This window comes from Kribbella swartbergensis, from assembly GCF_054784135.1.
The window spans coordinates 56,689-113,011 of record NZ_BAAGPM010000041.1 but is presented as its reverse complement, the minus strand read 5'-3'; the positions used below and the strand labels follow the sequence as shown (position 1 = coordinate 113,011).

57 protein-coding genes, 2 tRNA genes and 1 pseudogene (2 of these 60 running past the window's edge) are annotated in these 56,323 nt (G+C 68.9%); 34 read left to right on the top strand and 26 right to left on the bottom strand.

What is annotated here, in order from left to right:
- From ACYVOK_RS33495 to rpmH, 8 genes and pseudogenes are all read right to left on the bottom strand, one after another.
- Positions 1-592, bottom strand: partial view of a ParA family protein gene (locus ACYVOK_RS33495; RefSeq protein WP_460666608.1) — the 5' portion only. The gene continues 344 nt to the left of window position 1, outside the view; 592 of the gene's 936 nt are visible here — the first part of the coding sequence; it begins with the start codon at positions 590-592; its stop codon lies off the left edge, out of view.
- Between the two features lie 122 nt (positions 593-714).
- Positions 715-918, bottom strand: coding sequence for a hypothetical protein (locus ACYVOK_RS33490; protein ID WP_460666607.1), 204 nt, complete (start codon positions 916-918; stop codon positions 715-717).
- Between the two features lie 249 nt (positions 919-1,167).
- A complete protein-coding gene (gene rsmG, locus ACYVOK_RS33485; protein WP_460666606.1) occupies positions 1,168-1,803 on the bottom strand; it encodes a 16S rRNA (guanine(527)-N(7))-methyltransferase RsmG in 636 nt (211 codons plus the stop codon).
- 61 nt (positions 1,804-1,864) lie between these two features.
- Entirely contained in the window at positions 1,865-2,389 is a 525-nt protein-coding gene (locus tag ACYVOK_RS33480) for a Jag family protein (RefSeq protein WP_460666605.1), read from the bottom strand.
- A gap of 313 nt (positions 2,390-2,702) precedes the next feature.
- A pseudogene (yidC, locus tag ACYVOK_RS33475) lies at positions 2,703-3,680 on the bottom strand (membrane protein insertase YidC); the annotation flags it as partial.
- Positions 3,681-3,689: 9 nt separating this feature from the next.
- Positions 3,690-4,001, bottom strand: coding sequence for a membrane protein insertion efficiency factor YidD (yidD, locus tag ACYVOK_RS33470; protein WP_460666604.1), 312 nt, complete (start codon positions 3,999-4,001; stop codon positions 3,690-3,692).
- On the bottom strand, positions 3,998-4,345 hold the full coding sequence (gene rnpA / locus ACYVOK_RS33465) for a ribonuclease P protein component (protein WP_460666603.1): 348 nt from the start codon (positions 4,343-4,345) through the stop codon (positions 3,998-4,000). The genes yidD and rnpA overlap by 4 nt, the downstream gene beginning before the upstream one ends.
- 24 nt (positions 4,346-4,369) lie before the next feature.
- Positions 4,370-4,507 carry a 50S ribosomal protein L34 gene (gene rpmH, locus ACYVOK_RS33460; protein ID WP_130386492.1) on the bottom strand — a complete coding sequence of 46 codons (138 nt, stop codon included), beginning with the start codon at positions 4,505-4,507 and terminating at the stop codon, positions 4,370-4,372.
- Between the two features lie 1,626 nt (positions 4,508-6,133).
- Between rpmH and dnaA the strand changes: the two genes are divergently transcribed.
- The 6 genes from dnaA (at position 6,134) to ACYVOK_RS33430 (ending at position 13,454) form a co-directional block, all read left to right on the top strand.
- Entirely contained in the window at positions 6,134-7,681 is a 1,548-nt protein-coding gene (gene dnaA, locus ACYVOK_RS33455) for a chromosomal replication initiator protein DnaA (protein WP_460666661.1), read from the top strand.
- Positions 7,682-8,270: 589 nt separating this feature from the next.
- Positions 8,271-9,416, top strand: coding sequence for a DNA polymerase III subunit beta (gene dnaN / locus ACYVOK_RS33450; protein ID WP_460666602.1), 1,146 nt, complete (start codon positions 8,271-8,273; stop codon positions 9,414-9,416).
- 28 nt (positions 9,417-9,444) lie between these two features.
- On the top strand, positions 9,445-10,362 hold the full coding sequence (gene gnd / locus ACYVOK_RS33445; protein ID WP_460666601.1) for a phosphogluconate dehydrogenase (NAD(+)-dependent, decarboxylating): 918 nt from the start codon (positions 9,445-9,447) through the stop codon (positions 10,360-10,362).
- Position 10,363: 1 nt separating this feature from the next.
- Positions 10,364-11,503 (top strand): DNA replication/repair protein RecF, encoded by a 1,140-nt coding sequence (gene recF / locus ACYVOK_RS33440; RefSeq protein ID WP_460666600.1) that lies wholly within the window; start codon positions 10,364-10,366, stop codon positions 11,501-11,503.
- Between the two features lie 133 nt (positions 11,504-11,636).
- Positions 11,637-12,077 carry a DciA family protein gene (locus ACYVOK_RS33435; RefSeq protein ID WP_460666599.1) on the top strand — a complete coding sequence of 147 codons (441 nt, stop codon included), beginning with the start codon at positions 11,637-11,639 and terminating at the stop codon, positions 12,075-12,077.
- A gap of 57 nt (positions 12,078-12,134) precedes the next feature.
- Positions 12,135-13,454, top strand: a complete 1,320-nt coding sequence (locus ACYVOK_RS33430) for a hypothetical protein (RefSeq protein ID WP_460666598.1) — start codon at positions 12,135-12,137, stop codon at positions 13,452-13,454.
- 4 nt (positions 13,455-13,458) lie between these two features.
- On the opposite strand, the gene ACYVOK_RS33425 is transcribed toward ACYVOK_RS33430, so the two are convergent.
- The 3 genes from ACYVOK_RS33425 to ACYVOK_RS33415 are packed head-to-tail and all read right to left on the bottom strand — an operon-like array spanning position 13,459 to position 15,259.
- Entirely contained in the window at positions 13,459-14,022 is a 564-nt protein-coding gene (locus ACYVOK_RS33425; protein ID WP_460666597.1) for a hypothetical protein, read from the bottom strand.
- Positions 14,019-14,627 (bottom strand): hypothetical protein, encoded by a 609-nt coding sequence (locus tag ACYVOK_RS33420; RefSeq protein WP_460666596.1) that lies wholly within the window; start codon positions 14,625-14,627, stop codon positions 14,019-14,021. Before ACYVOK_RS33420 ends, ACYVOK_RS33425 begins: the two co-directional genes overlap by 4 nt.
- Entirely contained in the window at positions 14,624-15,259 is a 636-nt protein-coding gene (locus tag ACYVOK_RS33415) for a hypothetical protein (RefSeq protein ID WP_460666595.1), read from the bottom strand. The genes ACYVOK_RS33420 and ACYVOK_RS33415 overlap by 4 nt, the downstream gene beginning before the upstream one ends.
- Before the next feature lie 353 nt (positions 15,260-15,612).
- On the opposite strand from ACYVOK_RS33415, the gene gyrB reads away from it, so the two are divergent.
- The 7 genes from gyrB (at position 15,613) to ACYVOK_RS33380 (ending at position 23,324) form a co-directional block, all read left to right on the top strand.
- Positions 15,613-17,649: a DNA topoisomerase (ATP-hydrolyzing) subunit B gene (gene gyrB, locus ACYVOK_RS33410; protein ID WP_460666594.1), complete on the top strand. Its 2,037-nt coding sequence runs from the start codon at positions 15,613-15,615 to the stop codon at positions 17,647-17,649.
- A 92-nt stretch (positions 17,650-17,741) separates the two neighbouring features.
- Complete coding sequence (gyrA, locus tag ACYVOK_RS33405; RefSeq protein WP_460666593.1) at positions 17,742-20,402, top strand: DNA gyrase subunit A; 2,661 nt, start codon at positions 17,742-17,744, stop codon at positions 20,400-20,402.
- A complete protein-coding gene (locus ACYVOK_RS33400; RefSeq protein WP_460666592.1) occupies positions 20,402-21,418 on the top strand; it encodes a DUF3566 domain-containing protein in 1,017 nt (338 codons plus the stop codon). Before gyrA ends, ACYVOK_RS33400 begins: the two co-directional genes overlap by 1 nt.
- A 150-nt stretch (positions 21,419-21,568) precedes the next feature.
- A tRNA-Ile gene (locus ACYVOK_RS33395) sits at positions 21,569-21,645 on the top strand.
- Between the two features lie 33 nt (positions 21,646-21,678).
- Positions 21,679-21,810: a DLW-39 family protein gene (locus ACYVOK_RS33390; RefSeq protein WP_233712472.1), complete on the top strand. Its 132-nt coding sequence runs from the start codon at positions 21,679-21,681 to the stop codon at positions 21,808-21,810.
- A 12-nt stretch (positions 21,811-21,822) separates the two neighbouring features.
- Positions 21,823-21,895, top strand: a tRNA-Ala gene (locus tag ACYVOK_RS33385).
- A gap of 910 nt (positions 21,896-22,805) precedes the next feature.
- Entirely contained in the window at positions 22,806-23,324 is a 519-nt protein-coding gene (locus ACYVOK_RS33380) for a hypothetical protein (protein ID WP_460666591.1), read from the top strand.
- A 653-nt stretch (positions 23,325-23,977) separates the two neighbouring features.
- Here ACYVOK_RS33380 and ACYVOK_RS33375 read toward each other — a convergent pair.
- Complete coding sequence (locus ACYVOK_RS33375; protein WP_460666590.1) at positions 23,978-24,277, bottom strand: hypothetical protein; 300 nt, start codon at positions 24,275-24,277, stop codon at positions 23,978-23,980.
- Between the two features lie 97 nt (positions 24,278-24,374).
- On the opposite strand from ACYVOK_RS33375, the gene ACYVOK_RS33370 reads away from it, so the two are divergent.
- Positions 24,375-24,806, top strand: a complete 432-nt coding sequence (locus tag ACYVOK_RS33370; RefSeq protein WP_460666589.1) for a hypothetical protein — start codon at positions 24,375-24,377, stop codon at positions 24,804-24,806.
- 272 nt (positions 24,807-25,078) lie between these two features.
- Here ACYVOK_RS33370 and ACYVOK_RS33365 read toward each other — a convergent pair whose 3' ends face one another.
- On the bottom strand, positions 25,079-25,519 hold the full coding sequence (locus ACYVOK_RS33365) for a hypothetical protein (RefSeq protein ID WP_460666588.1): 441 nt from the start codon (positions 25,517-25,519) through the stop codon (positions 25,079-25,081).
- Between the two features lie 486 nt (positions 25,520-26,005).
- Between ACYVOK_RS33365 and ACYVOK_RS33360 the strand changes: the two genes are divergently transcribed.
- The 9 genes from ACYVOK_RS33360 to ACYVOK_RS33320 all read left to right on the top strand — a co-directional run bounded on the left by ACYVOK_RS33360 (position 26,006) and on the right by ACYVOK_RS33320 (position 34,380).
- The gene (locus ACYVOK_RS33360) at positions 26,006-26,983 is read left to right on the top strand and encodes an Lrp/AsnC family transcriptional regulator (protein ID WP_460666587.1); all 978 of its coding nucleotides are present in this window, start codon (positions 26,006-26,008) and stop codon (positions 26,981-26,983) included.
- Complete coding sequence (locus tag ACYVOK_RS33355) at positions 26,976-27,449, top strand: methyltransferase domain-containing protein (protein ID WP_460666586.1); 474 nt, start codon at positions 26,976-26,978, stop codon at positions 27,447-27,449. The genes ACYVOK_RS33360 and ACYVOK_RS33355 overlap by 8 nt, the downstream gene beginning before the upstream one ends.
- Before the next feature lie 9 nt (positions 27,450-27,458).
- Positions 27,459-27,875: a hypothetical protein gene (locus ACYVOK_RS33350; protein ID WP_460666585.1), complete on the top strand. Its 417-nt coding sequence runs from the start codon at positions 27,459-27,461 to the stop codon at positions 27,873-27,875.
- 32 nt (positions 27,876-27,907) lie between these two features.
- Positions 27,908-30,739, top strand: a complete 2,832-nt coding sequence (locus ACYVOK_RS33345; protein ID WP_460666584.1) for a helix-turn-helix transcriptional regulator — start codon at positions 27,908-27,910, stop codon at positions 30,737-30,739.
- Between the two features lie 128 nt (positions 30,740-30,867).
- A complete protein-coding gene (locus ACYVOK_RS33340; protein WP_460666583.1) occupies positions 30,868-31,260 on the top strand; it encodes a rhodanese-like domain-containing protein in 393 nt (130 codons plus the stop codon).
- 43 nt (positions 31,261-31,303) lie between these two features.
- Positions 31,304-32,095: an LLM class flavin-dependent oxidoreductase gene (locus ACYVOK_RS33335; RefSeq protein WP_460666582.1), complete on the top strand. Its 792-nt coding sequence runs from the start codon at positions 31,304-31,306 to the stop codon at positions 32,093-32,095.
- A 34-nt stretch (positions 32,096-32,129) separates the two neighbouring features.
- A complete protein-coding gene (locus ACYVOK_RS33330) occupies positions 32,130-32,765 on the top strand; it encodes an SDR family NAD(P)-dependent oxidoreductase (protein ID WP_460666581.1) in 636 nt (211 codons plus the stop codon).
- A gap of 92 nt (positions 32,766-32,857) precedes the next feature.
- Entirely contained in the window at positions 32,858-33,481 is a 624-nt protein-coding gene (locus ACYVOK_RS33325) for an FMN-binding negative transcriptional regulator (protein WP_460666580.1), read from the top strand.
- A gap of 224 nt (positions 33,482-33,705) precedes the next feature.
- Positions 33,706-34,380, top strand: coding sequence for a VanZ family protein (locus ACYVOK_RS33320; protein ID WP_460666579.1), 675 nt, complete (start codon positions 33,706-33,708; stop codon positions 34,378-34,380).
- A 98-nt stretch (positions 34,381-34,478) separates the two neighbouring features.
- On the opposite strand, the gene ACYVOK_RS33315 is transcribed toward ACYVOK_RS33320, so the two are convergent.
- On the bottom strand, positions 34,479-35,090 hold the full coding sequence (locus ACYVOK_RS33315; RefSeq protein ID WP_460666578.1) for a pentapeptide repeat-containing protein: 612 nt from the start codon (positions 35,088-35,090) through the stop codon (positions 34,479-34,481).
- Between the two features lie 175 nt (positions 35,091-35,265).
- On the opposite strand from ACYVOK_RS33315, the gene ACYVOK_RS33310 reads away from it, so the two are divergent.
- The gene (locus ACYVOK_RS33310; RefSeq protein ID WP_460666577.1) at positions 35,266-36,165 is read left to right on the top strand and encodes an NAD-dependent epimerase/dehydratase family protein; all 900 of its coding nucleotides are present in this window, start codon (positions 35,266-35,268) and stop codon (positions 36,163-36,165) included.
- Between the two features lie 12 nt (positions 36,166-36,177).
- Entirely contained in the window at positions 36,178-36,936 is a 759-nt protein-coding gene (locus tag ACYVOK_RS33305; protein WP_460666576.1) for a protein phosphatase 2C domain-containing protein, read from the top strand.
- On the opposite strand, the gene ACYVOK_RS33300 is transcribed toward ACYVOK_RS33305, so the two are convergent.
- The 3 genes from ACYVOK_RS33300 to ACYVOK_RS33290 form a co-directional block, all read right to left on the bottom strand.
- Positions 36,927-37,865: a DUF4328 domain-containing protein gene (locus tag ACYVOK_RS33300; protein ID WP_460666575.1), complete on the bottom strand. Its 939-nt coding sequence runs from the start codon at positions 37,863-37,865 to the stop codon at positions 36,927-36,929. The two genes, ACYVOK_RS33305 and ACYVOK_RS33300, sit on opposite strands and share 10 nt — an antisense overlap.
- Positions 37,866-37,938: 73 nt before the next feature.
- Positions 37,939-39,480 (bottom strand): glycerol-3-phosphate dehydrogenase/oxidase, encoded by a 1,542-nt coding sequence (locus ACYVOK_RS33295; RefSeq protein WP_460666574.1) that lies wholly within the window; start codon positions 39,478-39,480, stop codon positions 37,939-37,941.
- Positions 39,477-40,109, bottom strand: a complete 633-nt coding sequence (locus ACYVOK_RS33290) for a TetR/AcrR family transcriptional regulator (RefSeq protein WP_460666573.1) — start codon at positions 40,107-40,109, stop codon at positions 39,477-39,479. The genes ACYVOK_RS33295 and ACYVOK_RS33290 overlap by 4 nt, the downstream gene beginning before the upstream one ends.
- A gap of 118 nt (positions 40,110-40,227) precedes the next feature.
- On the opposite strand from ACYVOK_RS33290, the gene ACYVOK_RS33285 reads away from it, so the two are divergent.
- The 3 genes from ACYVOK_RS33285 to ACYVOK_RS33275 are packed head-to-tail and all read left to right on the top strand — an operon-like array spanning position 40,228 to position 43,564.
- Complete coding sequence (locus ACYVOK_RS33285) at positions 40,228-41,793, top strand: FAD-binding oxidoreductase (protein ID WP_460666572.1); 1,566 nt, start codon at positions 40,228-40,230, stop codon at positions 41,791-41,793.
- Positions 41,794-41,816: 23 nt separating this feature from the next.
- Positions 41,817-42,536, top strand: coding sequence for an SDR family NAD(P)-dependent oxidoreductase (locus ACYVOK_RS33280; RefSeq protein ID WP_460666571.1), 720 nt, complete (start codon positions 41,817-41,819; stop codon positions 42,534-42,536).
- The gene (locus tag ACYVOK_RS33275; RefSeq protein ID WP_460666570.1) at positions 42,533-43,564 is read left to right on the top strand and encodes an S-adenosylmethionine:tRNA ribosyltransferase-isomerase; all 1,032 of its coding nucleotides are present in this window, start codon (positions 42,533-42,535) and stop codon (positions 43,562-43,564) included. Before ACYVOK_RS33280 ends, ACYVOK_RS33275 begins: the two co-directional genes overlap by 4 nt.
- 213 nt (positions 43,565-43,777) lie before the next feature.
- Here the strand turns inward: ACYVOK_RS33275 and ACYVOK_RS33270 are convergent, their stop codons facing one another.
- The gene (locus ACYVOK_RS33270; RefSeq protein WP_460666569.1) at positions 43,778-44,719 is read right to left on the bottom strand and encodes an aldo/keto reductase; all 942 of its coding nucleotides are present in this window, start codon (positions 44,717-44,719) and stop codon (positions 43,778-43,780) included.
- Entirely contained in the window at positions 44,719-45,321 is a 603-nt protein-coding gene (locus tag ACYVOK_RS33265; RefSeq protein ID WP_460666568.1) for a TetR/AcrR family transcriptional regulator, read from the bottom strand. The genes ACYVOK_RS33270 and ACYVOK_RS33265 overlap by 1 nt, the downstream gene beginning before the upstream one ends.
- 45 nt (positions 45,322-45,366) lie before the next feature.
- On the opposite strand from ACYVOK_RS33265, the gene ACYVOK_RS33260 reads away from it, so the two are divergent.
- A complete protein-coding gene (locus tag ACYVOK_RS33260) occupies positions 45,367-45,792 on the top strand; it encodes a PPOX class F420-dependent oxidoreductase (protein ID WP_460666567.1) in 426 nt (141 codons plus the stop codon).
- Here the strand turns inward: ACYVOK_RS33260 and ACYVOK_RS33255 are convergent.
- The gene (locus ACYVOK_RS33255; protein ID WP_460666566.1) at positions 45,789-46,532 is read right to left on the bottom strand and encodes a rhomboid family intramembrane serine protease; all 744 of its coding nucleotides are present in this window, start codon (positions 46,530-46,532) and stop codon (positions 45,789-45,791) included. The genes ACYVOK_RS33260 and ACYVOK_RS33255 overlap by 4 nt on opposite strands.
- Positions 46,533-46,608: 76 nt before the next feature.
- Positions 46,609-47,151 carry a peptidylprolyl isomerase gene (locus ACYVOK_RS33250; protein WP_460666565.1) on the bottom strand — a complete coding sequence of 181 codons (543 nt, stop codon included), beginning with the start codon at positions 47,149-47,151 and terminating at the stop codon, positions 46,609-46,611.
- Between the two features lie 246 nt (positions 47,152-47,397).
- Here ACYVOK_RS33250 and ACYVOK_RS33245 point away from each other — a divergent pair, with 246 nt between their 5' ends.
- Positions 47,398-48,255 carry a hypothetical protein gene (locus ACYVOK_RS33245; protein ID WP_460666564.1) on the top strand — a complete coding sequence of 286 codons (858 nt, stop codon included), beginning with the start codon at positions 47,398-47,400 and terminating at the stop codon, positions 48,253-48,255.
- Positions 48,256-48,366: 111 nt separating this feature from the next.
- Here ACYVOK_RS33245 and ACYVOK_RS33240 read toward each other — a convergent pair whose 3' ends face one another.
- Together ACYVOK_RS33240 and ACYVOK_RS33235 are read right to left on the bottom strand one after the other, a co-directional pair.
- Positions 48,367-48,693 carry a hypothetical protein gene (locus ACYVOK_RS33240; protein ID WP_460666563.1) on the bottom strand — a complete coding sequence of 109 codons (327 nt, stop codon included), beginning with the start codon at positions 48,691-48,693 and terminating at the stop codon, positions 48,367-48,369.
- Between the two features lie 199 nt (positions 48,694-48,892).
- Positions 48,893-49,366, bottom strand: a complete 474-nt coding sequence (locus ACYVOK_RS33235; RefSeq protein WP_460666562.1) for a methylated-DNA--[protein]-cysteine S-methyltransferase — start codon at positions 49,364-49,366, stop codon at positions 48,893-48,895.
- A gap of 125 nt (positions 49,367-49,491) precedes the next feature.
- On the opposite strand from ACYVOK_RS33235, the gene ACYVOK_RS33230 reads away from it, so the two are divergent.
- From ACYVOK_RS33230 to ACYVOK_RS33220, 3 genes are all read left to right on the top strand, one after another.
- Positions 49,492-50,208 carry a DUF4328 domain-containing protein gene (locus ACYVOK_RS33230; RefSeq protein ID WP_460666561.1) on the top strand — a complete coding sequence of 239 codons (717 nt, stop codon included), beginning with the start codon at positions 49,492-49,494 and terminating at the stop codon, positions 50,206-50,208.
- 205 nt (positions 50,209-50,413) lie between these two features.
- Positions 50,414-52,639, top strand: a complete 2,226-nt coding sequence (locus ACYVOK_RS33225) for a DUF4328 domain-containing protein (protein WP_460666560.1) — start codon at positions 50,414-50,416, stop codon at positions 52,637-52,639.
- A gap of 13 nt (positions 52,640-52,652) precedes the next feature.
- Positions 52,653-53,429, top strand: a complete 777-nt coding sequence (locus tag ACYVOK_RS33220) for a sugar phosphate isomerase/epimerase family protein (RefSeq protein WP_460666559.1) — start codon at positions 52,653-52,655, stop codon at positions 53,427-53,429.
- On the opposite strand, the gene ACYVOK_RS33215 is transcribed toward ACYVOK_RS33220, so the two are convergent.
- On the bottom strand, positions 53,410-53,961 hold the full coding sequence (locus ACYVOK_RS33215; protein ID WP_460666558.1) for a TetR/AcrR family transcriptional regulator: 552 nt from the start codon (positions 53,959-53,961) through the stop codon (positions 53,410-53,412). The two genes, ACYVOK_RS33220 and ACYVOK_RS33215, sit on opposite strands and share 20 nt — an antisense overlap.
- 93 nt (positions 53,962-54,054) lie before the next feature.
- Here ACYVOK_RS33215 and ACYVOK_RS33210 point away from each other — a divergent pair, with 93 nt between their 5' ends.
- A complete protein-coding gene (locus ACYVOK_RS33210) occupies positions 54,055-55,197 on the top strand; it encodes an FAD-dependent oxidoreductase (protein ID WP_460666557.1) in 1,143 nt (380 codons plus the stop codon).
- A gap of 22 nt (positions 55,198-55,219) precedes the next feature.
- On the opposite strand, the gene ACYVOK_RS33205 is transcribed toward ACYVOK_RS33210, so the two are convergent.
- Complete coding sequence (locus tag ACYVOK_RS33205; RefSeq protein ID WP_460666556.1) at positions 55,220-56,221, bottom strand: LacI family DNA-binding transcriptional regulator; 1,002 nt, start codon at positions 56,219-56,221, stop codon at positions 55,220-55,222.
- A gap of 13 nt (positions 56,222-56,234) precedes the next feature.
- Positions 56,235-56,323, bottom strand: the 3' end of a protein-coding gene (locus ACYVOK_RS33200) for a VOC family protein (RefSeq protein ID WP_460666555.1). 286 nt of this gene lie beyond the right edge of the window; 89 of the gene's 375 nt are visible here — the last part of the coding sequence; its start codon lies beyond the right edge, outside the window; it ends in the stop codon at positions 56,235-56,237.

Below are 56,323 nucleotides of genomic sequence, written 5' to 3'. Positions count from 1 at the left end.
GGGCCGCGGTCAGTGCGTTCACCGTGAGGAGGCCAAGGGACGGCGGGCAGTCGATGAAGACGTAGTCGTACTTCTCGCCCGCGGCTTCGGTCTCGGCCAGGTGGGCGTCGAGAGCCCGCTTCAGCCGGCTCTCGCGGGCGACGATGCTGACGAGTTCGATCTCCGCGCCGGCCAGGTCGATGGTGGCCGGGACGACCTGGATGCCCGGGTGCTCGGCGCAGGGCTGGATCAGCTTGCTCAGCGGCTCGCCCTCGATGATCGCCTCGTAGACACCCGGGGTGCCTTCCGAGTGGTCGATCCCGAGAGCGGTCGACGCGTTGCCCTGTGGGTCCAGGTCGATGACGAGGATCCGGGCGCCGTACAGCGCGAGGCCGGCGGCGACGTTCACGGTCGTCGTGGTCTTGCCGACGCCACCCTTCTGGTTGGCGACGACGAAGACTCGGGTCTCGGCGGGCAACGGGAACTCCCGGCCCATGGTGCGTCCTTCATTCACCAGCAGGGTCCGTTCGGTGGCGGCGGCGATCGGAGTCTCGAGAAGTCGTCGCTGAAGCTGGTCCGACGTGGCCCGCGCGGCGATCTGTGCGGCAGTCATAGCGCCCATTCCGATAGGTGCGGGACTTGGCCCGAAGAGGATGTCAGTGGGGGTCGGGGCGGGTTTGCCCCCAGCTTCGTCCACAGGCCTCTGTGGACGAATTCCCGTGTGCGGAGGCAGTTTCATGGGGTCGTCATCCACAGGCCGTGGAGACTCGTCGAAGTCGTTGCCGGCGTCAACCAGTGACGCCGATTCGGCGTGGCCGCCATCATCTCGCGGCTGCTCGGTTTCACGTGAAACGGCCGCAGCGTCGGTCGAGCGGCCGAGGTCGAGAGTCGCAGCCGCCGCCCGGAGAGCAGCACCGTCGAGCGGCCGATGGTGTCCATCGACCGATGGCTGGGTCCCGGTCGGCTCACTGGACTCCGGCCGAGGATCCTCCGGTGTGCTGCCACGATCCGAGGTCGGCTCGGGCCTGGCATCTGGAGTCGAACGTGTGGGATCGGCTGGGGTAGACGGGTTCGTGGTGATCAGGTGGACGGAGGTCTGGGTGTCTGTCGGCCAGCCGATGCCTTGCGCTGTGTTCGGCTCACCGGTGCTCTTCTCTGGCCATCCGAGGGCACGACTCACCAACCCGCTCACCTCCCGCGTCTTCCGTGCCGGGATCCCCCTGCAGCACGTCCGGCCACAATACTCACGACTGTCGTCGGCTGGGCCAGTTCATCCACACCGAGTTGGTGAATGTGCCAGACCTCGGCCCCGAGGGCCTCGAGTTCGCGTTCCGACGCGTCCAGCTCGTCCTCGGCGGACGATCCCTTCATCGCAAGCATCAGTCCCCCTTCGGCACACAGTGGCAGGCACCACCCGGCCAGTTTGCCCAAGGGAGCAACGGCACGAGAAGTCACCACGTCGTACGACGCCCGCGGGAGTTCCTCGGCACGGGATCGGACCACGGTGGCGTTGCCGAGACCGAGTTCCTCGACCGCTTCCTGGAGGAACGTCGTACGCCGGAGCAACGGCTCGACGAGCGACACGTGGATGTCGGGACGGACCAGGGCGAGAACGATCCCCGGCAGGCCGGCGCCGGTGCCGATGTCGGCGACCGTCGACTCCTCCGGGATCAGGCGCTCGACGACGGCGCAGTTGAGCAGGTGCCGGTCCCACAGCCGCGGCACCTCGCGCGGGCCGATCAGCCCGCGCAGCGTTCCCTGGGTGGCCAGCAGGTCGGCGTACGCCGCAAGCCGGTCCGCCGCCTGTGGAAACAGCTCCTCCACAAGCGGCGGCGTTTCACGTGAAACAGGTTCGGTCACAAGCGGGAACGTCCGGCAGCCATGGTCAGGACGGCTGGACCACGACGCGGCGGCGTGGTTCCTCGCCCTCGGACTCGCTGGTCAGGCCCGCGGCCGCGACGACGTCGTGGACCACCTTGCGCTCGAACGGCGTCATCGGATCGAGCCGCACCGGCTCACCCGTGGCCTTCGCCTCCTCGACCGCCTTGCGACCGACCTCTTCGAGCTCGGCCCTGCGATTCGCCCGGTAGTTCGAGACGTCCAGCATCAGCCGCGACCGCTCACCGGTCTCCCGGTACACCGCCAGCCGGGTCAGCTCCTGCAGCGCCTCCAGCACCTTGCCGTTTTCGCCGACCAGGTTGTTCAGCTCCGCACCGACGATCGAGACCGCGGCCCGGTCGCCGTCGATGTCCATGTCGATGTCGCCGTCCAGATCGGCGATGTCCAGCAACTCCTCGAGGTAGTCGGCCGCGATGTCGCTCTCCGCCTCGAGCGCCTTGAGACGCTCCGCAGCGCTCGTCTTGGCACCGGACTGCTCCGTCGCCTCGGGGTTCTGCATGCCGTCGCTCACGGCCACTCCTTCACGATCTCGAGGCCCGCCCCACGGGGACCCAGGTGTACACAAGCAGGCAGGGTTACCGGCGGGGTTCCGGTCAGCGGGAGCCGCCGGACTTCTTCTGCGCCGCCTTCTTCTGCGCGGCCGACTTCGCCGCGGGCTGGCGCTTCGCCGTCGTACCCTTCTTGCCGGCCGGCTGCTTCTTGGCAGCACCGGCCTGAGTCTTCTTGGCCGCCTCCGGCGTGGCGTTCGGGGACGCCTGCCCGTTGCTCGACGCCGCCGCCGTGTCACCGGTGCCGGCCGCGGGCTGAGCACCGGGACCCCCGCCCTTGCGGTTGCTCCGGGACTGCCGCTTCGGCTGCTGCCGCTGCGCCGGACGCCGGTCCGTGGCCGTTGCCGTCGTCGTACCGTCCGCGTCCGCCAGGCCCTCCTCGGCCGGCCGGCCGGCGCGCAGGTTGTGCTCGCGCTTGCGGGCCTCCATCGCCTCGTACGCCGGCGTGCCCGGAGCCGGGTTGCGACGGATCACGTAGAACTGCTGGCCCATCGTCCACACGTTCGAGACGAACCAGTAGATGAGCACACCGATCGGGAAGTTGAAGCCGCCGATCAGGAAGAAGATCGGGAAGACGTACAGCATGATCTTCTGCATCTGCGCGGCCTGGCCCTCGAGGGCCTCCTTCGGCATGTTCTTGCGCATCAGCTGAAGCTGGGTGATGAACATGGTCGCGGTCATCAGGATGATCAGCACGACCGCGACGACCTTGACGTTCGCCGAGCCGTCACCGTTGGCCCGGAGGAACGTCTGCGAGATCTCGGCGCCGAAGATCTTCGCGTGCCGCAGCGAGTCGACGTGCGGCGTGATGATGCTGCTGTGGCTCTCACCCTTGGAGGCGCCGTCGAGCACCCGGAACAGGGCGAGGAAGACCGGCGACTGGAGCAGCAGCGGAAGGCACGAGGAGAAGGGGTTGGTGCCCGTCTCCTTGTACAGCTTCATCATTTCCTGACCGAGCTTCTCCCGGTCGTGGCCGTACTTCTTCTGCAGCTCCTTCATCTTCGGCTGCAGCAGCTGCATGTTCCGGCTGGAGCGGATCTGCCGGACGAACAGCGGGATCAGCAGGGTCCGGATGACGATGGTCAGACCGGCGATCGACAGCGCCCAGGCCCAGCCGCCGTTCGGGTCCAGCACATGCGACAGCAGCCAGTGCCATCCCACCAGCAGCGCCGCCACCGCGTGGTACAGCGGCGTCATGATCGCGTTGAATACGTCTACGATCCCGTCCCACAACGCGAGTCCGGGGATGGCCAGAAGAGTCACTCAAGCACCTCGCTGCACAGGCCCGGCGTCGGCCGACGGTCCGGGCTGGTTGGCGGAGATCGACTCTCCGCGCTGGTCGACATCTGTGGGTGGAACGGGGTCGTAGCCGCCGGGGTTCCACGGGTGGCAGCGGAGGAGTCTCCTCACCGCCAGCCAGCAACCGCGCACCGCACCGTGGCGTTCGACCGCTTCCAGGGCGTACGCCGAACAACTCGGGTAGAACCTGCACACCTGCCCGTACATCGGGCTGACGAAGGTCCGGTAGAGCTTCAGGAAACCGATGATCCCGCTCTTCACGGGATTGATCCTCATCGTGGCCCCAGCAACCGGGTCAGCGCACCGTCGACGTCCGCGACCAGTTCGTCGTACGACGCCGAGGCGGACGACGGCAGGGCGCGGACGACGGTCAGGCTGCCGGCCGGCAGGTCAGGGAGCCGCGTGGCCATCACGGCACGCAGACGGCGGTGGACCCGGTTCCGCAGAACCGCGTTGCCCACCGCCTTGTTCACCACGAATCCGACACGAGGGGGCTCGGCCGCGGCCTCGTCCCGCCGGAGCAGATGAACCACCACCGTGCGCCGTCCTGCCCGCCGTCCGGATCGGACGGCGCGGCGGAAGTCGTCGGACCGGCGCAACCGGTTCGACGCGGGTAACACGGGGTGGTCACCGTCGGGGAGGGGTCAGGCCGCGAGGCGCTGACGGCCCTTGCCGCGGCGCGCGGCGATGATGGCGCGGCCCGCACGGGTACGCATGCGAAGACGGAAGCCGTGCTTCTTGTGCCGGCGACGGTTGTTCGGCTGGAACGTCCGCTTGCTCACTGGAATGACTCCGGTTACTCGAGATCATAATTGTCGACAAATCCACTGATAGATCTGCCGCTGGTGCAAAGTCCTGCACACCACTCAAGAGCCAAAGGGAGGGTCTCGCACGGAGCGCAGCACGAAAGGGCCGGCTCAACACCGACCGATCCACGGTACGTGGCCGCCTGTGGACAGGTCAAACCAGCCATCCCCAGGGTTTTCCACAGGCTTGTGGACAGAATAGTCGGCACACGATCGGTCAGGTGGTCGTCACCGATGGCTCCTTCACCATGACTACGCTCCGGCGTCTACCCGACACGCCGCAAGTTGCCCCCAATTTTGGGTTCATAGCCTGTGGATGACGGCTTGAAGCAGCGTGGGCGGACTTGTTAGCGTCAGCCCCTCACACCAGAGGTCCCACATCCCGCAACTGGTAACCAACAGGCTCCACCCGTCGTTCACATCTGTGGACAACCGTGTGGACAGTACGGCGGCCGGCTGCGGACAACTGTGGTCGCAACGCGCCGGGCAATGCCGGCGAGGACCGGCCGCACGGTGTCGGGTCTAACGGTCGCGCCGCCCGGGTCACCGGAACGCGCCGGCCACCGCAGCGATGGATTCGGGGAGCAACGCGTGGTCGAGGACCATTCCGCCAGTGCGGAATTCGCAGGGAATGCCGGAGCGGAGTTCAGGCAAGAGATGACTCCCGAGCCCGGCCCAGTGCCAGAGACCGATCCCGCCGAAGCCCCGACCCCATCGCTCCAGAACCCCCCGGCCCAGGACTCGCGTCCGGACCTCGCCGCCCAAGAGTCACTCCCGGGCTTCCCAGCCCAAGACTCGCTGCCGAACCTCCCCGGCGAAGACTCGCCCCCGGGCTTTCCGACTCAGAACGACTCGCCCGGCACCCGGGTCCAGGACCAGCTGCCCAGCGACCCGGCCGGAGACGAGCTAGCCAGCACCCCGGCTCAGGACGAGCCGGTGCGCACACCGGGTCGAGACGAGCTTCCGAGCACCAGGCCTCAGGACGAATTGCCGCCGACCCCGGCTCACGACGAATTGCCGCGGACCCCGGCTCAGGACGTACTGCCCAGCACGCCGGCTCAGGAGGGCCCGACGCAGGTGCTGGGGCAGGGCGTGCCGGCGCGGGGGGCGGGTCATGAGGAGCTTGGGTATCGGCCGGCGTACCGCGAGGGGTATCGCTCCGAGTTGGAGCGCGCCGCCACAGATCTCCCGGGTGCAACGCACGAGCCGCCGACGAGTACGCCGTACTTCGGTGCCGCGCCGGCGGTCGCCGACAACCTGCGGTACGCCGACGTACAGAACGACAAGTACTCGGTCGACGTCCCACGTGCGGAGCGGTTCGGCGGTGCACCGGGCACCCGGCCGCCGGCGTTCGGCCACAGCGCGTCCCTCGAGTCGGACGGTCAGCGCCCCACATTCGGCGGCGACCGGCCCTTCCGCAACGAGGAGCCACAGCACCAGCCGCAGCACCAGCCGCAGTACGGCAACCAGCAGTTCAGCGGCGACCAGTACGGCAACGAGCGGCAAACGCCGGCGTACCAGCCCCAGGACCCGACCGGCCCCACCCGCAACGAGCCGGATCCGCGTCCGGACAACCCCGGCAGTGTCGAGGCTCCGGCACCGGTGACGGACCTGGGCGACGCCTGGGCCCGCGTACTCGGCGGCCTCCCGCCGAATCAGCGTGCCTGGCTCACCAACTCGCGCCCGGTCACACTGCACGAGAGCACCGCCATCGTGGCGGTGCCCGACGACTTCACCCGCGGTCAGCTCGAGACCCGGCTCCGCCCGGACCTCGAGCGCATACTGACCGAGAGCTTCGGCCGTGACATCCGCATCGCGGTGACCGTCGACCCGTCCCTCGACCCGGAGCTTCGCGAGCCGCAGCCCCAGCAGCAGGCACCGAAGCAGCAGCCCCCCGCCGTACGGGAGCCGTTGCGGACCGACGGCGCGTACCAGCCGACGATCCAGTCCGCGCTGACCGAGCCCGAAACCTCCGGACAGCAGTACTCACAGGCGCAGAGTCCGGCGCCACAGCTCGGTGCACCGCAGCAGCCGTTCGGTCACCAGATGGGTTCGGTCGCGCCGCTGCCGAACGGATCGGCTTCGGGCCAGCAGGCCACCGAGGCGCAGGGCGAGGCCCGGCTGAACCCGAAGTACACCTTCGAGACCTTCGTCATCGGCAGCTCGAACCGGTTCGCGCACGCCGCCGCGGTCGCGGTCGCCGAAGCGCCGGGCAAGGCGTACAACCCGCAGCTGATCTACGGCGATTCCGGTCTGGGCAAGACCCATCTGCTGCACGCGATCGGGCATTACGTCCGCAGTCTCTACACCGGGGCCCGGGTCCGGTACGTCTCCAGCGAAGAGTTCACCAACGACTTCATCAACGCGATCCGCGACGACAAGGCCGCCCAGTTCCAGCGCCGGTACCGCGATGTCGACGTTCTGCTGATCGACGACATCCAGTTCCTCGAGGGCAAGATCCAGACCCAGGAAGAGTTCTTCCACACCTTCAACACGCTGCACAACGCGAACAAGCAGATCGTGATCAGCTCCGACCGGGCGCCGAAACGCCTGGAGGCGCTGGAGGATCGGCTGCGGAACCGGTTCGAGTGGGGTCTGATCACCGACATCCAGCCGCCGGACCTGGAGACCCGGATCGCGATCCTGCGGAAGAAGGCGGCCACCGAGCGGCTGACCGCGCCGCCCGAGGTGCTGGAGTTCATCGCCAGCAAGGTGCAGACGAACATCCGTGAGCTCGAGGGCGCGCTGATCCGGGTCACCGCGTTCGCCAGCCTGAACCGGCAGCCGGTCGACCTGAGCCTGGCCGAGATCGTGCTGAAGGACCTGATCCCCGAAGGCAGCAAGCCGGAGGTGACGGCGAGCATGATCATGGGCCAGACGGCGTCGTACTTCGGTCTGTCGATCGACGACCTGTGTGGCTCGAGCCGAAGCCGCGTGCTGGTGACCGCCCGCCAGATCGCCATGTATCTGTGCCGCGAGTTGACCGATCTCTCGCTGCCGAAGATCGGCCAGCAGTTCGGCGGCCGCGACCACACGACGGTGATGCACGCGGAGCGGAAGATCCGTCAGCTCATGTCGGAGCGGCGCAGCGTCTTCAACCAGGTGACCGAGCTGACCAACCGGATCAAGCACCAGGCCAAGCAGCAATGAGCCGCGCTCCGTCGTCCCTGCCGGCCGCGAGCAGGTGCTCGGCGGAGCCGGGCCCGGGGCCGGAGGCCTCGCCCGACCGCATGTACGCCGAGGGCTACGACGCGGTCACACGAACCACACAGCCTGGGGATACCCCTGTGGATAACTGTGGGTATCACGGTGGACACGTCGGTGCGTGTTGTGGATTCGCTGTGGGGACAGAATCCGTCGTCACCAGGCGTCCCAAGCCCGACCGAGATTCGTCCACACGCCGTCCCCAGCCCGAATCGGCATCTGACCTGCGAACTCGCGGCTTTTCCACAGTATCCACCGGTGCTAAGAACCCTATGGAATCTGTAGAGAGTCACGAGTCCACAAAACGATCGAGCGGCCCGACCTGGGGAAAACCCCACTCTCGCGCCGGCTTGAGGGACCTGTCAGGCTGTCCTCAGAAGAGGAATCACCGCACCGAACAGAGCACGAGGCACAGACTCAGGAACGACGCCGACGCGACCCGCCCGAAGCGCCACGTCATGCCCGGTTGGCGCACATCACACTTGTCCGTGGCAGGATCTGCCTGGCACACAGCCGAATCAGGAGGCACCCAGCGGTGAAGTTTCGCGTCGAGCGCGACGTACTGGCCGAGTCGGTGGCCTGGGCCGCGCGCAGCTTGCCCAGTCGTCCCAGCGTCCCGATCCTTGCCGGCCTGCTGGTCGAGGCCGAGGACGGGCAGATCACCCTGTCCGGCTTCGACTACGAGACCTCGGTCCGGGTCACCGTGCCCGCGCAGGTGGCCGACAGCGGCAAGTGCCTGATCTCCGGCCGGCTCGTCGCCGACATCTCGAAGAGTCTTCCGAACCAGCCTGTGGACTTCGCGGTCGACGGCGCCAAGGCTCAAGTGACCTGTGGCAGTTCGCGGTTCACGCTCCAGACGCTGCCCACCGAGGAATACCCGGCCCTGCCGGAGCTTCCGGCCGCCAGTGGCACCGTCAAGAGCGACGTGTTCGCCCAGGCCGTGTCGCAGGTGGTGACCGCGGCCGGCCGTGAGGACACGCTGCCGGTGCTGACCGGCGTCCGCGTCGAGATCGAGGGGTCCACGATCTCGCTGCTGGCCACCGACCGCTACCGGCTCGCGATCCGTGAGCTCGAGTGGAATCCGCAGTCCCCCGACGCGTCCGCGGCCGCGCTCGTGCCGGCCCGGGTGCTGTCCGAGACCGCGAAGGCGATGACCGGGTCGGACGTGATCGTCTCCCTGGCCGCCCCCGGCACCGGTGACGGCATCGTCGGCTTCGAGGGCGAGGTGTCCGGCGGCAATCGGCGGGCCACCACGCGGCTGCTGGACGGCGAGTTCCCGAAGGTCCGCGGCATCATCCCGACCGACGCGGCGATCGCGACCCGGGTCCGGATCGACACCGCGACCCTGGTCGAGGCGGTCAAGCGGGTCGCCCTGGTGGCGGAGCGGAACGCGCCGGTGCGGCTGACGTTCAGCGATGACAGCGTGACGCTCGACGCCGGCAGCGGTGACGAGGCGCAGGCGTCCGAGTCGATCGAGGCGCGGATCTCCGGCGACCCGGTGACCGTCGGCTTCAACCCGACGTACCTGCTCGACGGCCTGAACGCGATCGGTACGCCGGTCGCACACCTGGCCTTCACACAGGCGACGAAACCGGCCGAACTGACCGGACTGAGGGACTTCGAGGGCGAACCGATCGGCGAGTTCCGGTACGTGCTGATGCCGGTCCGCCTGAATAGCTGAAAGCCAACAGAACAAGGGGATTTTCACGATGGAGCTCGGCCTTGTCGGTCTCGGCAAGATGGGCGGCAACATGCGCCTGCGGATCCGCAACGCGGGCCACACCGTGGTCGGGTTCGATCACAACCCGGAGATCTCCGACGCCAAGGACCTGGCCGACATGGTCGGCAAGCTCACCGCCGCGGACCAGCCGAAGGTGGTCTGGATCATGGTGCCGGTGCAGGCCATCGACCCGGTGATCGCCGAGCTCGCCGACCTGCTGTCCGCCGGCGACATCGTCATCGACGGCGGCAACAGCCGGTGGACCGACGACACCCGGCGCGCCGCCCAGTTGGCCGAGAAGGGCATCAAGTTCATCGACTGCGGGGTGTCCGGCGGGGTCTGGGGCCTGGAGAACGGCTACGCGCTGATGTGCGGCGGCGACAACGACACCGTCGCGACGGTGATGCCGATCTTCGAGGCACTCAAGCCCGAGGGCGACTTCGGGTTCGTGCACGCCGGCAAGGTGGGCGCCGGCCACTTCAGCAAGATGGTCCACAACGGCATCGAGTACGCGATCATGCAGGCGTACGCCGAGGGGTTCGAACTGCTCGAGGCCGCGGACATCGTGGACAACGTGCCGGAGACGTTCGAGTCGTGGCGCGAGGGCACCGTCATCCGGTCGTGGCTGCTCGACCTGATGGTGAACGCGCTGAAGGAAGACACCCACCTGGACAAGATCCGCGGGTACGCCGAGGACTCCGGTGAGGGCCGGTGGACCGTCGAGGCGGCGATCGACAACGCCGTACCGGTGCCGGCCATCGCGTCGGCGTTGTTCGCCCGGTTCGCCTCCCGGCAGGACGACTCGCCGGCGATGAAGGCGATCGCCGCGATGCGCAACCAGTTCGGCGGTCACGCGGTGAAGGGGGCCGAGGACCCGTCGTACGCGACGCCGCCGGCCAAGCACTGAGGTGTTTGTCACCGCCCTCGGTCTGATCGACTTCCGGTCCTACCCGCAGGCGGAGGTCCTGCTCGAGCCGGGCGTGACGGCCTTCGTCGGCCCGAACGGGCACGGCAAGACGAACCTGGTCGAGGCGATCCACTACACCGCGACGCTCGGCTCGCACCGGGTGGCGAACGACGCCCCGCTGGTCCGGGCCGGTGCCGGCCGGGCGATCGTGCGCACCGAGATCCGCAGCCAGTACGACCGCGACGTGATCGTCGAACTGGAAATCAATCCTGGGAAGGCAAATCGGGCCCGGGTGAACCGGTCGCCGGTCCCCCGGCCGCGTGACGTGCTCGGGTTGCTCCGCACGGTGCTCTTCGCGCCCGAGGACCTTGCCCTGGTGAAGGGCGATCCGTCCGAACGCCGCCGGTTCCTGGACGAGTTGCTCACCCTGCGGTCACCGCGGATGGCCGGCGTACGGCAGGACTACGACCGGGTGCTGAAGCAGCGGAACTCGTTGCTGCGCAGCGCGTCGATGGCCCGCCGGCAGAACCGTTCGAGCGCGGCCGAGGGGCAGTTGCGCACGCTGGAGGTGTGGGACTCGCACCTGGCCCGGGCCGGTTCCGAACTGCTGGCGACCAGGCTCGAGTTGCTGGAATCCCTTCGCCCGCTGGTCTCCAGCGCGTACGACGCCGTTGCCCGAGGCAAGGGTGATGCGCGGCTGGAGTACAAGTCGTCGGTCGTGCTCGAGCCCGGCGTGGTCTCGCGGGAGGAACTGGGCGAGGTCCTGCTCAACGCGGTCCGCGAGCGGCGGCAGGACGAGCTGGAGCGTGGCGTGTCGCTGGTCGGTCCGCACCGCGACGACGTCGTTCTCGGGCTCGGGGACTTGCCCGCGAAGGGGTACGCGAGTCACGGTGAGTCCTGGTCGTTCGCACTCGCGCTGCGGCTGGCGTCGTACGAACTGCTCAGAGCGGACGGAGGTGAGCCGGTGCTGATCCTGGACGACGTGTTCGCGGAGCTGGACACGCAGCGCCGCGACCGGCTGGCCGAGCTAGTTGCTCCCGCTGAGCAGGTGCTGGTGACCGCGGCCGTGGGCGCTGACGTGCCCGCTGAGCTCAGCGGTGTGCGGTTCGACGTCGGCGAGGGGGCCGTCAGCCGTGCCTGAACCCCGGAATTCCTCTGACAGCGGCCCTGAGAACAGCACAGCGGGCGGAGACGCCCCGGAGCGGCCGGGTGAACCTGAGCACGACAAGCAGGGACTGGACCTGGCGAAATCGCTCGCCGGCCGGCTCAAGGCCATGAGCCCGGTCCAACCGGTCAGGCGGCCCCGACGCCGGCCGCGGATCGACGGCGCGCAGATCAGCAGTGCGCGGCCGGACGACCGGGATCCGCAGCGCCTGACCACCACGCTCGGCCGGCTGATGCGCGACCAGGGCTGGGAGGTCGACGTCGCCGTACACGGTGTGATGGCGCGCTGGCCGGCGATCGTCGGGCCGGAGATGGCCGAGCACTGCAAGCCGGAGAGCTACCAGGACACCGAGCTCACCGTCCGCACCGACTCCACCGCCTGGGCCACGCAGCTGAAGATGCTGGCCCCTGATCTGGTACGGCGTCTCAACGCCGAACTCGGCGACGGAACGGTCACCCGCGTCAACGTCCAGGGGCCCCACGCCCCGAGCTGGCGCAAGGGCCCCCGCACCATCCGCGGCGGCCGCGGACCGCGCGACACCTACGGCTGACCGGCCCGCGAGAGCGAATTGCGGGAGCGACCCGGCGCTCCCCTAGGATCGGGCGCGATGCGCACGATCGTCGACGGCTTCCGCGAGATGGTTCACCTGCTCGGAGACACCTTCCGGCTCTGGTGGCGCAACCTGCTGCCCCTGATGACCTGGTTCCTCGCCGGGTACGTCGGCTTCAAGTTGTGCATGGAGAGCGCGATCTGGCTGGCCGAGCACTCGCACTCGAGCATCGGCGTCGGTGTGTTCTCGGCCGGCGTACTGATGCAGATCGCCGCGTACGTCGGCATGATCCGGACCTGCGCGACGTCGTTGTACCGCTGGCGGGACGCGGCGAGCAACCAGGCCGAGGAGACCTCGGACCCGACTCAGCAGAGCCTGATGGAACTGCTGGCCGTCACCCTGCTGCCGCTGGTCGCGGTCTGGTCGGCGTGGGGCTTCCTGGAAGAGCAGGTGTCGCAGCTGACCGTCAGCAACCAGGTGGAGCGCGGTCTGCAGCCCGGTTCGGGCTTCTTCGACCTGGGCGGCGGTGCCTGGCACAAGTACCTGCCGGCGATCGTCGTCCTGCTGGTACTGCGCCGGGTGATCGAGGCGATCGACGACCGCTGGCCGAGCCGGCCGGCGAAGTTCGCCCAGGTCTGGGCCGAGGCGTTCTTCCTGCTGATCACGGTCGTGGTCACGCCGTACGCGATCGAGGAAGGCAAGGACTGGTTCCGGGACCGGAACTTCTGGTACTGGACGGTCGGCTGGTGGGGCGACGTCAAGAGCTTCTTCGACGGGATCCACATCCCGATCCCGGCCGGGATCGAGTTCCTCTGGGGATTCTTCTGGGAGACGCTGTGGCCGCTGTTCAAGCTCGGTGTCGCCGAGCCGCTGACCTGGCTGGCGATCACCACCGTGGTGTTCGGTCACCGGGTGCTGTCCGGAAGCGGCGTATTCCGCGGCACCCGGCTCGAGCGGCGCTTCGGCGGCGAGGTCGAGGTCCAGACGCCGCAGAACCGGATCGCCGCCCTCACCACCAAGGCACCGAACCTGGTGCTCGGCGGGCTGCGGGAGAAGTTCTACCCGACGCTGAACGCGTTCCGGCTGCTGGTCCGGGTCGGCCCGGTGTTCCTGGGCGTGGTCTGCATGGTCTACACGTTCTGGCAGCTCGGTGACGACTGGGCGTTCGTCGGGATCCAGCGGCTGATCGGGATCCACGGCGAGCGCTGGGGCCTGATGAACCACGAGATCGCCGAGCTGATCCGGGACGTCGTCTTCGAGACGCTGCGGATCGCCCTGCTCGCAGCCGCCTTCGACCTGTGCATCTCGGTCGGCAGTGAACGGCGGGCCGAGGCCGAGGCGGCGGAGGCCGAGAAGGCGGCGCCGGCGCCGGCCTGAACCGTCAGGGCGTGATCAGGACCCGGCGGAAATCCTCGCGGGTCTGGATGGTGACGCCGATGACATGGGGTACGGCGTCGGCCGGGATGACGAAGATCTGGGCGACCTTGCCGGGCTTGTTCAGCTCGAACTGGACGTCGTCGCTGCCGAAGCAGCTGGTCGGCAGCTCCCAGTCCGAAGTACTGGCCGACGACCAGATGTTGCCGCGGTCGTCCATGAGGTTCGCGGAGCAGCTGAAACCGCCGTCCTTGAGGTAGGTCCCTTCGCGCGGCGTCGCGGTCAGCTTGGCGACCATCAGCACCGAGCCGGCCGGCGCGCCCAGCCCGATCTCCTTGCCTTCGTCGTCGACGATCCGCGTATAGGGCTGGAGCGAGTCGAGCTTCCACTCGACGTCGCCGATCGTCACCGGGCCGCCGTTCCGGACCAGTTCGTTGACGTTGCCCTGGTTCCAGACCTGTTCCTCGTCACCGAGGTAGACCCGGGTCACCAGGTACGCGCTCGCCGCCATCAGCGCCACCAACAGCGAGATCTGGGCCGCCAGCCGGGCCGCACGGGTCATGCCCCTCATGAGGACGCCACCCGGACGACCGGCTTCTGCAGCACGTACTGCGCCTCGGCGCCGTCGACGAGCTGCTGGGCGACCTCTTCACTCGGGACGCCGAGGTCGACCTCGATGTAGGAGTTCAGGACGTTGTAGAACATGCTCGGCCGGACTTGCAGCTTGAGCCCCTTCAGATCGGTCGGGTTCACCTCGAAGACGACGGCGCCGGTCTTGGCGAAGCCGGGTTCGGGGAAGTCGATCCCCGAGTCGTTCAGCCCACCGATCGGCTCGTACACGGTCCCGCCGTCGGCAAGCAGGCGCGCACTCAGGTTGTTCGGCTTCTTGACCCCGCGGACGGTGTCCCACTCGAGGGCGACGAACACACCGTTGGTCTCGATCGGCTTGTCGTCGTCACTGCCGGACTCCTCGACGATCGCCTTCGCGAACTTCATCCGGGTGACGGCCAGTGTCGAGTCTCCACCGGCATACTTGAGGGGCTCGCCGATCGTGCCGTGTACGACCTCCAGGTTCTGCTCCTCGAACACCTGCTCCGGGGTGGCGAGCCGGGTGAGGCCGCCGAGCAGGACGAACAGGACGCCGACCAGCACAGTGGCGGGGCGATAGAGCTTCACTGGTCCCCCTCCGTGACGTCGACGACGGTCGGCTTGAGCTGTACGACGGCATCCGGGCGCTCGTTGTGCCAGTACGGATCGTCGTTCGCACCGAGCAGGGCGTTGTCGGATTCGTAGCGCTCCCCCAGCACACCGATCTCGACCAGGTCGGCGGTGAAGTCCGGCGGAACCTCGAACTCGGTGAAGCAGCTCTCCGGCGGAAGGCCGTAGACGAGGACCCAGTTGAGCTCGCCACGGCAGTTGGCGCCGTTGGAGTCGACGAGATCCTTTCCGCCGCCCGGCACGAACTTCAGCAGGGTGCCGTTCAGGCTGTCGCTGGTCTGCTCTTCGGTGTCGATGTTCTTCAGGTCGAAGTACACCCGCAGCTCCGCCTCGGCGTCGGTGTACTCACCCTTCTTCCTGACCCGGATCTCGGCCTTGGTGAAGTTGTACTCCCACTTGCCGGACTCGACGGTCACCGGCGCGGTCAGGGTCGGGACGGCCCGGCCCTCCTTCTCCTTCCAGCCGCCGGTGGCCAGTACCACCAGGGCGAGAACGACGACGAGTGCGATCGCGATCAGCCATTTGCGCCGGTGCCGGTGGATCACCCGGTCGGCGATCATGGCGTCGATGACGTCGTCGAGACTTTCCACGGCAGCGATCCTAGAGGGCCGTGGGTGCGCGGACCGCCGCCCGTCCGGCCGCCCGGACAGCGGTCTGGACCGCTGTTCGCGGTCTCGGTTCACAGACGGTCGGCCCGGATAGGGTCGGAGGCCGCTGTGCGGCCGTGAGCGCTTTTGAGCCCCCCATCCGCGAGAGGGGACATGGCGACGAGGGAGAAAAGACGCCCTGGCATGAGTTCCGGGCCCTTGGTGGCCGGTTCTGCTTCGGTCGACAGGTAGAATGGCGGTGTAGAGCCAGCCGCACCTCCAGCAGCACCGGAGGGGGCGGCTTCCACTGTGCCGCGATGCCTCGCTGACGCGAGGTCCGAGGAGGACAACAGCCGGTGACCGACGAGCCGACCGAGATCGACGCCAACCAGTCCGCCGACCCCATCGGCACCGTCGTACCCGACAGTGAGATGCTCTCGGGCGTCGTGGAGCGGGAGTACGACGCGAGTGCGATCCAGGTCCTCGAGGGCCTCGACGCGGTCCGGAAACGGCCGGGTATGTATATCGGGTCGACCGGTGAGCGCGGTCTGCACCACCTGGTCACCGAGGTGGTCGACAACGCGGTGGACGAGGCGATGGCCGGCGTGTGCGACCGGATCGTCGTCACCATGCTGCCCGACGGCGGCATCCGGGTCGAGGACAACGGCCGCGGTATCCCGGTCGGCATCGTCGAGTCCGAGGGCAAGCCGGCCGTCACCGTCGTACTGACCGTGCTGCACGCCGGCGGCAAGTTCGGCGGCGGCGGGTACAAGGTGTCCGGCGGTCTGCACGGTGTCGGTGTGTCCGTGGTGAACGCGCTGTCCACCCGGCTCCGCGTCGACGTCAGGCAGAACGGCAAGGCCTACACCCAGTCCTTCACCATGGGCGTGCCGGACGAGGACCTGGCCGAGGTGGGCCCGGCCGACGACCACGGTACGACGATCACCTTCTGGGCGAACCCGGACATCTTCGAGACCACGACGTACTCGTACGAGACGCTGTCCACCCGGTTCCGCGAGATGGCCTTCCTGAACAAGGGCCTGGAGATCGTGATCCGGGACGAGCGGCCGGACCACACCGAGGACGGCAACCCGGTCGAGCAGTCGTTCAAGTACGACAACGGCCTGGTCGACTACGTGAAGTACCTGACCGGGATCCGCGAGACCGTGCACCGCGACGTCATCTCGTTCGAGGCGGCGCAGGGTGACAACGACATGAGCCTCGAGGTCGCGCTGCAGTGGAGCAGTTCCTTCCAGGAGTCGGTGCACACCTTCGCCAACGCGATCAACACGCACGAGGGCGGCACCCACGAGGAAGGCTTCCGGGCCGCGCTCACCTCGCTGGTCAACTCGTTCGGCGAGGACCAGGGCATGATCAAGAAGAAGGAGGACAGGCTCACCGGTGACGACATCCGGGAGGGCCTGACCGCGATCATCTCGGTCAAGCTGGCCGAGCCGCAGTTCGAGGGCCAGACCAAGACCAAGCTGGGCAACACCGAGGTCAAGGGCTTCGTCCAGCGCGTGGTGAACGACAAGCTCGGCGCCTGGTTCGAGCAGAACCCGGCCGAGGGACGCGAGATCATCCGCAAGGCGACCGCGGCGGCGAGCGCCCGGATCGCGGCCCGCAAGGCCCGTGACCTGGCCCGCAACCGCAAGGGTCTGCTCGGCGGCGGTGGCCTGCCGGGCAAACTGGCCGACTGCCAGTCGACCAACCCGGAGGAGTGCGAGGTCTACATCGTCGAGGGTGACTCGGCGGGCGGCTCCGCCAAGGGCGGCCGGGACCCGAAGTTCCAGGCCATCCTGCCGATCCGGGGCAAGATCCTGAACGTCGAGAAGGCCCGGATCGACAAGGTCCTGCAGAACAACGAGGTCCAGGCGATCATCTCCGCCCTCGGCACCGGGATCCACGAGGACTTCGACGAGGACAAGCTGCGGTACCACAAGATCGTGCTGATGGCCGACGCCGACGTCGACGGCCAGCACATCCGGACCCTGCTGCTCACCCTGCTGTTCCGGTTCATGCGGCCGCTGATCGAGCGCGGTCACGTGTACGCCGCCCAGCCGCCGCTGTACAAGATCCGCTGGACCAACGCGACGCACGAACTCGCCTACACCGAGCGGGAGAAGGACGGCCTGCTGCAGGCCGGCTTCGAGGCGGGCAAGAAGCTCCCGAAGGAGAACGGCACGCAGCGGTACAAGGGTCTGGGTGAGATGAACGCCCAGGAGCTGTGGGAGACGACGATGGACCCGGCGAACCGGGTGCTGTTGCAGATCACCCTGGACGACGCGGTCCGCGCCGACGAGACCTTCCAGACGCTGATGGGCGACGACATCGAGGCGCGCCGCAGCTTCATTCAGCGCAACGCCAAGGACGTCCGCTTCCTCGACATCTGACCGGCCGCCCGGCCGCCACCCGGCCGGGCGCTTCCACCTCGCGCCAGCCACTACCGACGTACGACGTCTGAACCGAACGGGACGAGCTTTTCATGACCGAGACCCCCACCTCGCCGGGCCACGACCGGATCGAGCCCCTCGATCTGCAGACGGAGATGCAGCAGTCGTACCTCGACTACGCGATGGCCGTCATCGTCGGCCGTGCGCTGCCCGAGGTCCGCGACGGCCTGAAGCCGGTGCACCGGCGCATCCTCTACGCGATGTACGACGGCGGCTACCGGCCCGACCGCAGTTTCTCCAAGTGTTCCCGCGTGGTCGGTGACGTGATGGGTCAGTACCACCCGCACGGCGACTCGGCGATCTACGACACCCTGGTCCGGCTGGCGCAGCCGTGGGTGATGCGGGCGCCGATGATCCAGGGCCAGGGCAACTTCGGTTCGCCGGGTAACGACCCCGCGGCCGCGATGCGGTACACCGAGTGCCGGCTGGCCCCGCTGGCGATGGAGATGGTGCGCGACATTGACCAGGACACGGTCGACTTCCGCCCCAACTACGACGGCCGCTCGCAGGAGCCGGTGATCCTGCCCAGCCGGTTCCCGAACCTGCTCGTGAACGGTTCCGCCGGAATCGCGGTCGGGATGGCGACCCAGATCCCGCCGCACAACCTGCGCGAGGTGGCGGCCGCCGCCAACTGGTGCCTGGAGAACCCGGACGCCACCCAGGAGGAGATCCTGGCCAAGTGCATGGAGCACATCAAGGGCCCGGACTTCCCGAACGGCGCCCTGGTGGTCGGCTACAAGGGCATCGACGACGCGTACCGGACCGGCCGCGGCTCCGTCACCATGCGTGCGGTCGTCGACATCGAGGAGGACGCCAAGGGCCGGACCAGCCTGGTCGTCACCGAACTGCCGTACATGGTCAACCCGGACAACCTGGCGCAGAAGATCGCCGAACTGGTCAACACCGGCAAGATCAACGGCATCGCCGACATCCGCGACGACACCTCGTCGCGGACCGGCCAGCGCCTGGTGATCGTGCTGAAGCGGGACGCCCAGCCGCGGGTCGTCCTGAACAACCTCTACAAGCACACGCAGCTGCAGGACACCTTCGGCTGCAACATGCTGGCGCTGGTGGACGGCGTACCGCGCACGCTGAGCCTGGACCTGTTCATCACGCACTGGATCGACCACCAGATCGAGGTCATCCAGCGGCGGACCCGGTACCGGCTGCGCGAGGCGGAGAAGAACGCCCACGTCTTCCGCGGCTACGTGAAGGCGCTGGACGCCCTCGACGAGGTCATCGCGCTGATCCGGCGCAGCCCGGACGTGGACGAGGCGCGGCAAGGCCTGATCAACCTGCTCGACATCGACGAGATCCAGGCGCAGGCGATCCTGGACATGCAGCTGCGCCGGCTGGCGGCCCTCGAGCGGCAGAAGATCGTCGACCGGCTGAACGAGCTCGAGGCGATCATCGCCGACCTCGAGGACATCCTGGCCGACCCGGTCCGGCAGCGGCACATCGTCCGCGACGAGCTGGCCGAGATCGTGGAGAGGTTCGGCGACGACCGCCGTACCAAGATCATCGCGGCCGACGGCGACCTGTCCGTGCAGGACCTGGTCCCGGACGAGGACGTCGTCGTCACCATCACCCGCGGCGGCTACGCGAAGCGGACCAAGACCGACCTGTACCGGGTACAGAACCGGGGCGGCAAGGGTGTCCGGGGCGCGCAGCTGCGGGCCGAGGACGAGATCAGCCACTTCTTCGCCACCACGAACCACCACTGGATGCTGTTCTTCACCACCAAGGGCCGGGTCTACCGGGCCAAGGCGTGGCAGCTGCCCGAGTCCGCCCGGGACGGCAAGGGCTCGCACGTCGCCGGCCTGCTCTCGTTCCAGCCGGACGAGGAGATCGCCCAGGTGCTGACCCTGCGCGACTACCAGCAGGCCGACTACCTGGTGCTCGCGACCAAGAAGGGCCTGGTCAAGAAGACGCCGCTGCGCGACTACGACTCGGCCCGGCAGAGCGGCATCATCGCGGTGAACTTCCGCGAGGAGGACGACGAGCTGATCGGCGCCGACCTGGCCAGCGCCGAGGACGACCTGCTGCTGGTGTCGCGGAAGGGGCAGTCGATCCGGTTCACCGCGAACGACGAGCAGCTCCGGCCGATGGGCCGGGCCACCTCCGGCGTCACCGGGATGAAGTTCCGCCCGGGTGACGAGCTGCTCTCGATGTCGGTGATCCGGGCCGGCTCGGAGGAGGACACGCAGTACGTCTTCACCGTGACCGACGCCGGGTACGCCAAGCGCAGCCGGGTGTCGGAGTACCGGCAGCAGGGCCGCGGCGGCCTCGGCATCAAGGCGGTCAAGCTGAACGACGAGCGCGGCTCGCTGGTCGGCGCGCTCATCGTGGTCGACGACGACCAGGTGCTGGCGATCAAGACCAGCGGCCAGGTGGTCCGCAGCCGGGTGGACAGCGTGCCGGTCAAGGGCCGGGACACGATGGGTGTCCGGTTCGCCGGCGTCGGCGAGTCCGACGCGGTGGTCGCCATCGCCCGGAACACCGATCTGAGCCTGAACGGCCAGGACGACGAATCCGAAGCCGCCGAAGCGGGTACCTCCGAAGATGCCCAGGATGTGGACGGATCGACAACCGAATCCACCCCTGAGAGCGTCCAGAATGATGACCAGCGTTCGACGGACGTCGACGGCGCGGCTACCGTCGAAGACGACGAAGCCGGCCAGGAGGGTAACTGATGACCAACCGCGCGAGGCCGACATGGCCCGACGGTGCGGCGGACAACTCCAAGGCCCAGCGGCCACCGCAGGGCGGGAGCAAGCAGTCCACCGCGCCGGGCAACTCGGCCTCCAACGGTCGTTCCGGCGCCGCATCCGGCGGCAACGGCCAGCAGAGATCAGGCGACTTCCGGCCGCAGCAGCGGCCCTCCGGGAGCGCCCAGCCGCGGCCGGGCCAGCCCGGTGCGTCCGGGCCGACCGGCACGCCGCAGTCCGCGCCGGTGCGTCCGCCGCAGCAGCCGCCGGTCCGGCCGGTCTCCCAGCCGGTGTCGCGTCCGGCGTCGCAGCCGGCTTCGGCTCCGGCTTCGGGTCCGATCAGTCCTGGCCAGGTCCCGCCGAGTCCTAGTACGCCGGGCCGGCCTGAGCCGTGGTCGGGCGGTTCGGCCGCCTCGGCGGCCGCCGAGAGTGCTTCGTCGTACGGCGTGACTGGGAAGAGTACGGCGAAATCCGCGGGTGAGAGCTTCGGCGGCCGGGTCAGTGCCGCCCGGCAGGCGGTGCTGGACAAGGCCGCCGCGGTCAAGTCGGCGAAACCGGAGAAAGCCGAGAAGGTGGAGGCCAAGCCTGCCGTGAAGGCCGAGAGGGCACCGAAGGCCTCGACCCGGCCGCAGACCCGCAAGGCGCGGCTGCGGATGTCCCGGATCGACCCGTGGTCGGTGATGAAGACCGCGTTCCTGCTGTCGATCGCGTTCGGCATCGTCACCTGGGTCGCGGTGTTCATCGTCTGGTCCGCGATCGGCGCGGCCGGGGTGTTCGACAACATCAACAACACCGTCACCGAGGTGCTCGGTACGCCGGCCGCCGAGCCGTTCCGGATCGAGAACTACATCAACACCGGCAAGGTGATGGGATTCACCACCCTGCTGGCGTGCGCGGACGTGCTGATCATCACCGCTCTGGCGACACTCGGCTCGTTCCTGTACAACATCGCCGCCACACTGCTGGGCGGCCTGGAAGTGACGCTGGCGTCGGAGGACTGACCGTCCTCCGGAGTAGTCGCAGAGTGGTTGCGGGGGTGCGTTGAGGTGCTTTCGGGGTCGCCGGTCAGGCCTGCTGATGGCCCGGCCGGAACCGGTTTGGGAGTAGGGCACTTGGTGCGGTAATCTCTCCCGGGTTCGACCCCGCAACGCGGGCCTATAGCTCAGACGGTTAGAGCGCTGCCCTGATAAGGCAGAGGTCACTGGTTCAAGTCCAGTTAGGCCCACCACCACGATCGTGAACCCCGATCCGAGGAGTCCCGGTGCTGAAGAAGATCCTGCTGGTGCTGGTGGCCAGCATCGGTGGATACTTCGCCTACAAAAAGACCCAGCAGTCCCGCGCCGAGAAGGACCTCTGGGCAGAGGCCGTCGACCCGGTCACCCCGGGCCGCTGACCAATCCCCCTCGGGGGCGTAGCTCAACTGGCAGAGCACTGCCTTTGCAAGGCAGGGGTTAGGGGTTCAAGTCCCCTCGTCTCCACCCCAAGGCCGGTCCCCGTCAGGGCGACCGGCCTTCTGCTTCCACCTGGTCTCCCCCACGCGCCCGCTACGCCCGCCTGCCGTCGCCGTCCGCTCCTGCCGTCGCGTGCTCGCCGTCCGCTCCCACCCGCCCTCTTGGCGCGTGCTGTCGCCCGCTTGTCGACTGCGCTGTGGGGTCGCCTGCAGGTGGTTGGTTGAGTTGGCGGTGGATGCGGCGGCTCTCCGGCGTACTGACCGAGACTGGTGGGGGTTGTCCCCACGCGTCCGCTATGCCCGCTCCTCCGTCGCGTGCTCGCCGTCCGCTCCCACCCGCCCTCTTGGCGCGTGCTGGTCGCCCGCTTGTCGACTGCGCTGTGGGGTCGCCTGCAGGTGGTTGCTTGAGTTCGCGGTGGATGCGGCGTCCGGCTGCAGACTTCGGGTCCTTCAGGAACAGCTTGCCGTTGCTCAATTGCGCTTGGTTCTCCCACGACTGTGACGAACCCTGTGGACACGTCGACGTTGCGTCGGGCAAGAGCCGCCAGCCCGCCGAAGCGCAGACTTGTGAACGTCGCGAGCAGCTCTTTTGGATCAAGGGCGCGCCTTCGGCGCGCGGCCCCGGCTGCGGGCGGCGCCGGGGGCGCCGTCCTTGCGGAGCCCCCAAGCAGGACGCTTCCTTGTCCACGCGACCCCAACCGCCACGAGCCGCGTACTGGCGTCCGACCGCCGGTTAGCCCCGTCCCCCTGGCCGCTCGATTGTCCGACCACCACGACACACGTCAAGAGCGCTCCGCGTCCTACGGATCGGCAAGCCGACTCTTGACGTACGCCGCGCTGGCCTGGGTTGGCAGCTATCAGGGGGACGGGGCAAGAATGGCCCGGAGCCAGTGCACAAGTCTCATGCGACTGCGCATGAATCTCCGCACAATAGGTGCATGTCACAGGAGTTCATGCCGGACAGAGCGACGCCGACACCCGAGTTGGTAGCCGCATGGCTGGCCCTGGACGATCTGCGCGCAGAGTCCGTTCCGATGTGGGCTGCCAACTGGCTCGTCCTGGGATATGACGGCGCCGCGCTTGCGGAACTCGCAGGCCTCAGCGGACAGGACACTCGCGAGGTCCGAGACCTTCTCCCGGAAGCTCTGGCTGAGGCGGGAGTTCGTCCGCTGTCCTCGAAGCTCGCCGCCGTCAAGGTGGCCTTCGACCACGTTGCCAACCTGCATCTCAGTGGACGGGCGCGGTGGGCCTGGGTCGTCAATCAGGTCGTCGAAGTCGTATACCGCACCGGTGATGCATCCGAGGCGTTCGAACAGCCACTGGGCCAGTTCTACGGAATCGACGATGAGGCTGGCGAGCCCTGGAGCAGGACAGAGGATGAACTAGCCCGAATCGTGCGCCAGGCCTGCCTCGACCAGACGGCAAGCCACCGCGCGGCTAGCAACGAAGGGCTGTAGCGCTCACCACGATCCCCTTGCTAACGGATTTGCTAACAGGACCCATGGACGGCTGTAGACGCCTCCCCGCGCTTCGGGCCGCCTCCACGCTCAGCGCCGGACATGGCAGCTAGCTCGGTGGACCGTGGTCGACGGCGGATCAGCAACTTTGAATCTCATGGCCGGGCGTGCCCTCCACGTGCCCTAGCGGGAGCATGCCAACGGGCCCGACCGGTCACCAACGGGGTTCAACCGGTCGAGCCCAGGCCCATAGATCCCGCGCTCAGCCACGCGAAGGCGTCACAACCGCCTTTGCAAGGCAGGGTTAGGTTCAAGTCCCCTCGTCTCCACCCCAAGGCCGGTCCCCGTCAGGGCGACCAGCCCTCTGCCTTCCACCTGGTCTCCCCACGAGTGCGCTACGCCGGCTCCTGCGTCGCTTGCTCGCCGGCCACTCCCACCCGCCGCTTGGCGCGTGCTGTCGCCCGCGTCTCGACTACACGTTATGTCGCGGCATGGACTCACCGGGGCGGATGTGGTCTGGAGTGGTCCGGAGGTGCGGTCGGAGCGAGGCATGATCTCTGCGGACTCGACTCACCAGAACGCCGATCAGCCGGCTCATCACATGCGCCGGGCTGACCTGGGTGGCAGGTATGACGAACACGAGCGGGGAGTGGCTACTGCTCCGGCTGGCGATGGCGTGGGCTCTGCGGCTTCTCCTGGTGGGCCCAAACAACCGCAGCGACCCAGCTCAGTAGGGCGACCACCAGGCCCGCCACAGAGCCTACCGCCGCGCGATCCCAGAGACTGCCTAGCAGCATGCCAAGCGCTCCACAGAGGAGCGCGCCGACCAACAGCATTGAGGAAGCGTCGCCACCCCAGCTCAGATCGCGCAGCCGCTTCCGGACCGACCGGCCGCGTTCCATCAACGTCAGCACCTGCCCGCTCATCACGACGGCGATGATCAACACCAGCACGGAGCGGACTGTGGTCACCGCACCATCATCGTGGGTGCGTGCCCAAGGAGAGGTCCGTGGCCTCGGGCTGTGGTTCGGTGGCTCATATGCTGGGGTTGTGGCGGCGCCGTGGGTGATGTCGGACGCTTGGGTCTTTTGTTCGATCGAGGGAACGGGTCCTGAGGACGGCTACGCGCTCGCTCAGGTCGTCGCGAAGGCGGACCTCATCAACCACGCCATGCTCACCGAGGCGGAGTTCACTCGGGCCGTGGGTCGTCTGGTAGCAGCAGGTCTCATCGGGGCCGACGGCGAGACCGATCGCTACTGGCATACCGAGGCGGGGCGGATGCTGTATCGGCAGCGAATGACAGGGCGTGGCCTCTTCGGTTGGATGGAAGCGATAGCACCAGCGCTACGCAGACTCGCTGAGCCCGAGGACCAGGCGTGGTCGCTGCCGGATGGTGCTTTCGACCGCGCAAGCAAGGAGTATCTCCGCGAGGCGCACGCGTTGGCGAGCCGGCACCCCAAGGAACGTCGCACCGAAGGCTGATCACAACGTGAGTCGACGGGAACCGAAGGGCTTCCGCCGGTCGAGCCTGCGATCAGCGATCTGCAGCACGTCCTTGGCGACCGCCTGGACGAGGATCTTCCGCCTGCTCAGGCGAGAGCGCGGGCCGCTCTACGCAGGTCTACATCGCGTGCTCGGCGGTCGCTCCCACTCACCCATGTACGTGGGCGCTGCCGGGAAGGGGTGAGTGCTCCCGTGGTGCTGGCACCTGTGGACCCGTGAGGTGGATCGCGGGTGCTTGACCTCGTGGTTGGTCAGCTTGTGGTGGGTGGGGGGAACTGGTTGAGGTAGGTGCGGGCTCGGGGGCGGGGGTCGGAATAGAAGGCTTCTGGGGGTCTGTGGTTGTGGGTCTTGCAGAAGTCGTGGAGGGGTTCGGTGATGGGGAGGCGTTCTAGTTGGGTGCCTTCGAAGGACTCTGTGGTGCGGAGGAGTTCTTCCAAGGGGGTCCAGCCGGCGTGGTCGAAGGCGCGGTGGTTGTCGGTGGCGATGACATGGGAGGGGTGCTCGTCGCCGATCTTGCGTAGGGCAACTATCTGGAAGCCCGCATCGGGGTAGGTCTCCAGGAAGGGCCAGGCCAGGATGTGGCAGGCGCCGGCGGCGAAGAACGCCTGGTCCGGGCGGTTCCACGCGAGTCCCTGGTCGCGTCGCTCGGCGTCGGTACGCCGGAACACCCCGGCGGGAACGTAGGCGGTCATGCCGGCTGAGGCTAGGCGCCGGGTCGGACAGATCGCCGCACACCAACTCCACAGGCAGCCCTGGTCGACCGCCGGCGTCGATCGAGATCCTCGCCCCGCAGCGCCCGACCCGCGACCACAGTCGACCTTCCGGACGCAGTCCGGCAAACCGCCCCTGTGGCGTGCCGGTCAGCGGCTCGCTGTAGTCGCGAGTCGGCTCGCGATGGGTGTTCGCGGCGCGCGCAACCTGGCTAGCCGGGCGGCATCCCGGCGTGCGCACGCCAACAATGTCTTCGTCGCCACCGTGGATCGGTGTCGCGGGGCAGGGCTCGGCTCTAGGGCGGCAGCGCGGTCGGCGGGTGGCCTGTGGACGGCTGGGCGCCTCGGTGGCGGCAACACGGCGGTGACGCCAGGACATCTGGATCGTGCACATCCACAGGTCCGCGCGACGCGGTTGTGCACAACTGTGGATAGGGCTGGGGATATCTAGCGCGATACAGTCCTTCAGTGGCTGGATATGTCGCGGTTGACGCGGTTGACCGGCAACTGGTGCACGCGCTGAAGGTTGATGGGCGGGTGCCGTTCAGTGCTGTCGCTGAGGTGTTGGGGGTTTCGGAGCACACGGTTGCGCGTCGATACAGGCGGTTGCGGGCGGGCGGCGTACTGCGGGTCGTCGGGTTCGCCGACGGGGTTCGCCTCGGGTATCGGTTGTGGACGGTCCGGGTCCGGTGCACGCCGGATGTCGCGGCGCCGATCGCGGCCGCATTGGCTCGCCGCGCCGACACCTACTGGATCCAGATCGTGTCCGGCGGCACCGAGGTCAGCTGTCACTGCCAGGCGGCGGGCGCGGAGGAGTTACTGGTCGAGCAGTTTCCCCACGACCGCGGCGTACTCGATGTGAGAGCGCACGAGCTCCTGCCGGGTTCGTTCGATCCACAGAGCTGGGGAGTGATCGACGTCCTGACCGCGGAGCAACTCGCACGTATCCGCCGGCCCGCCCCGGACCCACCTCACGAAAACGTGGTTCTCGACGCACGGGATCAACGGCTGCTCGAGGGCTTGAGTGTCGACGGTCGGGCGACGTACGCCGAACTCGTCCGCGCCACCGGCTGGTCCCAGTCGACGGTCGCCCGGCGTCTCGACCACCTGCGCCGTACTGGCGTTCTGACCTTCGATGTGGAGGTGCCACCGGCGGCGCTCGGCTATCGGGTTGAGGCGCGGCTGTGGATGGCGGTCCAGCCTGCCGCTCTCGTTGCCACCGCAGAGGCACTGGCTGTACATCCGGAGATCTCGTTCGTCGCGATCACCACGGGGCCGACCAATCTCGTCGCGCACGCGATCTGCCGGGACTCCAGGCACCTCTACCGCTACCTCACCGAGCAGGTCGCCGACCTGTCCGGCGTGCACACCCTGGAGACGGCACCCGTCCTCCGTACCGTCAAAGGGTTCTATCGAAGGGGTGCCGAGACCGCCGGCGATGCGTGAGACTGCGGATGTGGCGGATCGGGAGCCCGCGTTTGCCGGTGATGCGGCTACGGCTGCGTACTACGAGCGCCGGGCCGGGGAGTACGACGAGTGGTACCTCAGCCAGGGGCGGTTCGCGGAACGAAACCCGCCGGGGTGGGAGTCCGAGGTCGCGCGGCTGGTGGAGTTGATTCAGCGGCTGCCGGTGGCGCGCACGCTGGATGTTGCCTGCGGCACCGGCTTTCTGACTCGGCATCTCCGCGGCCGCACGGTCGGGCTGGACCGGAGTCAGGCGATGCTCGAGGTGGCTCAGCAGCGTCCGGGCGTCGAATCCGAGCAGTGGCTGGACCGCACTCTCAACGACGGATCCCGCCACCGCATCTACAAGCGCTACCTGACCAGCGCCGAACTCGCCGAAGAGATCGGCGGCCAGGTCCTCTTCGACGGCCGAAGCTTCGTCGCGGCCGCCGTGTCGTGGTCAGCCTAGGCTGAACGAATGAGTCGTCGGCCTTTCCCGTTGCTGAAGGAGTTACCGCGGGAGCTGCACGATGTGATCCTCGACTTCCACTGGGATCAGAGGTTGTTGTGGGCGCTGGATCTTCCGGTCTTAGAACTCGAGGTCGCCGGGCTGGTCTGGCATCTGGAGTTGCCGTTCTGGTCGCAGGACGGGCGGCCGTTCCAAGTGTCCCCGCTGGAAGTGGCCGCCGATCCTGCGATGCACCCCGAGCAGCACGCGCGCACGATGAGGGCGGACCTGAGCTATCCGCTGGACGCCGTACGGCGGTCCGACGGCCGCATCACCATCCTCGACGGTGTTCACCGGCTGCTCCGGGCACACGTGGACGGGTTGAGGTCGGTTCGGGTGCGGGTGCTCCCGTGGGAGCAACTGGACGCGATTGCTGTTCGCCGCTGACGGTCTCGACGACGGGCTCCTACACTCGCGGTGTGGGGACTGCGCCGATGGTCGGGCGGGTCGAGGAGCGGGCAGGGCTCGAAGCAGCGCTCGCGCGATGCCGGGCGAGTCGCGGAGGTCTGGTCCTGGTCAGCGGCGACGCGGGCATGGGAAAGAGCCGGCTCGTCTCGGAGGTGCTGACCGGATGGCAGGGCAATGTACTTCGCGGGGCCGCCACCTCAGGCGACAGCGCGTACGCGCCAGTGGTAGCGGTACTTCGTTGCGTGGCCGGCGTCTGCGGGATGGACGCCTTGCCGCGGTCGGCGCAGGTCCTGCTGCCGGAACTCGCGCTCCCCTGGCGTGATGTCGACCAGGGCGCTTTGATTGACGCGATTCATGCGGCGCTGCGTGAAGTCGCCTGCCGGCAGCCGACGGTCGTCGTACTCGAGGATGTGCACTGGGCCCACGCGGCGACGGTCGACCTGCTGCCTGGCTTGGCGGCCACGCTCGCGGACGAGGCTCTGCTGCTCGTGGTGACGTACCGAGCCGAGGAGTTGCCGCGCATGCATCCGGTGCGCGCGATGCGCACCGAACTGAGGCGCGCCGGCCGGTTGACCGAGTACGCGCTCGCCCCGCTGACGGCCGAGCAGACGCGCGAGTTGCTGATCTCCATCCACGGCCAGGACGTGTCACCGGAGCTGGCAGCGGCGGTGCACGACCGAACGGGCGGAGTGCCGTTCTTCATCGAGGAACTGGCAGCTTCCGGTCTGCGAGGTGATCAACCCAAGGCGGAGTTGCCTCTGCCGGACAGTGTGGTGGACGCGGTGCTCGTGCGCACCGCCCCGCTTCGGCGGACGACCGGGGACGCCGTCGACCTCGCGGCGGTGTCAGGCATCCGCGTCGACCTGCCCATGCTCGCGGAGCTTGCCCGTCCCGCCGACGTCGATCGCCTGCTGGAGACCGGGCTCTTGTGCGAGCAGGACGACGGCTCGGCGGTCTTCCGGCACGCGCTCGTCCGGGATGCGCTGTATCGGGCGGTGCCCTGGGCCCGTCGGCGTGACCTTCACCGGCGGATCGCAACCCATCTCACCGACCACCGCGGACCGCCGGAGCAGATCGCCGCGCACTGGATCGCCGCACATCAGCCCGAGCTCGCCCGGCCGCTCCTCCTCACCGCGGCCGACAAGTACTGCGGCGTCCACGCCTACCGTGATGCCGCCGACGCGGTACGCCGGGCGCTGGCGATCTGGCCCGCCGACATCGACCCCGCCGGCCGCGTCGCGACCCTCGAACGTCTGGCCGGATGCGCAGAACTGAGCGGTGACCTCGACTCGGCCTTGGCGGTGTGGAAGGAGGTCGCCGAGTTACGCCGGCAGTCGGGCGACCTGGTGTTGGCGGCCGCGGCTCACCGTCGAGTCGCCAACGCCGCCGGCCTGACCGGCGACTGGTCGCGGGCGGCGACCGCACGCGAGGCCGCTGCGGATGCCTATCTGGCCGCCGGTCTGCTGGGTGATGCCGCGGCCGAGCGCCTGGCGCTTGCGGAGCAGTTGGCGTCGGCGGCGTACCAGACGCGAGCGCTGGAGCAGGCTGTGGCAGCGGGCGAGGAAGCTGACGCGGCCGGACGCGTCGACCTCAGGGCCCAGGCTCTGGCCGTGGAAGGCGCGATCCGTGCCTCACTCGGACAGGGCAGGCGCGGCGTGGAGCTGGCGCGATCGGGGCTGGATCTGGCGCTCGGCGAGCACCTGACCGAGGCCGCCGGCGCGAGCTACTACGAGCTGGCCAACGCCCTGATCCACGCCGCGCACTACGCTGCGTCGGCGGAAGCCTTCGAGTCGGCGTCGGAGCTGTGCCGAGCTCACGAGATCACCGGCCTGGCCCAGGCGTGTGTGGCCTGCATGTCGGTCGCGGTTCGGTTCCTCGGTGACTGGGACCGGGCGCTGGGGATCGCCCGTGACGTCCTCGACGACCAGAGCACATCGGATGTCGCGCGCATGGTGGCTCAGGAGGAGACGGGACTGATCACGGCACTCCGCGGGGAGCGGCGGCGGGTCCGGAGCCTGCTGCGGCCCGCCGCGGACTTCGGACGCGGCGCCGGCGTGTTCGGAATCGAAGTGGGTGCCACCTGGGGTCTGGCGGTGGCCGCCGACCTCGACGGCGAGGACGATGCGGCGGGGCGGCTCGTGACCGCGATGCTGGAGCGTTGCGAAGACAAGGAAGACTGGGTGTTCGCGTTGCCCGGATTGCGGTGGGCGGGCACGTTCCTGGCCGCACGGACCGACCATGACGGTCTGTTGCGCTGCCATCGGCTACTCGCCACGGCGGCCACGCAGAACAGCTCGGCCAAGGTGCTCTCCGCCTTGGCCCATGTCGGCGGCGAGCTCGCCTTGCTCGACGGTGACGGCGTCCGGGCCGCCGCTCAGTTCGGCCGGGCGGTGGAACGGCTGCACGGCATCACCGCACCGTACGAGCAGGCTCTCAGCCAACTGCGATGGGGCGTGGCCCTCGCCGCCGCCGACGAACGCGCACTCGCCGTCGACACGTTGGCCAGTGCGTATCACCTGGCGCGCGGGCTCGGGGCGAAACCGCTGGCACGGGAGTCCACCGCCGAGCTGGCCGCGATGGGCGAGCAGGTCGACCGGCGGCTCGGTCGGCTGGCCGCGCGTTCGCTCGAACCGGCCGGCCTGACCCGACGGGAACGCGAAGTACTGCGGTTGCTCGCGAGCGGCCGTACCAACCGGCAGATCGCCGAGGAGTTGTACCTGAGTCCGCGCACGGTGGACATGCACGTGCGCAATGTGCTGGCCAAACTCGACTGCACCTCCAGGATGACGGCGGCAAGCCGGGCGACCGAGCTGGGCCTCGTCGGCACCGCTCCGCCGCTGTGACCGCGAACCGCGGAAAATACGGCATGCGTGGACCGGAAACCAGGTAGTCCAACGCATGCTCCGATCCCCTGCCGGGACGCACGATCGGTTCGTCCACCACAACCTTTCGATCGCACCGGAGGAAGACCATGTCCACCACCAGCGCGTCCCAGCTCGTCGCCGATGCCAAGTCCCAGGTCCAGAACCTCACGCCGGAGCAGGTGAGCTCCGAGATCGCCGGTGGGGCGACCCTGATCGACCTGCGCGAACCCGCCGAGCTGCGGCTGGACGGCATGATCGAGGGGGCCGTTCACGCTCCTCGCGGCATGCTGGAGTTCTGGGCCGATCCGGCCAGTCCCTACCACCGGGCAGAGTTCGACCCGGGTCGGCGAACCATCCTGTACTGCGCCTCCGGCGGCCGATCCGCATTGGCCGCCAGGACCCTGGAAAGTCTCGGGTACCGCGACGTCGCGCACCTCGACGGCGGCATCAAGGCCTGGAAGCAGGCCGGCCACCCGACCACGCCGCCTCCGGAGGTCTGAGCCAGGCCGGAATAGGGTTTCCCGGATCTGTGTTCGCAGTCGTATGACAGTTGAGATCGGGGTGATTCTGCCGACGTCGTCGCCGGATCCGGCCAGGCCGATTCTGGGGGATGTTCGGGAGAGTGCGCGGTTCGCGGAGGAGCTTGGGCTGGACTCGGTCTGGTCGACCGATCACCTGATCGCGAGCGCGCCGATGCTGGACAGTTCGGTCGTGCTGGCGGCCGCGGCGGCGGTGACGGAGCGGATCACGGTCGGTTTCAACGTGATGCTGCTGGCGTTGCGGCCGGTCGCGTGGGCGGCGAAGCAGGTGAGCACGCTCCAGCACGTGTCCGGCAACCGGCTGGTGCTCGGCATCGGCACCGGCAATCCAGCCCACGGCGACATCGGCTGGCGGGCGGCCGGCGTGAACTTCGCGGATCGCGGCCGGCTCACCGACCAGGCGCTCGCCGTGCTGCCGGATCTCATCGCCGGGAAGCCGGTGACCCTCGAGGACGGGCTGGAGGCCGCGATCGCACCGGGGTCGGCCGTACCCCCGATCGTTGTCGCAGGCAACGGTAAGGCGGCGTTCCGGCGAGCGGCCCGGTACGGCGACGGCTGGGCGACGATCGCGATGTCGGCCGACGAGGTCAAGGCGAGCCTCGACCGGATCAACCAGCAGCACGACCGGCCCCCGCTCCAGGCAACCGTCGTCGCTCCGCAATTGGACGCCGACCCGCAGCGTGCGGCCGATCAGCTGAAGGCCTACGAGGAGGCCGGGACCGCGCGGGTGATCCTGGCACCGTCCGGCGACTGGCGCCGCGACTACGAGCACGCCGCCGAACTCCGCCGGGCTTGACTCTGACATTGATGTGAGGCTTTACCGTCTCGGCATGGCAGGAGCTGTGATTGTCGGGGCCGGGCCGGGGATCGGCGCGGCGGTGGCCAGAAGGTTCGCGTGGGCCGGGTTGAGCGTCGGCCTGATCGCGCGGTCGGAGACGACGGTGAAGGCGGTGGCGGACGGGATCTCCGGCGACGTCCTCCCGCTGACCGCGGACAGTACGGACGAGGTGGGTCTGCGGGCCGCGCTCGACCGGCTGGTCGACGAGTACGGCGTACCGGACGTGGTCGTCTACAACGCGGCGATCATCCAGCCGGACGCGATCGGAGATCTGACCGCGCGACAGCATCTCGACGCGTGGGCGGTGAACGTGGTCGGTGCGATCACGACCGCGGCGCACGTCGTACCGGCGATGGCTGAGCGCGGAAGCGGCTCGTTCATCATCACCGGCGGCATGCCCGAGCCGAAGCCGGCCTACGTCAGTCTGTCGCTCGGCAAGGCCGGCGTGCGGACTCTGGTGACGCTGCTGGACCAGCAGTACGGCGACTCCGGAATCCACGCCGCCAGCGTGACAGTGAGCGGGGCGGTCGCTCCCGGTACGGCGTACGACCCGGACCTCATCGCCGAGCACTACTGGCGTCTCCACACGCAGCCGCGAGACCAGTGGGAGCACGAGGTTATTCACTGAGTGGACTGACGAAGGTCCTGCCGATTGGACCTGTCGGCCAACGACCAGGACCGGTGAGACTTGTTGCTGTTCACAACCGAAAAGGACCGCCGATGTATGTTCCCCAGCATTTCGCCGCCGACGACGAGGTCGTGCACGAACTGCTCGCCAACCACGGCGCAGCCGATCTGGTCACGATGACACCGGACGGGCTGGTGGCGACCATGCTGCCGTTCGTCCACGACCGGTCCAGGAACGTGCTGCTGGGACACCTGGCCCGCAACAACGACCACTGGCGTCAGCCCGTGATCGGCGAGGCGCTGGTGATCATGCGCGGTCCCGACGCGTACATCACGCCGGCCTGGTATGCGTCCAAGCGTGAGCACGGCCGGGTGGTGCCGACGTGGAACTACCTGACCGCGCACGTCTACGGGACGATGACCGTGTACGACGACCCGGCCTGGGTCTCGGACGTCGTACGGCGGCTGTCGGACCATCACGAAGCGGGCCGGGCCGAGCCGTGGTCGGTCGACGACGCGCCGGAGAAGTTCGTGTCCGGGCAGTTGCGCGCGATCGTCGGCGTGGAGATCGCGATCTCCCGGATCGAGGCGAAGGTCAAGCTCAGCCAGAACCGTCCGGACGCCGACATCGACGGCGTGATCGCAGGGCTCCGAGCCGACGGTGACGAGGCGTCCGCGGCCGCCGTGGCGCGCCATCGCCCGGCGCACCGTCGCTGACCCAGGTCGGATCGGCTACCCGCGAACAGCAAATGATCGTTGCCCCCGGCACCTTTCTTCGGTGACAGTTTGTGCTCGGATTGTCACGGTGAGTTTGCGGATGCGTGCAGATGTCCGGACAAGCCTGGCGAGCGCGGGACCGGTCGGCTGATCGTCGGTGAGGAAGCAGAAATCGACGAGAAAGCAATCGAGTCAGCCGGTCGACCACGGGAGGGTCCGGACGCGTGCTCGAGACTTATCACGGCATCCCACATCTGCTGGACACCTGGCTCGTCCTGACCGGAATGACCTTGCCGATCGCCATCTCGTCGTTGCGGCGACCCGGCGACCTGCTCCCCCGGCTCGCGGCGTTCTGCCTGCCCGGCGCGTTCGCGCTGGTGCTGGCCGCGACGCTCAGTCCGACCGCGCAACGGCTGGGCCAGATCGGCCAGTGCGGCACCTCCTTGACCACCACCGGAGGGCTGACGTCGGTTCAGGGATTGCTCAATGTGCTCCTGTTCGTTCCGGCGGCCGGGATGCTGGCGCTGGCCGGTGGCCGTGCGGCCGACGGGATCGCCGCCGGTATCGGAATGTCCGCGGCGGTCGAGGCGGTCCAGGCGCTGATCCCTCAACTCGGCCGCTCCTGCCAGCTGCACGACCTGATCGCGAACACCCTCGGCGCGTTCGCCGGGGTCGCCCTGGCCGTCGGCCTGCAGACCCTGACCCGTGAGCGTCGGCTCGTGACCGTCGTGTACGTCGTCGACCACGCGGCACCCGATCCCTACCAAGCCCCACCACCGCCGATGATCGTCGTCCGCGGCCGGCCACCTGCTCGCCACCGCCGAGGTGAGCTGACTCCGGTCCCGGTCCAGGCCTCGAATTCGGCGAACGGGCTCCGTCAGATCGCCCGGGCACGGTGAGGTCTTCACGGAGCGAGTACACAGTTATCCGGATAGTTATCCACAGGCTGTGGATGAAACAGGGGATGCCGACGCGGGAATCCGGAGATATCCACAGGTCAGGGCCGGACGTCGAGGCCCAGTGACGTGGCGATGACCATCGCCTGGGTGATGTCGACGCGGGCGTCCTTCAACTCGACCGTGAGCGGATCGAGGGTGGAGAGGTCGGATCCGCGGAGGTCGGCACCGGTGAAGTCGGCGCGCTGCAGGGACGCCCCGGAGAGGTCGAGGTCGCGCAGGACCGCCTTGGCGGCCCGGACGCCGGTCAGGTCCGCCTCGCGGAACTTCACCCCGGTGAACTCGGTCCCCCGCAGGTCCGCGCCGGGCAAGCCGGCGAACGACCAGTCCCCGCTGGACACCTTCAGCAGGTTGTACGTGCAGTCGTCGAAGAAGCTGCCGACGAACTTGCATCGGGTGAACGTGGCGTCGAACAGCGAACACCGAACGAAGGTGCAGTTCACGAACGCCGCATCGGTGTGTGTCGACGCGTTGAACCGGACGCCGCGGAAGGTGCACTCCTCGAAGACGCCGCCGCGGTTGTCCACCTCGGTCAGATCGGAGTCGACGAACAGCACCCGGCGGTACGTCTGGCCCGACGGGTCGGCGTCGTCCCAGTCGCGGATCGTCGACTCGGTCGGCGGTGCCGCCCGCCCGTGGACTCGGTCGGCCATGGCTCTCCCCTGTCGGTCAGCGGTCCTGAGCATGAAGCGCCGCCAGTTGGGACGCCGCTGACTACCCTGCCACGCCGTACCGACACCGTCCCGAGAGTCGCACGCTGGTGCATTTGTGATCGTGACGAGGGACAACGTTCAGCGGACCGACAAATATCAGCCGCACGATGGAGGGGTGACCGGAACTGAGCGGGTGATGGTGTTCGGCGCGGGAGGTTTCCTCGGCGCCAGGATCTGCGCACTGCTCGCCGACCGCGGCATCGAGTACCGCGGACTGAGCCGGAGCCGGGGTGAGCCGTACCGGTTGTGCGACCTGGCCGCGATGCACCCGTACGCGCTCGACACCCAGATCGGCATGTACAAGCCGACCGTCATCATCAACGCGGCCGGCGCGACGCTGGGTGACGCCGGCACGCTGGTCCGGGCCAACGTGATCGCCGTCGAGGCCCTGCTCGCCTCGGCCCACGACAACGCGAGCCATGCGCGCTTCGTCCAGCTCGGTTCGGCCGCCGAGTACGGCGGTGCCCCGCAGGGGAGCAGCCAGGACGAACAGACCGAGCCCTGCCCGGTCGGCCCGTACGGGCTCACCAAGCTGGCCGGCTCCGAACTGGTCCTCAGGGCCCGGCGCAACGGCGCCGACGCGATCGTCCTCCGCGTCTTCGACGTCATCGGCCCCGACGCGCCCGAGAGCACGCTCACCGGCCGCGTCATCCAGGACCTCCGGTCCAGGAACACGATCGAGGCGGGCCTGCTGGACGTATGGCGCGACTTCGTCGACGTCCGCGATGTCGCCGAGGCGGTGGTGGCGGTCGCGATGGCGGACACCACGCTGCCCGGGGTCATGAACGTCGGGACCGGGCGGGCGAGCCTGGCGCGGGACGTGGCCGGCCAGTTGTTCGAGCTGAGCGGGCAGCCGGCCCGGATCGTCGAGGAGGCCCGGCCGGACGCCGTCCGCGGCGCGACCTGGCAGCGGGCCGACACCGCGCTGATCGGCAAACACCTCGGTTGGTCGCCGAAGATCTCCCTCGAACAATCCCTTGCCGACAGTTGGGCCGCGGGAAGGACAGCCGGATAGGAAACTGGGTGGGTGGAGATCCGCTCGATCAGTCAGCCCGCGCCCGACCGGCGACCGCCCGCAGTGAACGAGGATCTCGTCCTCAGCGGACCCGACTTCGTCGTCGTACTCGACGGAGCAACCGCTCCGAACGGCGTCGACTCCGGCTGCCGCCACACGGTCGCCTGGCTCGTCGGGCAACTCGGCGGTCAACTGGCGATGCCGCTGCTCGCCGGGTCGACGGCTCCGCTGCCGGACCTGCTCGCCGACGCGATCGCCACCGTCGGCGTCGGTCACGCGGACACCTGCGACCTCGCCAACCCGGACAGCCCGTCGTCGACCGTCGCGATGATCCGGGTTCGCCCCGACGGAATCGAGCACCTCGTCCTCGCCGACTCGCCGATCGTCCTGCGCGCACCGGACGGAACGATCACGGTTTACAGCGACGACCGCATCGACCTGCTGCCCGAGTACACGTTCGAGGCGGTCCGCCGGCTTCGCAACCGGCCGGGTGGCTTCTGGGTGGCGAGCACCGAACCGAAGGCGGCGTACGAGGCGGTCACGGGTACGACGGATCGCGCGGAGACCGAGGTGGTCGCCCTACTGACCGATGGTGCGTCCCGGTACGTCGAGCGGTACGGGCACAGCTGGAACGACGCGGTCGAGGTGCTCACCACGCACGGACCACGCGAACTCGTCGAGCGGGTCCGCGCGTACGACGCGGCCGCGCAACCCGGCAGCCTTACCGGAAAGCGGTACGACGACGCGACCGCCGTACTCGCCTACCTCTGATACGGCCCGTACGACGGGAACGTCGGACCCGGGTTGTTGTAGCGAGGTGCGTACTGCGGTGGCTCGGGCGGCGGTGCCATGGCAGCGGGCGGTGGCATCGTGGCCCGGTCGTGTTGCCACTGGGTGATCCTGAGCAGCAGCAGTGACGCGGCGACGCCGGCTGCGATCAGGAGGACCGTCGCCACGGTGAAGCCGATGTTGACCGCCAGCGCGACCCGGACCATGAAGTCCTGCAGGTCGTAGATGTCGACGTAGTCGCCGGTCCGGTCCGCGGTGTCGGCCGCGTCGACCAGGCGGACGATCCACACGATGAAGGCGAGGAACGCGAGCGCACCACCGCCGACCAGGATCACCCAGAACCCGGTCCACGCCGCCCACCACGCATACAGCAGTGTCCGGACCGGGCCGCGCCTGGACGCTCCCCGCTGCTCCGGCGGCTCGCTGGCGGCCGCGACGTCCTGGACGATCTGCAGCGGGTACCAGAACTGGACCAGCGGGCAGAACCACGACCCGACGACCCAGCCGCTCGCGTGCCGATGCGGCTGTCCGTCCTGGACGACCGGCCTCGGCGCGAGCGGGGACCTGAGGAACTCGGTGTTCTCGCGTGCCTGCCACAGCCAGATCAGGAACGCGATCGCGGTCCCCATCAGCAGGTAGCTGACCAGGTTGAGCAGCGGTCCGGTGTTCGCGATCGACTCGACGGCGCGGTCGAACTCCTCCTCGGACAGCAGCCCGTACACGAACCGCTTGACCTCTTCGTACGAGCCCCACATGAGCGCGGACTGGACCACCGCCGCGACCGCGGTCAGCCCCATCAGGACGATGCTGACGATCGCGATCTTCTTCAGCGGCCGGTACCGCGGAAGCACGGGTTGGTAGGGCACCGGCCGGTACGGCACCGGATACGGCCCTGGGTACGGCTGCGTCACCCTCGTTCACCCCCTCGCAGCCAAGTTAACCCAGCGGTGGGAGCGATCAACCGGTTATCCACAGGTGACGACGTCAGACGCTCGCGAAGGCCTCACGGACCGCGGGCAGTGCCAGAGCACGATCCGCTGCCGACAACCCGATCCGTGTCCGCCGATCCAGTACGTCGTCCTCGGTCAACGCACCCTCATGCCGTACGGCGAACCGCAGCTCGGCGTGCGTCGTCCGCAGCCCCGGCGCGATCGGATCCAGCAACGACGGCGGCCCCGCGATCACTTCCGGCGCCTCCACGCCGTACCGCTGCACGAACCGAGCCGGCGCGCGCACGGCCGCCAGGTGGACCCGGTCGGCCGCGCCGACGAGCGGAATCCGGTGCGTCAGGCACGGCCGCCGTACCGCCAGGTCGGACTGCTCCAGCGCCGTGTCCAGTGCGTCCTGTGCCATCCGCCGGTACGTCGTGAGCTTGCCGCCGACGATCGTCACCACGCCGTCCGGACTCGTGATCACCGCGTGCCGGCGGGAGATGTCCGCGGTCTTGTCCTCGCCCTTGTGATGCCCGGTGTCGAGCAGCGGCCGCAGACCGGCGTACGTGCCGAGCAGGTCGGACCGCGTCAACGGCACCCGCACGGCCGAGTTGATCGTGGACAGCAGGAAGTCGATCTCGGCATCGGTCGCGTGCGGTACGTCGCTCACCGGTCCGGGCGCCTCCTCGTCGGTCAGCCCGACGTACACCCGGTCGTCCGGCGCCGGAATCGCCATCACCACCCGCCTCAGCTCACCCGGCACCGGCACGGTCAGTACGGCGGACAACCCGCCGAAGGCCGACTGCGGCAACACCAGATGGGTCCCCCGGCTCGGCCGGAGTTTGATCCCTGAGGCCACCTGATCGGCCCAGATCCCGGCCGCGTTGATCACCACCGACGCGTCCACCCGCAGCCGGTGCCCGGTCAGCTGATCGACCAGTACGGCGCCTCGCCCGGTGACCTCGGTGGCCGCGACCCGGGTGAGCACCCGAGCGCCGTACAGAGCCGCCGTCCGTGCGATCGCGACCACCAGCCGCGCGTCGTCGTACAACTGCCCGTCCCAGGTGAGGAAGCCGCCGCGCATCCCCTCGGGGCGCAGCGTCGGCGCGTACCGGAGGAGCTCCGCCGAGCTGACCCGGCGGGAATGCGGCAGGTAATCGTCGCTGGTCCGCGCGAACGTGCGCAGGACGTCCCCGCCGAGGAACGCGCTCCGCAGCATCGCGGCCTGCGCGAAGCTTGCCTGCGGCAACCACGGCGCGATCTGCGGCACCGGGTGGACCAGGTGCGGCGCGGTCGTCTTCATCAGGATGCCGCGTTCGACCGCGCTCTCGTACGCGATGCCGACGTGACCGGAGGCGAGGTACCGCAGCCCGCCGTGCACGAGCTTCGAGCTCCACCGGCTGGTCCCGAAGGCCAGGTCGTGTTTCTCCACCAGGGCAACGCTCAGGCCGCGCGCGGCCGCGTCCAGCGCGACGCCGGTGCCGGTGACCCCGCCGCCGACGACCAGGACGTCGACCTTGCCGGCCGAGTCCAGCCAGTCCAGCTCGCGGGCCCGGCGGGCCGCGTTCAGACTCGCGTTGCCCACGCGGATCATGGCGTCAGGTACCTGGTGAGCATGACCCGCAGCTCCTCGTCGAGCTTCGAATACTGGTCCTTGCTCGCCATCACCGGTCCGGACACCGCCGACGCCAGTGAGACGAGGATGATCTGCCGGGACAGCCAGACCGGGTCGCCGTCCCGGATCGATCCGTCGGCCTGACCGGCCTTGATGCCCTCCTCGACCAGCGCGAGGTGCGCGACCGTGCTGCTGCCGCGGCGCTCGAGCAGGTACGGCGTGAGGAACTCGGGATCGAGCTCGATGATCTTGCGCATCAACGGGTGCACCCGGGTCCGCGCGACCACCTCGACGACACCCTCGACCAGCCGCGACCGGCCGTCCGCCGCGTCCGGCTGGAACGCGGACACCAGGGCGGTGGTCCATTCCCGCGTCATCAGCGCGGCGACCACGGCCTGCACGTTCGGCCAGCGCCGGTAGAGCGTCGCGCGGGACACCTCGGCGTGCCGGGCGATGTCGGCCATCGTCATCCGGCGCATTCCGATCGCGAGCAACAGCTCGTACGCCGCGTCCAGGATCCGCTCTTCGCCGATGGCGTTCGCGGGCGCGGGACGCGCACTGGTCTCGGGCCCTGTTTCCTGCGCCGACTCGCTGCTACGCTGAGACATCACACGTCAGAGTGTATCAGCGGCTCCGGCGTCCGGGAACTGTCCGTGGGAGGTGGGAGCCAGGGGGTCACACCTCCCACGGACGCTACCCCGCAACAGCAGCGATCGGGAGGCCAGAATGACCGAGTCGGACCTGCCGGTGGTGCATCTCACGCCCGGCCGCTGGGGCGATCCCGGCCATCGGGTGGAGCTGCCTCCGGCGGCGGTCGAGGCGCTCAAGCATCTCGGCGTACGGCGACCTGTCGCGGGTGCTGCGGAGCCGGAGGACCGGCCGGGTCTGACGGCGACGCAGCTGAGCTTCCTGGCCGAGGTCGTCGGCGCGGACCACGTCACGACCGACCTGGCTTCGCGGTGGGCGCACACCCGCGGCTACTCGACTCCCGACCTGCTGCGGCACCGAGCCGGCGACATCTCGGACATGCCCGACGCGGTCGTCTATCCGGGCTCGCACGACGAGGTGCTGGCGTTGCTCTCCGCCTGCGCGTCCCACGGCCTGGCAGTGGTTCCCTACTCGGGTGGTACGTCCGTTGTCGGCGGTCTCGCTCCCGATCGCCGATTCGTCACGGTCGACCTGCGACGCCTCGATCAGCTGGCCGCGATCGACGAGATCTCGCGGACGGCGACGCTGCAGGCCGGCGTACGCGGTCCGGCCGCCGAGGCGTTGCTGGCCGAGCGCGGGTACACGCTCGGGCACTTCCCGCAGTCCTACGAGGGCGCGTCGATCGGTGGCTATGCGGCCGCGCGATCGAGTGGCCAGTCGTCGGCGGGGTACGGACGGTTCGACGAGATGGTGGTCGGGCTGACGCTGGCGACACCGCGCGGGACGATCGAGCTCGGGCGTGCGCCGATGTCGGCGGCCGGGCCGGACCTGCGCCAGTTGGTGCTGGGGTCGGAAGGTGCCTTCGGCATCATCACGTCGGTCGTCGTACGGATCCGGCCGCGTCCGGCCGAGCGGCACTTCGAGGGCTGGCGATTCGAGAACTTCGAGGCAGGTCTGGCCGCCGTCCGCCGGCTGGCGCAGGACGGGCCGTTGCCGACCGTGCTCCGGTTGTCCGACGAGGTCGAGACGGCGGTGAACCTGGCCGACCCGGATGTGCTCGGTGGGGGGCCGGGTGGCGTGCTGGCGATCGTCGGTTTCGACGGGCCGTACAACCCGAAGACGGCTGACGTGCTGGCATCTGCCGGTGGGCGGAACCTGGGTGAAGGTCCGGGCGAGACGTGGCGCCTCGGGCGGTACCGGGCGCCATACCTGCGGGATCCGTTGCTGGACGAGGGCGCGCTGGTGGAGACACTGGAGACCGCCGGCTTCTGGTCGAAGCTGCCGCAGTTGAAGGCCTCGGTGACCGAAGCGGTGGTGAGGTCCCTCACCGACCAGGGCACGCCACCGCTTGTTCTCTGTCACGTCTCACACGTGTACGAGACCGGCGCATCGCTCTACTTCACCGTCATCTGTGCACAGACCGACGATCCGGTGTCCCAGTGGCGTACGGCGAAGTCGGCGGCGAACGCGGCGATCGCCAAGGCCGGCGGGACGATCAGCCACCACCATGGCGTCGGCACGGATCACCGGGACGCGTACGCCGAGGAGATCGGTCCCCTGGCGGCCGAGGCTCTGCGGGCGGTCAAGAACGTGCTCGACCCCGACGGCGTGATGAATCCAGGGATTCTCTTGACCTCAAGTTAACTTGAAGTATGACAGTGGCGGACATGACTCCTGAATCCATTCACCGTCCTGTCGCTCTCATCACCGGCGCGTCCGCCGGTCTGGGGCTCGCGCTCGCGCACGGGCTCGCTGATCGCGGCTGGGCGCTCGTGATCGACGCCCGCGGCGCCGACGCGCTCAAGGACGCCGCCGACGCGCTCGCCGACCGCGCCGACGTGGTCCCGCTCGCCGGCGACGTCACCGACCCGGATCACCGCGCCGACCTGGTCGAAGCTGTCACCGAGCTCGGCCGGCTCGACCTGCTGGTGAACAACGCGAGCTACCTCGGACCGAGTCCGCTCCAGCCGCTGGCCGTCGCCGACCTCGACGAACTGCGACGCGTGTACGAGGTCGATGTGATCGCGCCGATCGCTCTCACCCAGGCACTGCTGCCAGAGCTGACCGCAGCATCCGGTGTCATCCTCAACATCAGTTCCGACGCTGCAGTCGAGGCCTACGAGGGCTGGGGTGGCTACGGCTCGGCGAAGGCCGCTCTCGACCACGCCACCGCCGTACTGGCCGCCGAGCAGCCGCAGCTCGCCGTCTACGCCGTCGACCCCGGTGATCTCCGTACGGCGATGCACCAGGCGGCCTTCCCCGGCGAGGACATCTCCGACCGGGCCGAGCCGTCGACCGTCGTACCGGCGTTCCTGCAACTCCTGGACAGTCGTCCGAAGAGCGGCCGGTACCGGGCAGCCGAGTTCGCACCGGCGGTGACGTCGTGAGGGTGCATCCCCACACGCGGTTCGTCCTGCCGGACTCGCTGAACGCCACCGAGCCACCCGAGGCCAGAGGCCTGTCGCGGGATCAGGTGAGGCTGCTGGTCGCGGAGGGGTCGACCATCACGCACACCCGGTTCGATCACATCGGCGACCACCTGCGACCCGGAGACCTCCTCCTGGTCAACACGTCAGGCACACTGCCCGCCGCCGTCGACGGCTCATGGGTCAGCGGCTCCGGTGTGGCGCCGGTCGTCGTGCACTTCTCCACCGCCCTCGACGACGGCACCTGGGTCGTCGAACTGCGCAACGGAGGCTCGCCGATGTTCGGCGGTACGCCAGGCGACCAGGTGCGGTTGCCGGAAGGCGTGCTGACGCTGCTGTCGCCGTACCAGCCGGAGTCCACCCGGCTGTGGCGCGCTCAACCGCCGGTGTCGGACGTGTTGGGCTACCTGCAGCGTCATGGCCGGCCGATCACCTACCAGTACGTCGGCCGGCGTTGGCCACTCGCGTCGTACCAGACCGTCTTCGCACGCGAGCCGGGCAGCGCGGAGATGCCCAGTGCTGCTCGGCCGTTCAGCTTCGAGTTGGTGAGCCGCCTCGCGGCGCAGGGCGTGCTGATCGCGCCGATCCTGCTGCACTGCGGCGTCTCCTCACTCGAGAGCCACGAACCACCTCTGCCGGAGCGGTACGACGTACCTGCCCACACTGCTCGGCTCGTGAACTGGGTGAGGGCCAACGGCGGCCGGGTCATCGCAGTCGGCACAACCGCCGTACGAGCCATCGAGTCGGCGGTGACCGCTGACGGCTCGGTCACCGCTTCACACGGCTGGACCGACCTTGTCCTCGGTCCGGACCACCCGGTCCGCGTCGTCGACGGTCTCGTCACCGGCATGCACGCGCCCGAGGCCTCCCACCTGCTTCTGCTCGAGTCCGTCGTCGGTGGTGACACCGTTCAGCGCGCCTACGACGCCGCTCTGGACCGCGGCTACCTCTGGCACGAGTTCGGCGACAGTTGCCTGCTGCTGCGGTGACGAGTGGCAGTGACCGTCGTTTCCGGGGCGGGCCCGCTTGTCCACCGCTCGCGGACTCACCGCGGCCACCGCTCAGGCCTGCAGGAGTTCATCCTGAATGTCCTTACCAATAAGGTCCCCCGTCGGGACGTCACCCGGTACGACGACTGTCGGCACCGGTGGTCATGGATGTTCACCGAACCGATCGCAAATTGTGGCCTAGGCCATTTGATTTCAGATTGAACGGCCGTCGATCCGGTCCGGATCGAGCAGGTCCGGCGTGATGAAGTCGTGCGGGAAGCCGAGCGTGAACCCGGTCGCCGCGTCGAGTCGTCGTACGGCGTCGTCCGGAAGCGTCAACCCGATCGCGGCGAGGTTGTCCGCGAGTTGCTCCGGCGAACTGGCGCCGGCCAGCGGATGCACGGCCCGCGAGTGCACCCGCGTCCACGCGAGCGCCACCTGTGCGGCCGTCACGCCCAGCTCGCCGGCGACGTCGTGTACGGCGGTCAGCACGGCCCGCTCCCGGTCGTCGCCGGCCGCGTCCACCGGCTTGGTGAGCTTGCCGTGGGCAAGGGGTGCCCACGCGGCGACGGTCATGCCGAAGGCCTCGGCCATCGGCAGCAGTTCACGTTCGATGTCGCGCTGGAGCAGGCTGTACGGAACCTGCAGACCGGCGAACCCGGACCAGTCCCGGAACTCCGCCAAGGTGTTGCCACGAGCAACGAGCCAGGCCGGGGCGTCGGAGATCCCGGCGTACAGGATCTTCCCGGCCCGGACCGCGTCGTCCAGGGCACGCAACGTCTCCTCGATGGGGGTGTGCCGCTCCCAGTAGTGCACCCAGTAAACGTCGAGGTAGTCGGTCCGCAGCCGGCGCAGGCTGGACTCGAGCGCGAGCCGGAGGTTCTTCCGATGGTTGCCGGTGGCATTGACGTCGGTGCGGTCCCGGGACAGCGTGTACTTCGAGGCGAGCACGAACCGGTCCCGGCGGCCGGGCAGCACCTCACCCAGGACGTCCTCGCTGGCGCCGTACGCGTCGGCGGTGTCGATCACGTTCCCGCCGGCCTCGGCGTACCGGTCGACGATCGGCCGGGCCTGGTCGACCGAGTGGAAACGCATCGCGCCGAGGAAGAGTTCGGAGACGCGCAGGCCGGTGGGTCCGAACAGCCGGTAGCGCATCAGCGGGCGTACCCGTGCAGGAAGGCGTGGACGCCGGTGGTGACGGCGTCGGTGATCTCGTCGGCGGTCATGGATCCTCCTCGGTAGGACGGGTTGGCACCGGAGATGAGCAGTGAGAAGTGCAGGGCAGCGCGCATCGGGTCGTCGATTCGCAGCAGCCCGTCGGCGGCGAAGGCGGCCAGCCGGTCGGCGAGAGCCCGCCGTACCGCGATCGGCCCGGCCTCCTGCCAGGCGTCGATGGCCTCCTGCGGGATGTGGCCGGCCTCGGCGTTCACCTGGCGCACCAGCGCGGAGTGCTCGGCGTAGTCCGGCATCGGCGTACGCCAGGCGATGCCGAACGCGACCAGGTCGGCCTCGAGGTCGGTGATCTCGCTCAGGTGCTCCTCGATGATCGCGAGTTGCGCGGCCGCGACCCTCGTCGCGCTGTCCTGGATCACCGCGCGAAACAGCCCGGCCTTGTCGCCGAAGTGGTTGTACAGCGTCCGCGTCGAGACACCGGCCTCGGCGGCGATCACGTCGACACTCGCCCGCGTGTAACCGTCCCGCGCGAACACGGTCAACGCTCCGGCGAGGACCTCCTGCCGCTTCCCTGCCCTCGGCACCGCACCTCCTGGTGAAATTACAACGACCGTTGTACCTTAGCGTACATGGCATTCACCGACGAAGAACTCGCCTACCTGAAATCACAACCGCTGGCCCGGCTGGCGACGGTCGGCCCCGACGGGCAGCCGGACGTCGTACCGGTCGGCTTCGAGTACGACGGAACGTACTTCTACGTCGGCGGGGTCGACCCCGCCAACACCCGCAAGGTCCGCAACGTCCGCGCCGGCCACGAGCAGGTCGCCCTCGTCATCGACGACCTGGTGTCGGCGAACCCGTGGTCCCCGCGCTTCCTCCGCGTCTACGGCACCGCCGAGGTCGTCGAACGCACCGGCCGGTTCGGCCGCAGCGTCTACCTGAGGATCAAACCCACGGTCAGCTGGAGCTGGCACCTCGACGGCCGGCCCGCCGACCACGACAACGAGGCGTTCGGCCCACGGCGGACCGTCCACGCGACCGCAGACAGGACCTAGGTCCGGGCGCGCTTGTTTCGGCGGCGCTTGGTGTCCTGCAGGAAGAGCCAGGCGACAGCCGCGCCGGTGACGAAGCCGCCGAGGTGGCCTTGCCAGGAGATGTTCGGAAGCAGGACCGAGATGACCGCGGTGACGGCCACGTAGCCGAGGATCCAGGTGACGTCCATGCCCCGCGCGCGGCTGATCACCAGCAGCGCGCCGACCAGGCCGAGGACGGCGCCGGACGCGCCGAGGGTCGCCGACACCGGAGCCGCGAGGAACCAGACCGCGACGCTGCCGCCGAGCGCGGACAGCAGGTAGAGGATGACGAACCTGAGCCGGCCGAGCATCTGCTCCAGCGGCGGACCGACCTGGTAGAGCATGAACAGGTTCGCGAAGATGTGGAAGATCTGCAGGTGGGTGAACGCCGACGTGAGCAGCCGCCACGGCTCGGAATCCACCAGCACCGGGACCAGCACCAGATCGTTCACGACCCGGCTGCTGCCGGTGCGCACCGCGATGAACACCAGGACGTTGATCGCCAGCAGGACGATCGTGACGACCTGCGGGTTGCCGCGCTGGATGCCGCCGAGCGACGTCCGGGTCCGCGGGACCGACTTCATGCCCTCGTTGAAGCAGTTCGGGCACTGGAAGCCGACCGCGGCGCTGTTCATGCAGGACGGGCAGATCGGCCGGTCGCAGCGCTGGCAGCGAACCCCGGCGGGCCGATCCGGGTGCCGGTAGCAGACGGTCTCGGTCACGTCGGGCGGATCCTTCCCCAGGGAGAGAGGTGCGGGCCGGGCGCCGATGACGCAGCGCCCGGCCCGCAGCTTCGAATCAGGCGGTCTTGCGCTCGATGGCGACGCTGTTGATCACGATCGGCTCGATCGGCCGGTCGCCCGGAGCGGTCTTCGAGGTGGCGATCGCGTCCACCACCTTCTTCGACTCCTCGTCGGCGACCTCGCCGAAGATGGTGTGCTTGCGGTTCAGGTGCGGCGTCGGCACCACGGTGATGAAGAACTGCGAGCCGTTGGTGCCGCGGCCGAACTGGATGCCGGCGTTCGCCATCGCCAGCAGGTACGGGCGGTCGAACTTCAGCTCCGGGTGGATCTCGTCGTCGAAGGCGTAGCCCGGCGAGCCGGTGCCGGTGCCGAGCGGGCAGCCGCCCTGGACCATGAAGCCGTCGATGACGCGGTGGAAGGTCAGGCCGTCGTAGAACCTGGCGTTGCTGGGCTGACCGGTCTGCGGGTCGGTCCACTCCTTGGTGCCCTCGGCCAGGCCGACGAAGTTGTTCACCGTCTTCGGCGCGTGATCGGGGAACAGCCTGATGACGACATCCCCCTTCGTCGTCTGCAGGGTCGCGTACAGCTCTTCGGCCACAGGAGTCACTCCTCATCAGTTACGGCTTACCCCAACGATCCTGTCATGCACCCCCAACTCGACCCGCACCGACCGGCGATGGATCGATACAAGCCCCCCGCCCGGCGGTCGGGTAACGGGTTTGTCGGCTGGGTACGTCGTACGATGCAGACGAAGCCGGATTTGTCCAGAGTCGTATCAGTAGCGTCCATACCGCCGATGGGCCACATGGCTGCCCACCGAGGCGGGCGGCACCGAGGAGGAACCGTGGGTTTGTTGAAGTCCAAGGGCCGGGTCGAGACCGCGAAGGATCGGGTCCGGCCGCTTGCCGAGTCGGCGTCGGAGAAGATCGGGCCGGTCGCCGGCCAGGTCCGCGACCACCTCGGGCCGGCTGTGGGCACCGCACGGGAGAAGGTGTCGCCGTACGCCGAGAAGGCGGTCGAGCGCGGCGCCCACCTCGCCCACGTCGCCGTCGAGAAGGCGAGCCCGGTGATCGACGACGCGCTGGCCAAGGTCGGCCCGGCCACCGAGCACGCCGCCGAGAAGGCGCGGGAGCGGTTCAACGACGACGTGCTGCCGAAGGTGACCGCCGCGCTGGCGTCGCTGGCGGCCGCCGCCGAGCCGGTCGTCGAGGAGACCTCCCGCCGCGGCCGCGCCACCAAGGCCGCGCTCAAGGGTGAGCTCGACGTACCGCAGAAGAAGAGCCACCGGCTCCGCAAGATCGTCCTGCTGCTCGGTTTCGGCGCCCTTGCCGCGGCGGCCGTGAAGAAGCTGCTGACCCCGCCGGAGCCGGCCTGGCAGTCGACCCCGACCAGCGGCCGCGACTACAGCTCCGCCCCGGCCGGTACGACGTCGCGCCCGAGCGAGACCAAGCCGGAGGCGAAGTCCGAGACCCAGGCCGAGACCAAGTCGGAGACCGGGTCCGAGACGAAGGCGGAGCCGGCGTCGTCGAACGGCCAGACGGAGACCGCCGAGTCGAACAGTGCCGGCGCCACGGACGCCGCTCCGGGCGGCGGCGTACAGGCGGAGGCTGCAGACACCGACGTGAACGCGACCGCCAACGGCGCCGCGAAGAAGAGCACCACCCCCCGCAAGACGAGCAACCCGAAGCCCTCCGACTCCTGACCGGACCACCGCAACGGCGAAGGCCGCGATCCCCCGCTGGGGCTCGCGGCCTTCGTTTGTCTTGACGTCGCCTTGCGCGTACGACGCCTGGCCGGGGTGCTGCCGACTGACTCAGTGAGAATGTGACTCGTCGTGCTCGGTGTCGGCCTGGGGCTTGGCGATGGTGTAGCGGCCGGCTGACAGCAGTTGGGTGGCGTAGCGGTGGGTGATGCAGGGGTAGGTGCCGCCACAGTGCAGGCAGACGGCGTCGTTGCGGTGCAGCCAGGGCAGGATGCCGAACCGCTTGATCCAGGTCAGTGGCTCGCGGTCGGGGGCGTGCAACTTCAGGGCCGAGCGGGCGGCACTCTGGATCTCGGGGGCGGACCAGTCCTCGGCGCTCTTGTCCATCAGCGCGCTCAGGTCGGAGTGGAGGTGTGCGGTCGAGCGGGTCTTGGTCATCTATGTGGTGTCTTCCGGAGGCAGGGTGAAGGCGGGTCGACCGCCGGATGAAGCGGACGCTTCAAACGTGACGATTCGATCGCTGTTAGCGACCTTAGTCCCCCCGAGCCGGGCAGGTGCGTTCGCACGCGTCGCGCGGTGTCAGATCTTTGTCAGGTTTCACTGCGTGGTGACGGGGACACCTTTTCGGATCCGATCGTCAGCTCCAGAGGGTCTCGAGCGTGATCCGGGCCTCGAGTTCGAGCAGGTGCCGTTTCAGCGGGATGCCGCCGCCGAAGCCGACCATCTTGCCGCCGGCCCCGACGACCCGGTGGCACGGCACCACGACCGCGATCGGGTTGCGGTTGCAGGCGACGCCGACGGCCCGGGCCGCGCCGGGATCGCCGACGATCTTCGCGACCTCGCCGTACGTCCGCATCTCGCCGTACGGGATCCGGCTGAGCTGGGCCCAGACGGCCCGCTCGAACTCGGAACCGCCGCGGACCGACAGGGGCACGGTGAACTCCGTCAACTCGCCGGCGAAGTACGCCTTCAGCTGCTCCTCGGTCTCGGTCAGCAGCGGGTCGGCCTCGAGGTGCCGGTCCACCCGGCCGAAGTTCAGCCGGCACAGCCCGGCCTCGTCGACAGCCAGGGACAGGTCACCGATGGGCGAGTCGATCACGGACCAGCGCATGACCCAATCCTCGCGCCCGACGGGGACATTTTCCGGCGGTTTCGCGACATCGACCCGCGCGACACCAACTCTTCTGCCACCAGTCGTTCTCGCCTGGTCACGCCGTGTTGTGCTATTTCTGACACATGCCGACCCAGCCGCCGCTGGACCGCTGGTTCAGCTCCGAGCGGGCGATGGGCCTGGCCGCGTCGATCCTGATCGGCGTCGTCACGGTGACCACCTGGGCGACCGCGTGGTCCGACTGGTACTCGTACCAGACCGTCAAGCGGTACGCCGACGACCAGGACAAGCTGGCCGAGGCCGATCTGATCTCCGGCTCGCTCGGCATCGTCTCCGCGCTCGCGCTGCTCGCCGCCGCGGTGGTGTTCATCGTGTGGTTGTGGCGGGTCCGGTGGAACGCCGAGATGTTCTGCCGCGGCGAGCACCGGTTCACCCGCGGCTGGGTGCTCGGCAGCTGGATCTGCCCGATCGTCAACCTCTGGTACCCCAAGCAGGTCGTCGACGACATCGTCGCCGCCAGCGATCCCCGGACGCCGCCGCAGACACCGACCCTGCGGGACATCCCGGGGACCCGGCTGGTCTGGGCCTGGTGGCTGACCTGGGTGGCCGGCCTGGTGTCCGGCAACGTGGTGCAGCGCGGGATCCTGGTCACCGCGACGCAGCCCGACCAACTGCGGACGAACGTCGTACTGTCGACGATCTCGGCACTGTTCACCACCGCGGCCGCGGTGCTGGCGGTGATCCTGATCCAGCGGATCGACGAGTTGCAGACCAAGCGGGCCTGGGTGCCGTGGTGGGCGCTGGGCGAGGCGCAGCCCGGATTCCAACCTCCTGCGCGGTAAACGAAACCGTCACGGACCGTCGAATCAATCGTTACAAGTGGTGATGGGCGTACGAAAAGAACAGGTTAAGTCGACACCCTCCGTGCTGGACCCGACTCCACACGGGTACTTACTTCGTGGTATCAATGTGGCTCGGTCATGCGGGGGCAGGATTTGGCCGAAACGCCGAACAGACGGAGTTCCAGCAACGCGAGGGACGCGAGACGTGAGCCACCCGCAGCCAGCACTGTCTGCTGTCAGAGACCACGAAGAAGAATGGCAGCCGCACGCAGCTGAGGAGTTCCAGCAGGTCGGGACGGTCGGAAAGATCGCCATCGGGCTTCTCGGAGCGTCGACACTCACCCATCTGCTGTCCACCTGGTCCGACTGGAACACGTATTCCGTCGTCAACCGCTACCTCGGCGGGATGCCGAACGTCGACGACGCGGACCTGAACCGCGCCGACGCCATCGCCAAGGTCACCGCGGTCCCGAACGTCATCATCTCGGTCGCCGCCGCGGTCGTCTTCGTCATCTGGCTGTGGCGGGCCCGGGTCAACTCCGAGGTGTTCTGCCAGGCTGACCATCGCCGCAGCCACGGCTGGGTGCTGGCCAGCTGGTTCTGCCCCGGACCCAATCTCTGGTACCCGAAGCAGATCGTCGACGACGTCTGGCTGGCCAGTGATCCGAAGACCCCGGTGTACGCCGACGACCTGCGCCGATTCAGGACTCCCGCCCTCACGTCCGTGTGGTGGGTGACCTGGGTCGGCGCTCTCGCGTTCGACGTGGTGGTTCGCCGGTTCCTGATGTGGATGGAGGCGACCGTCGGGTCGCTGCGCGGTATCGCACTGGCCGGTACGGCGTCCCTCGTGCTGACCGCCGTGTCGGCGGTTGCCGCGACCCTGGTGATCCGCAAGATCAACGCGATGCAGACCGGCCGCGAGTGGATCCCGTGGTGGGACCAGCGCGAGCCCAAGCTCACCGCGGTACCGACGTACGCGAACGACGACACCGACGAACAGCCGGCCATCAGCGAGCCGATCGCCGCGTCCGGACCCGCCCTCGCCGCGGCGCCCGCGCTCCGGCTGGAGCGCCAGCCGGAGCTGCAGCTGGCCGGTGGCGGCGCCGGCGCGAGCCCGTTCGCCCCAACCCCGGCCCCGGCTCCCGCGCCTGCCCCGGCGGCGGGTTTCCCGGGGGACGGCGCGGCCGCCGGTGCGTTCCCCGGAGGCGGCAGCCCGTTCGGCGGCGGTGCGGTTCCGGCCGCCTTCGGTGGTGACAGCCCGGTCGAGGAGCCGCCGAAGTGGAGCCCGTTCGCGCCGGTCGTGCAGAGCTGGCACGACGACAAGGACGACTCCGGCCCGGCGACCGAGCAGTTCGACGCCGTCGCCGCCTGGCAAGAGGACAAGCAGGCCGAGGAGACCAGCTACGAGCGGACCAGCTGGAGCGACTACCTCACCACCGCAAACGACGACCTGTTGTCGACCCGGGCCCCGTCGTCGAGCCGCTGGCTGGACGAGGCGCCTCCGCTGACCGTCGTCGAACCCGAGCCGTACGGCTACCAGCCGTCCCAGCCGGCCGACGCGCCGTCCTGGGCGAGCAGCTACTCCGAGAGCTACTCGTACGACGCGACCTCCGACCACCTGACGTCGACGTCCTCCCCTGTGGAGGCCGAGACCGCACCCGAGCCTGAGCCCGCGCCAGTTGCGCGCGCCGGCCGCCGGGCCGCTCGGGTCGCGGTCGACAGCCCGTCGGCGGTCCAGCCCACGACTTCCTCGCACACGGTGCACCCGTCCTCTGAGCACACCGTGCATGCCCCCTCGGACCACTCGGTGCACACGGCCTCGGACCACTCGGTGCACGCGCCGTCCGAGCACGTGATGCCGTCGTCGCCGGTATCGGGATCCTCCGGCTACTACGAGCCGGCCCCGGCCCTCTCGGAGCAGGACGACTTCCTGACGCCGTCCAAGCCGCTCCCGCCGGTCCCGACGTACGGCCCGGAGCCGTCGTCGTACTCCTCCTCCTCCGACGACGGCTACTCGTACAGCTCGTACGACGACTCGTCCTCGAGCTACCAGTCGTCGTACGACTCCGGCTCGGACTACACGTCGTACGGACCGTCGGAGTACTCCGGCAGCAGCTACGAGTCCACCGACTACGGCTACTCGGCCGCCGACTACTCGAGCAGCAGCAACTACGACTCCTACAGCCCGACCTCTTACAGCGGCTCGGAGTACAGCACCGTCGACCCGTCGTACGGCGGCTACAGCGAGGACTACTCGTCACAGTCGTACAGCGCCGACCACAGCAGCTCGAACTCCGACTACTACACGTCGGCCGAGCCGCAGCCGGAGCACCAGCAGCAGTCGCCGTACAGCTACGAGCAGCAGACCCCGGAGCAGGCTGACCAGACCAGCACCACCCCGCGGACTCACCCGCGCCGGCGCTGGGTCTGATCGAATAGGGGCCATGAGACTCGCCTTCTCCACACTCGGCTGTCCCGGAGCACCCCTCGACCACGTCCTTGAACTTGCCAAAGGCAACGACATCTCGGGCCTCGAGTTGCGGGCCGCGGACGAGGAGTTCACCCACACCGGCCTGACCTCGGCGCAGCGGCGCGAGCTGCGGAGCCGGATCGAGGACGCCGGTCTGGAGATCCTTGCGATCAGCAGTTACGTCAAGCTGTGCGCGGTCGAGGACCAGCCGCTCGAGGCCCACCTGGAACTCGCCGCCGACCTCGGCGCACGCGGCGTCCGCGTCTTCCCGGGCGACGACGACGCCGGTACGACGGACGGACCGTCCGCCGGCGAGATCCGCGCGCTCGACCGGGTGACGTCGGCTCCCACCGAGGTCCGGATCCTGCTGGAGACCCACGACTCCCACTCGGCCGGCGCGAAGATGGCCGCCTTCTGCACACTCCTCGACACCGACGTCCCCGGCCACAACGCCAAGGTCATCTGGGACAGCGCGCACACCTGGAGCCACGGCGAGACGCCGGCGCAGTCCTTCCAGCTCCTGAAGCCCTGGCTCGAGTTCGTCCAGATCAAGGAGACGGACTCCAAGCAGCAGTTCCGCCCGGTCGCCATCGGCACCGGCGACTTCCCGATCCACGACCTCCTCACCACCCTCGAGGGCACCGACTATCCCCTCTCCCTCGAGTGGGAACTCAAGTGGCACCCCCACCTCCCGCCCCTCGAGGAAACCCTCCCCGCCGCGCAGTCCTGGGTCAGGGCAGCGGCGCGGTGATGTAGCGGGTCAGCGTCGCGCCCAACCACGTGGTGACCTCGCCGGGGGTGAGGGCGGCGACCGGGCCGATCTCGAGGATGTAGCGGCAGAGGGCGAGACCGAGGACCTGGCTGGCGACGAGGCCGGCTCTGACCTCCGGCCGATCGACCGCGAGCTCACGCAACCTCGGCGCGAGCTGTGTGCTGAAGAGTTGGCGCATGCGCTCGGCCGCGGCCTCGTTGGTGACGGCTGCGCGGAGCAGCGCGCGGAGCGTGTCGTCGCCCTCCCACCGCTTCAGGAAGTGGCTGATCAGCTCCTCGCCGAGTTGTTCCCGCGGTACGCCGGTGAGGTCGGGCAGCCGTAGATCGAACTCGGCCGCCGCCGCGAACAGCTTCTCCTTGGTGCCGTAGTACCGCATCACCATCGCCGGGTCGATGCCCGCGTCGGCTGCGATCGCCCGGATGGTGGCCCGCTCGTACCCGTCCGCCCCGAACCGCTCCCGGGCTGCCGCGAGGATCGCCGCGCGGGTCCGGTCCGACTTCCGTTCCGCCATACCCCGGAGCATATGCCAACGCTTGTTGACTTCTGCCATCGGTCTACCTACAGTAAAAGTCAACAAGCGTTGATAAATCCGAAAGGAGCAACGATGACTCCGAAGAGTGCAGAGGTCGTGGTGGTGGGCGCGGGTCCGGTCGGGCTGGCGGTGGCGGCCGGGCTGCGGCTGCGCGGACACTCCGTGGTGGTGGTCGACAAGCAGGCCGAGGGGTCGAACACCTCGCGTGCCTCGGTCATCCACGCGCGGACCCTGGAGTTGCTGGACCGGATCGACGTCTCCAAGCGCCTGGTCGAGCTCGGGCTCGAGTTGCAGCACTTCGCGATCCGCGACGGCGACCGCCGGCTCGTCCCGGTCAGCTTCCGCGAGCTGCCCACGCCGTACCCGTTCACGCTGATGCTTCCGCAGTGGCAGACCGAGGAGGTTCTGCTCGGGCGGCTCGAGGAGCTGGGCGGGAGCGTCCTGCGCCCGTACGCCGCCACCGGACTGACCCAGTCCGCGGACGGCGCCGCGGTCACCCTGGACAACGGTGACGTGATCAAGGCGAAGTACGTCGTCGCCGCCGACGGCATGCACAGCACGATCCGCGAACTGGCGGGCCTGGCGATGCCGGGCAACACGCTGCAACTGTCGTTCAGCCTGGTGGATGTCCGGGCCGAGGGCTTGCCGGCCGAGGAGGTGTCGTTGTCGTTCTCGACCGAGGGGCTGCTGGTGATCGCGCCGCTGCCGGACGGATCCTTCCGGCTGGTCGCATCCGTCGACTCGGCACCCGAGCACCCGGATGCCGCGTATGCCCAGGAGCTGCTCTCGGCGCGCGGACCGAAGAAGAACTCGCCGAAGGTGACCGAGGTGATCTGGGGTTCGCGGTTCCGGATCCACGAGCGGGTGGCCGAGAACTACCGCGCCGGACGGGTCCTGCTGGCCGGCGACGCCGCGCACACCCACAGCCCGGCCGGAGGCCAAGGCATGAACCTCGGCCTCCGCGACGCGATCACCCTCGCCGACGCGCTGTCCACAGCGCTGAATCGGGGCGACGAGTCGGAGCTCGACGCCTACGCGACCAACAGCCGCGCCGAGGCCCTGCGAGTCGTCGGGCTCGCGCACCGACTGACCCGGCTGGCAAATCTGCCGCGACCGGTCCGGCCGCTGCGCAACGCCGTACTCGGACTGGCCGGAAGGATGCCCAGGGCGCAGAACGCACTGGCGAGGCAGTTGGCAGGCCTGCCCAACCGCTGATCCTGACGTACGACGGGGCGTTCTAGCCGGCGGTCGACTCCCGGATCTCCAAGGTGTAGGGGACGCTGAGATCACGTCGCGGGTCGTCGGAGTTCCCGGAGATCCGTTCGAGCAGCAGGCCGACCGCGTTCTCCGCCAGCCATTCCTTGTCCGGCGAGATCGTGGTCAGCGACGGCGAGTGGTAGCGACCGTCCTCGATGTCGTCGAACCCCACCACGGCGACGTCGTCCGGCACCGACAGTCCCGCCTCGGCCAGCGTACGCAAGGCGCCCAGTGCGAGTAGATCGTTGAAGCAGAACACGGCATCCGGCGGCTCGGGCAGGGCCAGCAGTTCGCGCATCGATGCCGCGCCGTCGGGACGGTGGTACCCGGTGCCGGCCAGCTCCAGGGCCGGATCGTGGGGCAGCCCGGCCGCTTTCAGGGCCTTCCGATAACCCTTCCGCCGTACGGCGCCGGTGCCCGCGCCTCCCCCGACGCCGATCGCGGCGATCCGCCGCCGGCCGATCGAGATCAGATGCGTGGTCGCGTCGAACGACGCCTTGACCGAGTCGACCGCGACGTGGTCGAAGGTGCCGCCGGTCGGCCGTTCGCCCAGCAGGACCAGGGGTTTCGCCGTACCGGCGGTGCCGATCCTGGCCGGGGCGGTGGTGATCGGGGAGAAGATGATGCCGTCGATCAGTTGCCCGCGCATCCCGTCCAGGACGAGCTTCTCGGCCGCGGACTCACCCTCGGTCTGGTCGATCAGCACGGTGATGCCGCGCTTCTTCGCGGCCCGGCTGATCGCCGCGCCCAGTTCGGCGAAGTACGGCGAGGCCATCTCCGGGATGGCCAAGGCGATGAAGTCCGACCGGCCCTTGCGCAGCGAACGGGCGCTCACGTTCGGCTTGTAGTCCAGTGCCGCGATGGCGGCCTCGACCTTCGCCCGGGTCTGCGAGGTGATGTGCGGGTAGTCGTTGATGACGTTCGACACCGTCTTCACCGACACGCCGGCTCGCGCCGCCACATCACTCAGCCTGCTCGCCATCCGTACCTCCGTCTCAGCCGACGCTTCCTGAGTGTGCCACGGCGGGCACGAAACAGAACTCGTTCCCTTCCGGATCGGACAGCACCGTCCAGTGCGGCAGTT

Bases quoted from the DNA above. Each gene is read 5' to 3' on its own strand.
- ACYVOK_RS33490 (WP_460666607.1), bottom strand. From the start codon at position 918: ATGGACACCATCGGCCGCTCGACGGTGCTGCTCTCCGGGCGGCGGCTG.
- yidD (WP_460666604.1), bottom strand. From the start codon at position 4,001: ATGAGGATCAATCCCGTGAAGAGCGGGATCATCGGTTTCCTGAAGCTC.
- gnd (WP_460666601.1), top strand. From the start codon at position 9,445: ATGGAGCTCGGCCTTGTCGGTCTCGGCAAGATGGGCGGCAACATGCGC.
- ACYVOK_RS33435 (WP_460666599.1), top strand. From the start codon at position 11,637: ATGAGCCCGGTCCAACCGGTCAGGCGGCCCCGACGCCGGCCGCGGATC.
- ACYVOK_RS33430 (WP_460666598.1), top strand. From the start codon at position 12,135: ATGCGCACGATCGTCGACGGCTTCCGCGAGATGGTTCACCTGCTCGGA.
- ACYVOK_RS33425 (WP_460666597.1), bottom strand. From the start codon at position 14,022: ATGAGGGGCATGACCCGTGCGGCCCGGCTGGCGGCCCAGATCTCGCTG.
- gyrA (WP_460666593.1), top strand. From the start codon at position 17,742: ATGACCGAGACCCCCACCTCGCCGGGCCACGACCGGATCGAGCCCCTC.
- ACYVOK_RS33400 (WP_460666592.1), top strand. From the start codon at position 20,402: ATGACCAACCGCGCGAGGCCGACATGGCCCGACGGTGCGGCGGACAAC.
- ACYVOK_RS33380 (WP_460666591.1), top strand. From the start codon at position 22,806: ATGTCACAGGAGTTCATGCCGGACAGAGCGACGCCGACACCCGAGTTG.
- ACYVOK_RS33365 (WP_460666588.1), bottom strand. From the start codon at position 25,519: ATGACCGCCTACGTTCCCGCCGGGGTGTTCCGGCGTACCGACGCCGAG.
- ACYVOK_RS33355 (WP_460666586.1), top strand. From the start codon at position 26,976: ATGCGTGAGACTGCGGATGTGGCGGATCGGGAGCCCGCGTTTGCCGGT.
- ACYVOK_RS33350 (WP_460666585.1), top strand. From the start codon at position 27,459: ATGAGTCGTCGGCCTTTCCCGTTGCTGAAGGAGTTACCGCGGGAGCTG.
- ACYVOK_RS33340 (WP_460666583.1), top strand. From the start codon at position 30,868: ATGTCCACCACCAGCGCGTCCCAGCTCGTCGCCGATGCCAAGTCCCAG.
- ACYVOK_RS33335 (WP_460666582.1), top strand. From the start codon at position 31,304: ATGACAGTTGAGATCGGGGTGATTCTGCCGACGTCGTCGCCGGATCCG.
- ACYVOK_RS33330 (WP_460666581.1), top strand. From the start codon at position 32,130: ATGGCAGGAGCTGTGATTGTCGGGGCCGGGCCGGGGATCGGCGCGGCG.
- ACYVOK_RS33325 (WP_460666580.1), top strand. From the start codon at position 32,858: ATGTATGTTCCCCAGCATTTCGCCGCCGACGACGAGGTCGTGCACGAA.
- ACYVOK_RS33315 (WP_460666578.1), bottom strand. From the start codon at position 35,090: ATGGCCGACCGAGTCCACGGGCGGGCGGCACCGCCGACCGAGTCGACG.
- ACYVOK_RS33295 (WP_460666574.1), bottom strand. From the start codon at position 39,480: ATGATCCGCGTGGGCAACGCGAGTCTGAACGCGGCCCGCCGGGCCCGC.
- ACYVOK_RS33290 (WP_460666573.1), bottom strand. From the start codon at position 40,109: ATGTCTCAGCGTAGCAGCGAGTCGGCGCAGGAAACAGGGCCCGAGACC.
- ACYVOK_RS33285 (WP_460666572.1), top strand. From the start codon at position 40,228: ATGACCGAGTCGGACCTGCCGGTGGTGCATCTCACGCCCGGCCGCTGG.
- ACYVOK_RS33280 (WP_460666571.1), top strand. From the start codon at position 41,817: ATGACTCCTGAATCCATTCACCGTCCTGTCGCTCTCATCACCGGCGCG.
- ACYVOK_RS33270 (WP_460666569.1), bottom strand. From the start codon at position 44,719: ATGCGCTACCGGCTGTTCGGACCCACCGGCCTGCGCGTCTCCGAACTC.
- ACYVOK_RS33260 (WP_460666567.1), top strand. From the start codon at position 45,367: ATGGCATTCACCGACGAAGAACTCGCCTACCTGAAATCACAACCGCTG.
- ACYVOK_RS33240 (WP_460666563.1), bottom strand. From the start codon at position 48,693: ATGACCAAGACCCGCTCGACCGCACACCTCCACTCCGACCTGAGCGCG.
- ACYVOK_RS33235 (WP_460666562.1), bottom strand. From the start codon at position 49,366: ATGCGCTGGTCCGTGATCGACTCGCCCATCGGTGACCTGTCCCTGGCT.
- ACYVOK_RS33230 (WP_460666561.1), top strand. From the start codon at position 49,492: ATGCCGACCCAGCCGCCGCTGGACCGCTGGTTCAGCTCCGAGCGGGCG.
- ACYVOK_RS33220 (WP_460666559.1), top strand. From the start codon at position 52,653: ATGAGACTCGCCTTCTCCACACTCGGCTGTCCCGGAGCACCCCTCGAC.
- ACYVOK_RS33215 (WP_460666558.1), bottom strand. From the start codon at position 53,961: ATGGCGGAACGGAAGTCGGACCGGACCCGCGCGGCGATCCTCGCGGCA.
- ACYVOK_RS33210 (WP_460666557.1), top strand. From the start codon at position 54,055: ATGACTCCGAAGAGTGCAGAGGTCGTGGTGGTGGGCGCGGGTCCGGTC.
- ACYVOK_RS33205 (WP_460666556.1), bottom strand. From the start codon at position 56,221: ATGGCGAGCAGGCTGAGTGATGTGGCGGCGCGAGCCGGCGTGTCGGTG.